This is a genomic window from Streptomyces colonosanans, assembly GCF_001866645.1.
Classification (GTDB): Bacteria; Actinomycetota; Actinomycetes; order Streptomycetales; family Streptomycetaceae; genus Streptomyces; species Streptomyces colonosanans.
This window is the reverse complement of record NZ_MLYP01000024.1, coordinates 1-57671: the sequence shown is the minus strand read 5'-3', so window position 1 is coordinate 57671 and position 57671 is coordinate 1. Positions and strand designations below refer to the sequence as shown.

Below are 57671 nucleotides of genomic sequence, written 5' to 3'. Positions count from 1 at the left end.
CCGGTCTCCAGCTCGGCCAGCAGCGCCTTGGTGTCCACGACGCCGCCGCGGGCCACGTTGACCAGCAGCGCACCGTCCTTCATCCGGGCCAGGAAGTCCGCGTTGACCAGGCCCTTCGTCTCATCCGTGAGGGGTGTGGCGAGCACCACGACATCGGCGTCGGGAAGAAGTTCCGACAATCGGGAGATGGGATGCACAAGACCGCGCGCTGTCTCGCGCTCGCGGCGCGCGACGCGCGCCACCCGCGCGAGCTCGAACGGCGCGAGCCGGTCCTCTATGGCGGCGCCCACGGACCCGTATCCCACGATGAGGACGGACTTGTCGGCGAGCGCCGGACGGAACCCGGCGCGCCACTCCCCCCGGTCCTGGCCCCGGACGAAGTCGGGTATGCCGCGCAGCGAGGCGAGGATCAGGGTCAGCGCGAGTTCGGCGGTGCTGGCGTCGTGCACCCCGCGTGCGTTGCACAACTGCACGCCCCTGGGCAGCAGATGGAGGCCCGGCTGCACATGGTCGACGCCGGCGGAGAGGGTCTGCACGACGCGGACGGACGTCATCGCGGCCATGGGGCGCACCGCTGTCTCACTGCCCTTCATGTAGGGCACGACGTACAGCACGCAGTCGGCCGGGTCCGCTGGGAACTCCTGGGCGCCGTTCCAGAAGCGGTAAGTGGGACCCTCGGGGAGGCCCTCTACTTCGTCGGTGCGGAACGGAAGCCAAACATCGTCAGTCATGGTCAGGAGGCTATGCGAAGGGTCCGGAACCGCATTGGTTAGTTTGGGGTGCCAGGAAAGGGAGGGCACGGCCAGGTGGAGCGCAGGACGATCGGCGCGGCAACGCTCGAGGTGGGGGCCGTCGGACTCGGGTGCATGCCGATGAACTGGGCGTACTCCGGTTCGCTGCAAAGGGGCGACGAGTCGCTGCGGGCGGTGCACCGGGCGCTCGATCAGGGGGTGACGCTGCTCGACACGGCCGACATGTACGGGCCGTTCACCAACGAGCTGCTGGTGGGCCGGGTGCTGAAGGAGCGGCGCACCGAGGCGTTCGTGTCGACCAAGGTCGGCCTGCTGGTGGGCGAGCAGCACATCGTGGCCAACGGCCGCCCCGGCTATGTGAAACGGGCCTGTGACGCTTCGCTGCGACGCCTGCAGACCGACGTCATCGATCTTTACCAGCTGCACCGTGCGGACCCCGAGGTCCCCGTCGAGGAGACCTGGGGCGCCATGGCGGAGCTGGTGCGGGCGGGCAAGGTACGGGCGCTGGGACTGTGCGCGGTGGGCGTGCGCGGCAGGCGGCGGACCGGGGCCCGGCTGTACGACGGCACTCTGCGGCAGCTGGAGCGGGTGCAGCAGGTCTTCCCGGTGAGCGCGGTGGAGGCCGAGCTGTCGGTGTGGTCGACAGAGGCGCTGGACGCGCTGGTGCCGTGGTGCACGGCGCGCGGGGTCGGCTTCCTGGCGGCGATGCCGCTCGGCAACGGCTTCCTGACCGGGACGCTGACCCCGGGCAGTGGCTTCGAGCCGGACGATCTGCGCGCCCGTCATCCCCGTTTCACGGCCGAGATGATGGCGGCGAACCAGCCGATCGTGGCCGGCCTGAGGCGGGTGGCCCGCCGCCACGGCGCGGACGTCACACCCGCCCAGGTGGCGCTGGCCTGGGTGCTGGCGCAGGGGCGGCACGTGGTCCCGGTACCGGGCGCCAAGCGGGAGCGCTGGGTCACGGAGAACGCGCGCGCGGCCACGCTGCGGCTGACGCCTGAGGACCTGACGGAACTGGCAGAGCTGCCGGCGGCGCAGGGCTCCTGGGACTGAGCGGGGACACGCCTTCCCGAGGGCCCTGGGGCGCCCGCCCCGGACGGTACCGGGCCCGGAAGCCGCTTCGACTCCGATCGACCGGGAACCATGGAGCAACGGGCGGTGTAGGGAAAGAGAAGAAGCCCCCTGGCGAAGGGAATCGGATCGTGCAACGTCGAGCTGTGTCGGCCGTGTTGGCCGCTACCGCGCTCCTGCTGGCGGCCGGCTGCTCCTCGGGCGGCAAAGACGGCCCGGGCGGCGGCAAGAGCGTGACGTCGGGTGGTACGACACCGGGGTCGCCCTCCGCTCCGGCGGGCGAAGGGACCCGGCCGGCGAAGGGATCGGTCCGCGTGGTGCGGACGGTCGCCGAAAACCTCAACACGCCCTGGGGCCTCGCCCCGCTGCCCGACGGCGGACTGCTGGTCTCCTCCCGGAACGACGGGACGATCGCGCGGATCGACGAGAAGTCCGGGAAGAAGACGGAGCTGGGCGCGGTGCCCGGAGTCTCGATAGCCGGCGAGGGCGGCCTGCTGGGTATCGTCCTCTCCCCCGGCTACGCCTCGGACCACCTGGTCTACGCGTACATCACGACGGACTCCGACAATCGCATCGTCAGCATGCTGTACGACGCGAAGAGACCGGCCGGTAACCAGCTGGGCGCGCCGAACACGGTCTTCAAGGGCATCCCCAAGGGTGACTTCCACAACGGCGGACGGATCGCGTTCGGACCGGACGGGATGCTGTACGCGAGTACGGGTGAGACGGGCAACCGCGGCCTGGCCCAGGACAGGAACTCGCTCGGCGGCAAGATTCTGCGCATGACCCCGGAGGGCGAGCCGGCCCCCGGCAACCCCTTCGGCGAGTCGCCCGTCCTCTCCTACGGCCACCGCAACGTCCAGGGCCTGGCCTGGGACGACAAACAACGCCTGTTCGCCTCGGAGTTCGGCCAGGACGCCTGGGACGAGCTGAACGCAATCAAGCCGGGCGACGATTACGGCTGGCCGGAGGCCGAGGGGAAGTCGTCGAACCCCAAGTACCACAACCCGATCGCCCAGTGGCACACCAGCGAGGCTTCCCCCAGCGGCATCGCCTACGCCGGGGGCTCGATCTGGATGGCGAGCCTGCGCGGTGAGCGGCTGTGGCGCATCCCGCTCAAGGGCACCGAGGCCTCCGCGCCGCCGCAGGCGTTCCTCGAGGACACATACGGCCGCCTCCGCACGGTGGTTCCGGCGGGCGGCAACAGACTGTGGCTGACGACCAGCAACACGGACGGCCGGGGCGGTCGGTCGACGGGCGACGACCGGATCCTTGAGGTGGAGGTGTCGTAGGGCGGGCGGCCGGGCTCAGTCCGGGCTCGCTGCCGGGTCGGCGTCCTCCGGTTTCGACAGACGTATGAGCACCTTGCCCGACGCCAGGTCGATCGGCCCGCGACCCCCGTCGCCGTCCGTCACGTCCACCCGGGTCAGTTCCAGGCGCTTGTTCTCGTCATGGGTGTGCTTGCGGCCCGGTGCGAAGAGTTCCTCGAACATGTTGAACACGGCGCCTCCCTCGGCCCGGATCCTGACAGCCTAAGCCTCACCCCGCTGCCGGGACAGCGGGCGCCTCGGGCGGGAACAACGCCAGCCGGTGGGCCAGCGCCGCCGCCTCCCCGCGGCCCGACACGCCCAGCTTGGCGAGGATGTTCGACACATGGACGCTGGCCGTCTTCGGGGAGATGAACAGCTCCTCGGCTATCTGGCGGTTGGTGCGGCCGGCCGCGACCAGGCGGAGCACGTCCCGTTCGCGGTGGGTGAGCCCCAGGGACTCGGCCGGGTCCAGTACGGCCGGCTCCGCGGTGCGCGACAGTGTGAGGCGGGCCCGCCCGGCGAGCTGGGCGACCGACTCGGCGAGCGGCCGGGCACCGAGATGCTCGGCCACCGCACCGGCCAGCCGCAGCAGCTCGGTGGCCCGCTCGCGCGCGTCCTCGCCGCCGCCCGGGGCCAGCAGGGACGCGGCGAGGCGATGGCGGGCGCGGGCCAGGTCGTAGGGGCGGTCGAGGACCTCGAACGCGGCCACGACCTCGGACCAGTCCTGCGGCCCGCCGCGGCCCTCGGCGCGCAGCAGTTCGGCGCGGACCCAGCGCTCGTGCGCCTGCCACACCGGCACATTGGCGGTGAGCGCCTTGGCTGCCCCGCGGATCCGCTCCAGGGCCTCGGCGCGGCCCGGCTCGGCGGCGGGCAGGCCGAAGGCGTCCGCCTCGGCGGTGGCGGCAGCGAGCAGCAGCGGCCAGCCGTAGCGCTGAGTGCCCGTCGGGAGGCCCGCGTCGAGAGCCTTGCCGAGGGTGGCGCGGGCATCGGCGAGGCGGCCCTCTCCGGCCGCGATCCCGAGGGCGAGGTGCGCCAGCGGCAGCCGGTGCTGCGGCATGGTGTCGTGCGTACCGAGGTACTCGCGTGCGGCGGTGAGTTGACGCCCGGCCTCCGCCAGGTCGCCCCCGGCGAGGGCGAGATGGGCGTGCCGCGTGGCCCCCCAGCCGAGCGGCATGGCGCTCTGAACGACGCGTTGCGAGGCGGTCGCGGCCTCGGCGGCCTCGTCCCAGCGGCCCAGTGAGTAGAGGGATTCACCGAGGTTGCCCCACATCCAGGCCTCGGTGTCCGCCAGGCCCAGTCTCCGGGTGAGGTCGAGCCCCTGGCGGAGCACCTCGACGGCCTCCCGGGAGCGGCCGATGCCCTCCAGATGGGACGGCAGGTTCACATGGAGGCGGCCCGTCACCTGCGCGTTGCCGAGGACCTCGGCCTGCTCCTTGACCTCGTACATCTGCGCGAGCCCGGTGTCGATGTCACCCGCCTCGACGAACAGACCGCCCAGGGTGAGGCGCGCGTTCAGCTCGATGTCCTGGGCGCCCACCATGCGCGCGTACTCCACGGCGCGCTCGGCGGCCGAGAACGCGTCGGGGCCGGGAACGTGCAGCATCGACCAGGTGGCGACCAGGGCAAGGACCTCGGCGTGCACTTCCGAGGGCGGCAGTCCGCGCACCAGCTGCTGGGCGGTGGTGAGTTCCTCCCAGCCGTCGCTGCGGGACGTGTGCTGCATCAGCCGCGCGCGCTGGACCCAGAACCAGGCGGCCCGGAGGGGGTCGTTCTCCTCCTCCAGGAGGTGCAGGGCGCGCTTGGTGATCTTCAGGGCGCGCTCGCGCTCCCCGCACAGGCGGCCCGCGACGGCGGCCTCCGCCATCAGGTCGAGGTAGTGCAGGCACCCGGTCGCCGGGTCGCAGGCGGAGGGCGGATACGCCTCGGCGTAGTCCAGTGGGCGCAGAGCGGCGCGTACGGGCTCGGGGGTGATGTCCCACAGCTCCATCGCGCGCTCCAGCAGCCGCAGTCGCTCGGAGTGGGCGTGCCGGCAGCGGGCTTCCACGGCGGCGTCGAGGACGGCGGGCAAGGCCTTGGCGGCATCGTGCGCGTGGTACCAGTAGCTGGCCAGGCGTGGGGCGCGTTGGTCGGCCGGTACGAGCGTGGGGTCGGCCTCCAAAGCCTCGGCGTACCGCCGGTTGAGGCGGGAGCGTTCGCCGGGGAGCAGGTCGTCGCTGACTGCCTCGCGGACGAGGGAGTGACGGAAGCGGTAGCCGTCGCCGTCGGGCGCGGCGAGCAGGATGTTGGCGCCGACCGCGGCGCGCAGGGCCTCGATGAGGTCGTCTTCGGCGAGCCGGGCGGCGGCCGCGAGGAGGCGGTGCTCGACGGTGGAACCGCCCTCGGCGACGATCCGGGCGACGCGCTGCGCCGTTTCCGGCAGTTTCTCGATGCGGACGAGGAGGAGGTCGCGCAGGGAGTCGGTCAGGCCCGCGTGACCGTCCTCGCAGGAGGCGACCGCCAGTTCCTCCACGAAGAAGGCGTTGCCGTCGGAGCGTTCGAAGATCTCGTCGACCTGAGCGGGGTCGGGCTCGGCGGCGAGGATACCGGCGATCTGGCGTTCGACCTCGGTGCGGTTGAACCGGCCGAGTTCGATGCGGCGGACCGTGCGGAGCCGGTCGAGTTCGGCCAGGAGGGGACGCAGAGGGTGGCGGCGGTGGATGTCGTCGGAGCGGTAGGAGGCGATGACGACAAGGCGGCCGCTGCGCAGCGTGCGGACGAGGTAGGCGAGCAGGTGGCGGGTGGAGGCGTCGGCCCAGTGAAGGTCCTCCAGGGCGAGGACGACGGTGCGGCGGGCGGCGACGCGCTCCAGCAGGCGGGCGGTGAGCTCGAAGAGACGGGCCGTGCCGTCCTCGTCGTCCCAGGGTCCGTGGCGCGACACGCCCATCTCGGGCAGCAGCCGGGCCAGTTCCTCCTCCTGGCCGGCGGCCGCCTCGGCCAGTTCCTCGGGAAGCTGGCGGCGCAGGGCGCGCAGGGCGGTGGAGAACGGGGCGAAGGGCAATCCGTCGGCGCCGATCTCGACGCAGCCGCCCAACGCGACGACCGCGTCCTCGCGGGCGGCCGCGGCGGCGAACTCCTCGATCAGCCGGGTCTTGCCGACGCCGGCCTCACCGCCGACGAGCAGCGCCTGCGGCTCTCCCCCCGTGCTGAACGCCTCGGAAGTACCCCCACCGGCAGCGCGGGCGAGCGCGTCGTGCAACACCCCCAACTCATCGGCTCTACCGACGAACACAGGGCTGACGGACCTGGTCTCCACACCCCCGAGGATCGCACGAGGCCCTGCCGACGCGGCACCGAATATCGCCTTCCGGGCACCGGGGCCGTCGGCCCGCATCATCGGCGCCGCCCTCTCTTCCGGCACAGACGTCATGCGGCCCCCGCAAGCCACCCTCTTCGCGGACGCCACAGCGGCCGTCCCGGACGGTGCCGGGACGGCCGCTGTGGCTGGTCGGCCGGATCTGGCCCGCGTCGTTGCGGCGGCCGTCGCGCGATCGGTGGCGGGGAGCGCGGCACCCGCGGCGTCGTACTCCCCCGCCTGCCCGCTCATGCGGCGCGGGCGACGCGGAGTCGGCGCCGTCGGCCACTATGGGATCGGTCCTCCGCTTCGATTTCACCGTCGGTCTCGCGGGCGGCGCGGCGCTGCCGCAGGGACTCGCGCGCCAGCCGGTAGTCGTCCGCCTCACGGATCAGCTCGGCGGAGTGGATCCGTTGCAGCTCGTACTCGATCATGATGTCTCCTCTGGAAAGACCGGATGGGGGCATCGCCTTTGCGATGCCCCCACCTTCGTCCCCCAGAGGGATCCGCCGCATCGGGAGAGTTCCGCATCTTCCGTGGCGCGCGGGGGCCTTAGACACGCGTGAGGGGCCTTGGTGCTTCCCTAAGGTCTCACGGAAGTCCTAAGGCCCCTCAGGACCTGCGCAGGGTCAGCCGACGGACGGCAGTCCGAGCAGGATGTCGGTGTACTTCAGGACGGCCAGCAGCAGCCCGATGACACCCAGGGCGATACCGCCCCAGGCGACCGACTTGATCCAGGCGGCCTGCGGTTTGCCGGGCGCCCCGAAGGCCGGGCGGGCCAGCACCACGACGCCCACGATCAGCGCGGCCAGCGCGAACAGGCCGCCCCACAGGGCGGTCGCTTGCCAGGCGTCGCCGTACACCGCCTTGATCTGACTGCCGATGCCCGCCGTGGTCTGGGTCCTGAGCTGGCCCAGCAGGGTCGCGCGCGCGGAGGCCACGGTGGATACCCAGCTGCCGGAGAGGGAGATCACCCCGAGCCCGGCGGAGACGACCGCCCCGGCTCCCTGGCCCACACCGGAGGGCCCCTCCTGGGCCTTCTCCTGGGCCGCCTCCGTGGCGGTCTCCTCGGCCTGGACCGCCTCCGTTGCGGTCTCCTCGGCCTGGGTCACCTCCGTGGCGGTCTCCTCGGCCTGGACCGCCTCCGTTGCGGTCTCCTCGGCCTGGGCCGCCTCCGTGGCGGTCTCCTCGGCCTGGGTCACCTCCGCCTTCGTCTCGTCGTTCGTCACCTCGGCGCCGGTCTCGGCCCCTGCCTCGTCAACTGTCTTGGTTCCCATGCCTCGCACCGTATGGACGCTGTCTGAGAGGTCTCTTAATGATCGCTTTTCAGTGATCGTTGTGAGCGGCACGCGCGCGTGCGTCGCGCCACTCGGGGGCGAGCGCCGACCAGACCTCCATGTCCTGGCGTACACCCCGGTACAGGAAGCTTTCGCGGAGCACGCCCTCACGGGTCATGCCCAGCCGTCGCGCCACCTTGATGCTCGGCTCGTTCGCGGACGACGCCTGCCACTCCACACGGTGCAGGCCGCGCTCGTCAAACGCCCAGTCGATGAGCACCCGGGCCCCCCGCGTGACCAGTCCTCGCCCGGAGGCGGCGGGCTCCAGCCAGCAGCCGATCTCGCAGTTGCCGCCCTCGGCGTCGAAGATGCGGAACAGCACTCCGCCGACCAGCTTCGCGTCCAGCCACAGCCCGTGCAGGAAGCCACTGTCCGCGGCTCGCTTGTCGGCGTACGACTGCAGCATGGCGCGCGCGCTGTCCACGTCCGTGACGTTCACCCCGAACGGGATGTGCTGGGTGATGAACTCGCGCCCGCGGTCGAGGTGGGCGAGGAACTCCTCGGCGTGCCAGGGCTCCAGAGGTCGCAGCTCGGCTCCGTCGTCACCCAGGGATATCGCGTACATCCTGCTGCTGCTCCTTCACCAGTACATCCATCAGTGCGTCGTCGTGCGCGTTCTTCCCCGGAACTGTCGCACGGCCCTCCGGCGGCTCGATGCTGATGTGCGGCAGCCGGCGCTCCAGCCAGGACGGCAGCCACCAGTTGGCGCCGCCGAGCAGGTGCATCAGGGCGGGGACGAGAAGCGTGCGCAGGACGAAGGCGTCCAGGGCGACGGCCGAGGCGAGCGCGATACCGAACATGGCGATCACACGGTCGCCGCTGAGCACGAAGGCGAGGAAGACGGAGATCATGATGACCGCCGCCGAGTTGATGACCCGGCCGGTCTCGGCCAGGCCGACGCGCACGGCGCGCCGGTTGTCGCCGGTCGCCAGCCACTCCTCGTACATGCGGCTGACCAGGAACACCTGGTAGTCCATGGAGAGCCCGAAGAGCACCGAAACCATGATCACGGGGAGGAAGGGCTCGATCGGTCCGCCCCGGCCGAGGCCCAGCAGTTCGCTTCCCCAGCCCCACTGGAAGATCGCGACGACCACGCCGAACGCGGAGGCGACGGCGGCGACGTTCATCACGGCGGCCTTCAGCGGGATGGCCAGGGACCGGAAGGCGAGCAGGAGCAGCACACAGCCCAGGCTGATCACCACCCCCACGAACAGCGGCAGCTGGCCGACGATCACGCCCGCGAAGTCGTCGTAGGCCGCCGTCGTCCCGCCCACGGCCAGGTCGAGCGTGGTGCCCTTCTCGGCGCGCGGCAGCACCTCGGAGCGCAGCCGGTCCACGAGGTCGCTGGTGTGCTGGGACTGCGGGGCGAAGTCCGGGACGACGGTGAGGTACGCCATGTCGCCGCTGCTGTTGTACGTCGCCGGGGTCACGGAGGCGACCCCCTGAGTGGCCGCGAGCGTGCTGTCGAGGTGGTCGAGCGCGAGCTTGTCCTCGGCGCTGCCGACCCGGGTGACGAGGGTGAGCGGGCCGTTGGCGCCGGGCCCGAATCCGTCGGCTATGAGGTCGTACGCCTGCCGGGTGGTCGACGACTTCGGGCCGTTGCCCTGGTCGGCGGTGCCCAGGTGGAGGGAGAGCGTGGGGAGGGCAAGGAGGGCCATGACGGACACGGCCACGACGCCCAGCTTCTTGGGGTGGCGTTCGACGAACGCGGACCAGCGGGCGGCGAACCCTCCCGGCACCTCCGGTTCGGGCCCGTTCTCGTCCAGCCTGCGCCGCTCGCGCCTGCTGAGGGCACGGGGACCGATGAAGGACAGGAGGGCGGGCAGCAGGGTCACGGAGGCCGCGACGGTGAGGAGGACGGTGAGACAGGCCGCGACCGCGACGCCGTTGAGGAAGCCGAGCCGCAGGATCAGCATGCCGAGGAGCGCGATGCACACCGTGGCGCCCGCGAAAACAACGGCCCGGCCGGTGGTGGCGACGGCGCCCACGGCGGACTCCGTCACCGGCATGCCCCGCTTCAGGTTCCGGCGGTGCCGGGTCACGATGAACAGGGCGTAGTCGATGCCGACGCCGAGCCCGATCAGCATGCCGAGCATGGGCGCGAAGTCGGCGACGGTCATGGCGTGCCCGAGCAGCGCGGTGCCGGCGTACGCGGTGCCGACGCTGATCAGCGCGGTCGCGATGGGCAGCATGGAGGCGGCGAGCGAGCCGAAGGCGAGGAAGAGGACCAGGGCGGCGACGGCCACGCCGACGGCCTCGGCGAGGTGCCCGCTCGGCGCGTTGGTGAGGCCGATCGCGCTGCCGCCCAGTTCGACCCGCAGCCCGTCGGTCTCCGCGGCCTTGGCGGTGGCGACGACGGCCTGGGCCTCGCCCTTGCCGATGTTCTCGGTCTGCTCGTCGAAGGTGATCGTGGCGTACGCGGTGCGGCCGTCGCGGCTGATCTGGCCGCTGTGGCTGCCTTCGTACGGGCTGGTGACGGACGCGATGCCGGGCAGTTCCGCGATCTTGTCCAGGGTGCGGGTCATCGTCTGCTCGACGGCGGGGGCGCGCACGCTGCCCGGGCTGGTGCGCCATACGACGGTGTCGGTGTCGCCGTCGTGGCCGGGGAAGCCCTCCTGGAACAGCTCGGCGGCGCGGCCCGCCTCGGTGCCGGGGGCGTCGTAGTGGTTCGAGTACGCGGAACCCGTGACCGCGGCGGCGGCGCTGACTCCACCGAAGGCCAACAGCCAGAGCAGCACCGCGGCGAGGCGGTGGCGGACACACCAGCGTGCGAGGGCTGCCACGGACGCGCTCCCTGGGAATGGTTTGTGGATCTTTGCCCGGGAGCAGACGCTAATGGAACTGAACAGCCAGCAAAGAACGAATGAGCAATCCCTGCCACTCTTGCAGCCAGAAGAGATCGTTTGTCGCTTTCGTGGGGTTCTTCACAGGAGTGGGACTCAATTCACACGGCGATCGCGGCAACTCCGTCGCCACATAAGGCTTTTGTAAATGCACCGGGGGCGGTACATCGGATTCGATGTACCGCCCCCGGCGGCCGTTCCGCGGCTTTTCTCAGCCCTCGGCGACGCCCAGCTTCTCCAGGATCAGCTCCTTGACGCGGGCGGCGTCCGCCTGGCCTCGGGTGGCCTTCATGACCGCGCCGACCAGGGCGCCGGCCGCGGCCACCTTGCCGCCACGGATCTTGTCCGCGATGGCCGGGTTCCCGGCGATGGCCTCGTCGACGGCGGTGGTCAGGGCGCCTTCGTCGGAGACGACCTTCAGACCGCGCTTCTCGACGACCTCGTCCGGGGTGCCCTCGCCCGCGAGGACGCCCTCGATGACCTGGCGGGCCAGCTTGTCGTTGAGGTCGCCGTCAGCCACGAGCCGGGTGACGCGGGCGACTTGCTGCGCATTGATGGGCAGCTCGTCCAGGGCCTTGCCCGACTCGTTGGCGTGACGGGCCAGTTCACCCATCCACCACTTGCGCGCGGACGCCGCGTCGGCGCCTTCCTCGATCGTCGCGACGATCAGGTCGAGTGCGCCGGCGTTGAGGATCGCCTGCATGTCGGTCGCGGAGATCCCCCACTCCTCGAGCAGCCGGTTGCGGCGCACGAGGGGCAGCTCCGGCAGCGAGCCACGCAGTTCCTCGACCCACGCGCGCGCGGGCGCGACCGGGACCAGGTCCGGCTCGGGGAAGTACCGGTAGTCCTCGGCCTCTTCCTTCACACGGCCCGAGGTCGTCGAGCCCGTGTCCTCGTGGAAGTGGCGGGTCTCCTGGATCACCGTGCCGCCGCCCCCGAGGACCGCGGCGTGGCGCTGGATCTCGAAGCGGCAGGCACGCTCGACGGAGCGCAGCGAGTTGACGTTCTTGGTCTCGCTCCGCGTGCCGAACTTCTCGGCGCCCTTGGGCATCAGCGACAGGTTCACGTCGCAGCGCATCTGGCCCATCTCCATACGGGCCTCGGAGACGCCGAGCGCACGGATCAGCTCGCGCAGCTCGCGGACGTACGCCTTCGCCACCTCGGGCGCGCGCTCGCCGGCGCCGACGATCGGCTTGGTGACGATCTCGATGAGCGGAATGCCGGCGCGGTTGTAGTCCAGCAGGGAGTGGGACGCGCCGTGGATACGGCCGGTGGCGCCGCCGACGTGGGTCGACTTGCCGGTGTCCTCCTCCATGTGGGCGCGCTCGATCTCCACGCGGAAGGTCTCGCCGTCCTCCAGCTGCACGTCGAGGTAGCCGTTGAAGGCGATCGGCTCGTCGTACTGGGAGGTCTGGAAGTTCTTCGGCATGTCCGGATAGAAGTAGTTCTTCCGGGCAAAGCGGCACCACTCGGCGATCTCGCAGTTCAGCGCGAGACCGATCCTGACGGCGGACTCCACGCCGGTCGCGTTGACGACCGGGAGCGAGCCGGGCAGGCCGAGGCAGGTGGGGCAGGTCTGCGAGTTCGGCTCGGCGCCGAGCGCCGTCGAACAGCCGCAGAACATCTTGGTCTTGGTGCCGAGTTCGACATGGACCTCAAGGCCCATGACGGGGTCGTACGACGCCAGCGCGTCCTCGTACGACACCAAGTCGGTCAGGGTGGTCACGGTGAAACTTCCCTCTCAGCCCAGCAGGACGTCGTCGTCGCCCAGCCGCTTCAACTCGCGGACGAGAAGGGCGAGACCGGTGACGATGGCGGCGGCGGACACGGCGGCGTCGAGTAGCCGCAGCGTGTCGTGCTCGCGGCGGGCCTTCTTGACCTGCTTCGCGACGCCGAACACGCCATAGGCGGTGGTGGCCATGGACAGGTACGTACCGGACTTGGACTGCTTGAAGCCCTTGGCCTTGGACAGTGCCTTACTCACAGCGACGGAGCCTCCTCGAGAAGCGGGTGCCCCCACTGTTCCACGAAGGCCGCTTCGACGGCGGCGCCGACCTTGTACAGCCGGTCGTCCTTCATCGCCGGGGCGATGATCTGCAGACCGACCGGGAGGTTGTCCTCCGGCGCGAGGCCGCAGGGCAGCGACATGGCGGCGTTGCCGGCCATGTTGACCGGGATGGTGCACAGGTCCGCCAGGTACATGGCCATCGGGTCGTCGGCGCGCTCGCCGATCGGGAAGGCGGTGGTGGGGGTCGTGGGCGACACGATCACATCCACCTGCTCGAACGACTTCTCGAAGTCGCGGGTGATGAGCGTGCGGACCTTCTGGGCGGAGCCGTAGTACGCGTCGTAGTAGCCGGAGCTGAGGGCGTACGTGCCGAGCATGATGCGGCGCTTGACCTCGGGACCGAAGCCCGCCTCACGGGTGAGGGAGGTGACCTCCTCGGCGGAGTGCGAGCCGTCGTCGGCGACGCGCAGGCCGTAGCGCAGACCGTCGAAGCGGGCGAGGTTGCTGGAGCACTCGCTCGGGGCGATCAGGTAGTACGCGGCCAGCGCCAGGTCGAAGGACGGGCAGTCCAGCTCGACGATCTCGGCGCCCAGCTCCTTGAGGAGCGCGACGGCCTCGTCGAAGCGCTGCACGACGCCGGCCTGGTAGCCCTCGCCGCGGAACTGCTTGACCACACCGATGCGCATGCCCTGCACGGAGCCGTTGCGCGCGGCCTCGACGACCGGCGGCACCGGGGCGTCGACGGAGGTGGAGTCGAGCGGGTCGTGTCCGGCGATGGCCTCGTGCAGGAGGGCGGCGTCCAGGACCGTACGGGCGCAGGGACCGCCCTGGTCGAGGCTGCTGCTGAAGGCGACCATGCCGAAGCGGGAGACGGCGCCGTACGTCGGCTTGACGCCGACCGTACCGGTGACGGACGCGGGCTGACGGATGGAGCCGCCGGTGTCGGTGCCGATGGCGAGCGGGGCCTGGAAGGAGGCGAGCGCGGCGCTCGACCCGCCGCCGGAGCCACCGGGGATGCGGGTGAGGTCCCAGGGGTTGCCCGTGGGCCCGTAGGCACTGTTCTCGGTGGAGGACCCCATGGCGAACTCGTCCATGTTGGTCTTGCCGAGGATGACGATGTCGGCGGCCTTCAGCCGCTTGGTGAGGGTGGCGTCGTACGGCGGGATCCAGCCCTCGAGGATCTTCGAGCCGACGGTCGTCGGAACGCCCTCGGTGGTGAAGATGTCCTTGAGCGCCAGCGGCACGCCGGCCAGCGGGCCGAGCTTCTCGCCGCGCTCACGCTTCGCGTCGACGGCGCGGGACTGCGCCAGGGCGCCCTCACGGTCGACGTGCAGGAAGGCGTGCACCTTCTCGTCGACGGCCTCGATACGGGCCAGATGGGCCTCGGTGACCTCGACGGCGGTGAGCTCGCCGGAGGCGATCTTCTCGGCGGTCTCGGCGGCGGTGAGCCGGATGATGCTGTTCTTGTCCGTCATGACGGGCTACTCCTCCCCCAGGATCTGCGGCACCTTGAAACGCTGCTGCTCCTGGGCCGGGGCGCCGGACAGCGCCTGCGCGGGGGTGAGCGACGGACGGACCTCGTCCGCGCGCATGACGTTCGTCAGCGGCAGCGGGTGGGAGGTCGGCGGTACGTCTTGGTCGGCGACCTCGCCGACGCGGGCGACCGCGCCGATGATGTCGTCGAGCTGGCCAGCGAAGTGCTCGAGCTCTTCGGGCTTCAGCTCCAGACGCGCCAGCCGGGCGAGGTGGGAGACCTCCTCGCGCGTAATGCCAGGCATGCAGCGATCCTCTGGGGTGAGTGTGTGTGGTTTGGGCTCAATCCTATGGCGCGGGGCCCCGTGCCCGTGAAACGGATTCCCGGGGACGGCCGCACTCGCCTGACGGCCGTCCCGGGCGGCGCCCTGCGGGAAGTGGTTGTCGTACGGCTCCAGCACCTCGGGCGAAGGGGCGCGATCAGACGGCGAAGAGCAGCCCGGCACTGATCAGCACGACCATGGCCGTGGCGAAGTGGATCCCGAAGGCCACGGCCCTGGTGCCGCCATGGCGCAGCACTGTCAGCGTGTCTCCGAGCGGCATGATCGCGACGGCCGGCATGTACCAGGCCTCGGCGCGCGCACCGGCGAACGCGAGAAGAGCCGGGCCCAGGAGGCCGAAGGTGCCGTCCCTGAGGCCCTTGATCGTGAGGTAGGCGGCGTCGCTGTCCTTGGGGTTCCGGCCGGTGCGGCGAATGGGGTCCCCCTGCTCGAAGAGCTTTGGGGGAGGCGTGCCGGGCGTCGCGACGGCGCGAACGTTGCCTGTCGGGGCACTTGTGCCGTGGAGCTAGCCGACCCGCCCCGGATCGTCCGCGGCGGCCGCGGGCAGCGCGGCCCTCGGGCGCTGCCAGCCCCTCGAGCCCCGGGCCAGCAGCCACGCCGTGGTCTCCTCCGGCGGCATCGCTGCGGCGACCAGCCACCCCTGGACCGCGTCGCATCCCAGGTCCCGCAGCCGCTCCCAGGTCTCGTCGTCCTCGACCCCCTCGGCGACGACGAGCAGCCCCAGCGAATGAGCCAGGTCGACCGTGCAGCGCACGATCTCCGCATCCTCCGCGTCCACGGCCAGCCGCGCCACGAACGAACGGTCGATCTTCAGTTCGCTCACCGGCAGCCGCCGCAGGTGCACCAGCGACGAGTACCCGGTGCCGAAGTCGTCCAGCGACATCTTCACGCCGTGCCCGGCCAGCCCGGCCAGCGTGTCCGCGGCCCGCTGCGGGTCCTCCAGGAGCACATGCTCCGTGATCTCCAGTTGCAGCGCCCCCGCGGGCACCCCGTGCCGTGCCAGTCGCGCGGCCACCGCGCCCGCGAAGCCCGGCGTGTGGACGTCCCGCGGGGAGACGTTCACGGCCACCGGCACCCGGAGCCCCTGCGCACGCCACCTGGCCACCTGTCCGAGCGCCGTCTCCAGCACGTACTCCGTCAGGTGCGGCATCAGCCCGGACGACTCCGCGATCGCGATGAACTCGTCCGGCGGCACCTTCCCGCGCTCGGCGTGCACCCATCGCACGAGCGCCTCGAGACCGGCGACCTGCCCGTCGAAGCGGACCTTCGGCTGGTAGTGCAGCTCCACCTCATGCGCGTCCAGCGCACGCCGCAGGTCCCCGAGCAGCCCGAGGCGGTCCGGCGTGTTCGAGTCCCGCTTGGGCTCGTAGACCTCCACCCCCGTACGGTCCCGCTTCGCCTGGTACATGGCGACGTCGGCCCGCCTGAGCAGTCCCTCCGCGTCGAGCGCGTGGTCGGGGAAGACGGCGACGCCGACGCTCGCTTCCAGCACGAGCGTGAGCCCGTCCAGGTCGAGCGGCGAGCCGAGCGCCGCGAGCAGGTTGCGGGCCGCGCGTGACGCGGAGGTCGTGGAGCCGGCGACAGGCAGTAACACCGCGAACTCGTCGCCGCCGAGCCGCGCTGCCTCCGCCCCGCGGGGCAGCGCCAGTCGCAGCCGCTCGGCGATCTGGAGCAGCAGCCGATCACCGGCGAGATGACCGAGCGTGTCGTTCACCGACCGGAAGCGGTCGAGGTCGATCAGCATCAGGGCGGATCGCGCCCCGATCCGCTCGGCGTCATCAAGCGCCGTCCAGGTGCGCTCCAGCAGCCACTGCCGGTTGGGCAGCCCGGTCAGCGGATCGCGCAACTGCTCCTCGGCCCGGGCCCGGGCGATCCACAAGGTGGAGTCGAGGGCGATCAGCGGGACGGAGAACAGCGGCAGCAGGACGGGGAGCGCCATGGCGACGACGCAGACCAGCGGCGCTATGCCGAGCAGCGCGACGGCGACGAGTCCCTGTCTGACCAGGGCGGTGCGGGCGACGGTCGGCAGTCCGCCGACGCGGGGCGCGTTCAGGTAACACAGCAGCAGCCGGGTCACCGCGAGGTACGCGGCGGCGGCGAGGACGACCTCGGGTGCCGCGGCGAGGGTCCAGCCCTGCGGGTCCCAGGGCGTCTCGACGGTCGGGACGCGTCCGAAGACGGCCAGGACGAGCGCTGCGGCGCCGATGCCGAGGATGTCGACCGCGCCGTGCAGCATGCCCTGCCGCCAGCAGCCCAGCCGGACGATGGCGACGAGTACGACGACGGTGAGGCTGACCATTCCGGCCGGCACCCAGCCGTACAGCAGCAGGACGGCGAGGGTCAGGGCGGCGCCCGAGCCCGTGCTGCCCCACGAGCGGGCGCGGCCGAGGGCGACCAGGTGACCGACGATGATGCCGGTGAGGAGGGCCAGGGACCAGCCGACGGTGCCGGACGGGAAGAGCGCGTGGTGTCCGTCGAACGCGCGGTAGAGGCCGGCGCCGAGGATGAGTCCGGCCGCCGCGATGACCGCCCTGCGCAGCAACGGCCCGGGCAGGCGCCACCCGCCGCCGAGGCCGGGCAGCCGGGAAAGGTGCCCGACGGCGAGCCGGCCGGCCGGACCGGCTCCGCGGGCACCACCCAGCGGAGGTTCAGCGCCCACGGCGAGCCTCGACGCCCCTCCCTGTGCGGAGGTCACGCCGGGAACGGCCCCCGGCACGGCACGTCGGCCGTCCGCACCCACCCGCTCCGCGAGTCGCGCCGTCCAGTGGCTCGTCCGCCAGGCACCGGACATCCGGCGCAGGCGCAGCCGTGAGTTGGGGGCGGCGCTCTCGGTCCGTTCCATTCGCGTCCCTCTCACAGCCGGCGATGCCGACACCGCGCGGCCCGCTGCCCGACGCACCGTCAACGGCACCGCGTCTGAAAACCCACCACGCGTCCGGGCACGGTAGGCACACACCCCCAACAGTAGGCCGCGGCGGGCTTCCACGGGCAGCGGTCGCCCGTGGTTACCCAATTGCGACCCGGCCACCCGGATGCATCTGGTATGCACCGAACGGGTGACCTTCGTCCGCTACTCCCCCGCCGGAAGCGCCACTTCGGCCGCCGCTTCCGGTCCTTGCCCCAACAGGACGGCGAAACCGTCCTCGTTGAGAACGGGCACCTTCAGCTGCACTGCCTTGTCGTACTTCGATCCAGGATTCTCGCCCACGACGACAAAGGATGTCTTCTTCGAGACGGAGCCGGTCACTTTCGCGCCACGGCTCTGCAGTTCCTCCTTCGCTCCGTCGCGGGTGAACCGTTCGAGGGTGCCGGTGACCACGACCGTCAGCCCCTCCAGCGGACGCGGGCCCTCTTCCTCGCCGGAACTCTCTTCCTCCAGCCGTACTCCGGCGGCCTTCCACTTCCGGACGATCTCCCGGTGCCACTCCTCGGCGAACCACTGCTTCAGGGAGGCGGCGATGATCGGGCCGACCCCGTCGGTACCCGCCAACTCCTCCTCCGTGGCCTGCTCGATGCGGTCGATGGAGCGGAACTCACGGGCTAGGGCCTGCGCCGCCACCGGCCCGACGTGCCGGATGGAAAGGCCGTTGAGGAAGCGGGCGAGCGGACGGGTCTTGGCCTCCTCGATGTTCTTGAGCAGGGCCAGGGTGTTCTTCTTCGGTTCGCCCTTCTGGTTGGCGAAGACCGTGACGATCTTCTCCTTGCCGGTCTTGGGGTCGTGCTTGGGCAGGCCGCTGTCCTGGTCGAGGACGTACGCCCTGATGGGCAGCAGTTTCTCCACAGTGAGGTCGAAGAGGTCGCCCTCGTCCACGAGCGGCGGGTCGGCCGGCTCCAGGGGACGGGTGAGAGCGGCCGCCGCCACGCCGCCGAAGTGCTCGATGTCGAGGCACTCCCGGCCCGCGAGGTAGGAGACACGCTCCCTCAACTGCGCCGGGCAGGTACGCGCGTTGGGGCAGCGCAGGTCGATGTCCCCTTCCTTCATGGCCCGCAGGGGCGTCCCGCACTCCGGGCACTCGGCGGGCATCACGAACGCGCGCTCGCTGCCGTCCCGCAGGTCCACGACGGGTCCGAGGATCTCCGGAATCACGTCACCGGCCTTGCGGAGCACCACCGTGTCACCGATGAGAACGCCCTTGGCCTTGACCACGTCCTGGTTGTGCAGGGTGGCGAACTCGACCTCGGAACCGGCCACCGTGACCGGTTCGACCTGCGCGTAAGGGGTGACGCGGCCGGTGCGCCCGACGCCCACCTTGATGTCGATCAGCTTGGTGTTGACCTCTTCGGGCGCGTACTTGTAGGCGATGGCCCAGCGGGGCGCGCGCGCCGTGGAACCGAGGCGGCCCTGAAGCCGGATCTCGTCGAGCTTGACCACGACTCCGTCGATCTCGTGCTCCACGGAGTGGCGGTTCTCGCCGAAGTACGCGATGAACTCCCGTACGCCGTCGAGGTCGTCGACGACCTTGTTGTGCCGGGCGGTGGGCAGGCCCCAGGAGTGCAGCAGTTCGTAGGCCTCGGAGAGACGGGTGAGACCGTCCTCGAAGCCCTCCAGGGCGCCGATGCCGTGCACCACCATGTACAGCGGGCGGGTGGCCGTGATGCGCGGGTCCTTCTGGCGCAGGGAACCCGCGGCCGCGTTCCGCGGGTTGGCGAACGGCTTGTCACCGGCTTCCACCAGACGGGCGTTGAGCGCCTCGAACTTCTCCATCGGGAAGTAGACCTCGCCGCGGATCTCCACGAGGTCGGGGACGTGGTCGCCCTTGAGGCGATCCGGAATGCCCGCGATCGTACGGACATTGGGGGTGATGTCCTCTCCGGTGCGGCCGTCGCCGCGGGTCGCCGCGCGCGTGAGGCGGCCGTGCTCGTACGTCAGGTTGACCGCGAGGCCGTCGACCTTCAGCTCGCACAGGAAGTGGTACGTGGAGGTGCCGACCTCCTTGGCGACGCGCTCGGCCCAGGCGGCGAGTTCCGCGTCGTCGAACGCGTTGTCCAGGGAGAGCATGCGCGCGCGGTGCTCGACGGCCGTGAACTCCGTCTCGTAGGCCCCTGCGACCTTCTGGGTCGGCGAGTCCGGGGTGCGCAGCTCGGTATACCGCTCCTCCAGCGCCTCCAGGGAGCGCAGGAGCCGGTCGAACTCCGCGTCGCTGACGACCGGAGCGTCCTTCACGTAGTACCGGAAGCGGTGCTCCTCGATCTGCTCAGCGAGCTGCGCGTGCTGCTCCCGTGCCTCGGCGGGCACCGTCGTCTCCGCTTGCTTGTCGCCGGCCACCGTGTTCTCCTCCCGTTACTCAGGGTTGTCCGCAAGGGATCTCGCCGCCCGGACGCAGTGGGCGAGCGCCTTGCGCGCGTAGTCCGGGGAAGCGCCCGCGAGCCCGCACGTCGGCGTGAGGGTGACCGCGTCCGCGAGAAGCCCCGGGTGCAGCCCCAGCCTGCGCCACAGCGTCCTGACCCCCATGACGCTACCGGCAGGGTCTGACAAAGGGCCGTCCGTGCCCGGGACGATGCCGGCGAAGAGCCGGGTGCCCCCTTCCACCGCCTCACCGATCACGTCGTCGTCACGTTCGGTGAGGAGTGAGAAGTCGAAGGAGACCGCGGCGGCCCCCGCCCTGCGCAGGAGGGCGAACGGCACGTCGGGGGCACACGAGTGGACCACGACCGGACCGTCGGCATGCACCCCGACGACATCCCTGAGCGTGGCCTCGACGATCTGCCGGTCGACGGCCCGGTGGGTCCGGTAGCCGCTCGCGGTCCTCACCGTCCCGCGCAGTACGGAGGTGAGCGTCGGCTCGTCGATCTGCAGGACGAGCCGGGCGCCGGGCACGCGCCGCCGCACCTCGTCGAGGTGGAGGCGCAGCCCCTCGGCGAGCGATCCGGCGAGGTCGCGGCAGGCGCCGGGGTCGGAGAGGACGGCCTCGCCGTTCTTCAGCTCGAGCGCCGCGGCCAGCGTCCAGGGCCCTACGGCCTGGACCTTCAGCGGGCCTTCGTAGCCCTGCGTGAACTCCTCCAGCGCGTCGAGGTCCTCGCCGAGCCAGGAGCGGGCCCGCTTGGTGTCCCGCCCCGGCCTGTCCCCGAACCGCCAGCCGCTGGGCTCCACGCGCGCGTACAGGTCGACGAGCATCCCGGCGGTCCGCCCGATCATGTCCGCGCCGGGCCCGCGGGCCGGCAGTTCGGCAAGAAACGGAAAGTCCTCGAAGCTTCCGGTGACGGTCTTGGCCGCCTCCCGCGCATCCCCGCCGGGCATGGACCCGACCCCGGTGGCGGCACCGAACCTGAACTGGCTGTTTTCACTCACCCCGGCAGCCTACGGAATCCGTTGGGGGCGGGGCCGTTCCAGGGTGCCGCCCCCAGCGGTCTTCGGGCCTGTCAGCTGCCCGGCCGTACCGTCAGATCGTTGACCTCCGCGTCCCTCGGCAGGTCCAGGCACATCAGGATCGCTGTCGCCACCGACTCGGGGTCGATCCACTGGGACGGGTCGTACTGCTTGCCCTCCTGCTGGTGGACCTTGGCCTGCATCGGGCTCGCGGTGCGGCCGGGGTAGACCGAGGTGACCCGTACTCCGTTCGCGTGCTCCTCGATGCGCAGGGAGTCCGCGAGGGCCTTCAGGCCGTGCTTGGAGGCCGCGTACGCCGACCAGGACGCGTGGGCGTTCAGACCGGCGCCCGAGTTCACGAACACCACATGGCCGCGTGCGGTACGTAGCTGCGGCAGGAAGTGGCGGGTCAGCTCGGCGGGGGCGACCAGGTTGACGTTGAGTTGGTGGTGCCAGGACTTCGGGGTCAGCTCGCCGACCTGGCCCAGGTCGACCACGCCCGCGATGTGCAGGAGCGAGTCCACCCGGTCCGGCAGGCTCTGGTGCGAGAACGCCCAGGACAGCCTGTCCGGGTCCCCGAGATCGCCGACCAGGGTCTTCGCCCCGGGGAACTCGGCGGCCAGCTCCTTCGCCCTCCCCGCATCGCGCGCGTGCAGGACGAGAACGTCCCCGCGCGCGTGCAGTCGGCGGGCCACGGCCGCGCCGATACCGGAGCCGGCTCCGGTGATCACATGTGTAGCCATACCCGCCATGCTCGCACCACGGGGCTAACGCATTCCGAGCGACTCCTCCAGATACGCCAGCGCCACCGTCGGCTCCTCGGCGAAGAACACCAGGTCCGAGAGCGGCCGCGGCAGGAAGCCCTCGTCCTCCATACGCCGGAACTGCTCCTTCAGGCCGTCGTAGAAGCCCACCGTGTTCAGGAGGACCACCGGCTTGTCCGTGTGACCGTGCTTCTTCAGCTCCAGGATCTCGGTCGCCTCGTCGAGCGTCCCGGTCCCGCCGACCATGATCACGATCGCGTCGGCCTTCTCCAGGAGCAGCCTCTTGCGCTCGGCGAGGTCCTTCGTGATCACCATCTCGTCGGCGCCCTCCCGGGCCTTGGCCGCCAGGAACTCGACGGACACGCCCAGCAGCCTGCCTCCCGCCTCCTGCACCCCGTCGGCGACCACCTTCATCAGACCGACGTCGGAACCGCCCCACACCAGCGTGTGCCCGCCCTTGCCCAGCAGTTCGGCGAAATCGCGCGCGGGGCGCGTGTAGCGGTCGTCGAGGTCGGCGGCGGAGAGGAAGACGCAGATATTCATGGAGACACCGTACGCGGGAAGAACCAGCGGCCCGCGAGCGCTTCACCGGTATGACCGAAGGACACACCATCACCATCGAGCAGGGCGACCAGCACGTGCGCGTGGTGCACGGCGGACAGATCCTGGCGGAAACCGACCGACCCCTCGTGCTGCGCGAGACCGGCTGTCCCGACCGGTACTACATTCCGGCCGAGGATGTACGCGCCGACCTGCTGACCCCTTCCGGTACCCACACGGTCTGCCCCTTCAAGGGCACCGCGTCCTACTGGTCCCTGCCGGACGCGGCCGACCTCGTCTGGGCGTATCCCTCCCCGAAGCCGGACATCGCCCGGATCAAGGACCACTTCTGCTTCTACGAAGCGGAAGTGTCGTAACCGGTGAACGCCCTGGTCTGCGGCAGTCTTCACTGACATGGACAAGCAGACCATCTCTCGCGACGGCACCCCTCTCGCGTACCGACGCACCGGACAGGGCCCGACGGTCGTCCTCGTGAGCGGCGCGATGTCCACGGGCGCCACGGTGGCGCCCCTGGCCGCGCGCCTCTGCGACGACTTCGGCGTCATCGTGTACGACCGCCGGGGCCGCGGCGGGAGCGGTGACACGGCGCCCTACGCGGTGGCCCGCGAGGTCGAGGACCTCGCCGCGCTCATCGAGGCGGCGGGCGGCGAGGCGGCGCTGTACGGCGTCTCGTCGGGCGGTGCGCTGGCGCTGGAGGCGGCGGCCAGCGGGCTGCCGGTCCGCCGGGTCGCCGTCTACGAGACGCCGTTCGCCGACTACGGGGGCGGCGCGGACGAGCGCGCGGAGTACACCCGGAACCTGACCGAAGCGCTGGCCCAGGGCCGACGCGGGGACGCGGTCGCGCTGTTCCTCGCGCTCACCGGCCTGGCCCCGGAGATGATCGCGAACGCCCGCCAGTCGCCCATGTGGGCCGGCATGGAGGCGATCGCACCGACCCTCGCGTACGACAACGCCGTGATGGGCGACGGCCTGGTGCCCCGGGACCGGCTGGCCTCGGTCACCGTCCCCGTCCTGGCCGTCGCGGGCGACGCGAGCCCCACGTGGCTGCGCCGGGCGACCGAGGCGGTCGCGGACGCGGCGCCCGAGGGCCGCTACCGCGTCCTGGAGGACCAGAACCACATGGTCGACCCGCAGGCGCTCGCGCCGGTGCTGGCCGACTTCTTCGGAGCGTGATCCCTCAGGCCTGCCGCGGCGGCCCGGCGGCGCGCGTGCCGCGCCGCCCGGTCAGACCTGGACTCCTTCGGTCATGTGCCCCACCGCCTGTCCCGTCGGCCGCGGCAGATGAGCGTGGGAGGGCAGAGGGACCATGCCGGCGACCGGGTCGTGACGGATGCGGTCGGCCGGCAGCCCGAGACCGGACAGTCGCCAGACGACCGCGGTGACCATCGCGGGCGGGCCGCTGACGTAGGCGACGTGGTCGGACCAGTCCCCCTGCCGGGCCACCGCCTCGGCCACCGAGCCCTCCGCGGACGCCCGCGGGCCCTCGTCGATCACCGGGACCACCCGCAGCCAGGGGCAACGGTTCTCCAGCCGGGCCAGGACCGATGCGTCGTACAGGTCCTCGGCGGTGCGGACACCGAGGAAGAGGTGGGCCCTGCGACCCGGCGCGCGCCGCTGGGCCAGCTCCTCCAGCAGCGCCCGGCCGGTGGCCCATCCGGTGCCGCCGGCCACGATGAGCACGTCCCGCCCCAGGTCGTCGTCCAGGGTCGCGGTGCCCTGCGCGGGGCCGAGGCGCAGCCTGTCGCCGACACGGGTCCCCAGGGTCAGGGCGTCGCTCACCCCGTTCGGGCCGGTCCGGCGGATGTGGAACTCCAGTTCGCCGTCCGGTGTGGGGGCGCCGGCGAACGTGTAGGGGCGCCAGGTGTGCGGCAGCAGCGGGGACTCCAGGGTCGCGTACTGGCCGGCCTGGTACGGGTAAGGCTCCGCGGTGCGCACACGGAGTACCGCGAGGTCCGGGCGCCGCAGCTGGTGGGACGTCACCGTGCCGTGCCACGCGGGCGGTTCGGCGAGCGCGCTGTTCGAGCCCGCCACCATGCCCGCGGCGGCGAAGCGCACCATGCGCAGCCACGCCCGCTCCGCCTCCTCGTCGATCCGGCCTCCAGAGCACCGGTACAGCGCCTCGGCGAGCGCGGACTCGAACACCCGGAAGTGCACGGGCCGCACGCCGAGCTTGCGGTGGTCGCGGCCCAGCTGAGTGCAGAACGCGGTCACCTCATCGGGCTGGTGCAGGTGCTCGATCAGGTACCAGAACGCCCGTTCCAGGTGGGCCTTCTGGAATTCCATCGAGTCGGGGAACAGCTGCCGCAGATACGGGTGCCGCTCGAACATGGCGTCGTAGAGGTGGGCGATGAGTTCACCGAACGGGGTGACCGCCGCCAGGTTCTCGACGATGATCTGCTGGTCGGCGGCTCCGTCGTAGGCGTACGCGGGGGAACTCGTCCTCTGCGTACCGCGGGCCGGGGCGAGCAGTTGGTCACGCAGGCGCATCGCGTCCCGTCGCGCGAGCAGCGCGTGGTACTCGTCGCTGTTCCTGCCGTCCCTCGTCCTGGTGTTGCCGTTGCCTATGATCGTGCTCTCCTCACGGCCGCGCCGCCCCGGGATCCCGTCCGCGGCGGTCATCAGCGGTTCTTCCTCGCGCACACGCCGCACGGGGCGCCGTCCCGGCAGGCCGTGGCCGTGGCGTGGACGGCGAGGGCGGGAGAGGCGTGGCGGGGCATGGCGCGGCTTCCTATCTGCGGGTATAGGCACCGCCCGCGCCCACGCCGAAACGCCGCTTGTGGCGGCGGCGACGGTGAGTGGTGGGCAGGACGGCGGCATCCTCCGGCGGGCAGCCGGGGGGCGCCTTGCCATTACATCGCCGCGACAGGCCGTGAGGACCCGGCCGAAGAGCCCTTTCACCAGGCAAAAGGTCCCGATGATCAAGGACTTTCGGCCCTGGACGTCAGATGATCACCTGACCGCGCCCCGCCACAGTCGCGGCTCCTCCGCCGCGAAACGGCGCTCGCGCTCGTCAGCGTCCGGGAGCACCCGCCGGAGGATTCCGCGAAACTCGGGCCCGTGCCCAGGTGCCCGAAGATGGCACAGTTCACGAACAAGGACAAGGTCCAGCAGGGACTGGCAGGTTGCCGGATCGTGACGCCTTGGTAGCAGGCTCAGGCGGCGAGCACGGGCAAGGCGGGGGGCGGCCCGACGTCTTTGGCACTGCCACCACCTGGTGGGTCATCGCCTCCTCCGAGCACCGGCTCGAACCAGATGCTCTTGCCGCCGACCCCGAACACCGATTCCCCAAGGCCGCATCCACCCCAGATGCCGGCCGGAAGATCGAGGACCAGCAGCCCCGCCCCCGCTCCGCGTCCGGCCCACCGGGCCGCAGAGGTACGGAAGTCATGGTTCGGATCGCTGAAGTGGGTGGGGGGCAGAGCGGTTCGGCCTGCCCCACGTCGGTCGCGTCCATGGACGTGCTGTACGGCGGGTGTTCGCCGGCAGGGGAGATCTGCGGGTGTGACAGTTCTTCCGGATGTGTCACACCCCCAGCCGGTACACCACCCCGGGTCCCCCTGCCGTGACAGAGGCCGATCGGGAGCACGCGGCTCCACAGGCGGCCCGCGGCCACGCGTCACACCGCCGAGGCTGTGTCCTTCGCGCGGACCGTGGACGCGATGGTGGCGGAGCCGACCACGCGTGTGCCGTCGTACAGGACGATCGCCTGGCCGGGGGCCACGCCGCGGACCGGCTCGGTGAAACGCACCCGGAGTCCGCCGTCGACCGGCTCCGCTGTCACCTCCGTCTCGCCGCCGTGGGCGCGGAGCTGGGCCGTGTAGGTGCCAGGGCCGGTCGGGGCCGTGCCGCACCAACGGGGCTTGATCGCGGTCAGGGCGCTGACGTCCAGGGAGGACGCCGGGCCGACCGTCACCGTGTTGTCGACCGGCGAGATGTCGAGGACGTAGCGCGGCTTGCCGTCGGGCGCGGGGGTGCCGATCCTGAGGCCCTTGCGCTGGCCGATCGTGAAGCCGTACGCGCCCTCGTGCGTGCCCAGCCGGGTGCCGGACTCGTCGACGATGTCGCCCTCCGCCGTGCCGAGCCGCCGGGCGAGGAAGCCCTGGGTGTCGCCGTCGGCGATGAAGCAGATGTCGTGCGAGTCGGGCTTCTTGGCGACCGCGAGGCCCCGGCGCTCGGCCTCCGCGCGGATCTCGTCCTTCGTGGTGACCGTGTCACCCAGCGGGAACAACGCGTGCGCGAGCTGCTTCTCGTCGAGCACGCCGAGGACGTACGACTGGTCCTTCGCCATGTCGGACGCGCGGTGCAGCTCGCGCGTGCCGTCGACGGCCGTGACGATCTTGGCGTAGTGGCCGGTGCAGACCGCGTCGAAGCCGAGGGCGAGGGCCTTGTCGAGCAGCGCCGCGAACTTGATCTTCTCGTTGCAGCGCAGGCAGGGGTTCGGGGTGCGCCCGGCCTCGTACTCGGCGACGAAGTCCTCCACCACGTCCTCGCGGAACCGCTCGGCCAGGTCCCACACGTAGAAGGGGATGCCGATGACGTCCGCGGCGCGGCGGGCGTCGCGCGAGTCCTCGATGGTGCAACAGCCGCGCGCGCCCGTGCGGAACGACTGCGGGTTCGCGGAGAGCGCGAGGTGGACGCCGGTGACGTCGTGGCCCGCTTCGGCGGCGCGGGCAGCGGCGACGGCGGAGTCGACCCCGCCGGACATGGCGGCGAGGACGCGGAGGGGGCGCTGCGGGGTGGTGTCAGTCATAACCCTTCCAGAGTACGGGGCCGGGGGAACCGGGGCGCGAGAGTATCCGTTGACGACCACATGGGGGATCGGAAAGTGATGAAGGACGGCGACCGGCGGCTTGGCCGGCGGGCGCTGATCGTCGGCGGCACAGCCGCCGCGGTGGGCACGGCCGCTCTGGCCCGGGAGGAGCTGGCGCATCTGTGGTGGCGGCTGCCCGGCGTCGAGAAGCCCCGGGTCGAGGGCGCGGTCGACTTCCGGGGGGCGCACTGGACGGCGGCGTCGCCGGCGAATCTTCGACGCGCGAACCGGCCTGACGACTACCGCATAGACCGTGTGGTCGTCCATGTCACCCAGGGCGGTTACCGCAGCGCTGTGAAGGTGTTCCAGGACCCGGCGCACGGCGCGGCGGCGCACTACATCGTGCGGGCGAACGGCCAGGTCACCCAGATGATCCGCGAGCTGGACGTGGCGTTCCACGCGGGCAACCGGCGGTTCAACGAACGCAGCGTCGGCATCGAGCACGAGGGGTATGTGGAGCGCGCTACCTCCTTCACGGACGCGATGTATGCGGCGTCGGCGCGGCTCACGGCCGGGATATGCGGGAGGTACGGCATACCGGTGGACCGCGAACACATCATCGGGCACAACAAGGTGCCGGGCACAGACCACACGGATCCGGGGCCGCACTGGGACTGGGACCGGTACCTACGGCTCGTCCGGCGGGAGAGGACCGCGACGGCGGCGTAGCGCCCGTGCCGTCAGGTCAGCCCCGCGCTCCGGGCCCGTTCCACGGCGGGACCGATCGCCTTGGCGACCGCCTCGACGTCGGCCTGCGTGGACGTGTGGCCGAGGGAGAAGCGGAGGGTGCCGCGGGCGAGGTCCGGGGCGGCGCCGGTGGCGAGGAGGACATGGCTGGGCTGGGCCACACCGGCGGTGCAGGCGGAGCCGGTGGAGCACTCGATGCCCTGCGCGTCCAGCAGCAGGAGCAGGGAGTCGCCCTCGCAGCCCGGGAACGTGAAGTGGGCGTTGGCCGGGAGCCGGTCCACCGGGTCCCCGCCCAGGATCGCGTCCGGTACGGCGGTACGGACCGCGTCGATCAGATCGTCGCGCAGGGCGCCGATCTCACGGGCGAACCGCTCGTGCTGCGCGGCGGCGAGCCGTCCGGCGACCGCGAAGGAGGCGATGGCCGGAACATCGAGGGTGCCGGAGCGCACATGGCGCTCCTGACCGCCGCCGTGCAGCACCGGGACGGGGCTGTACTCGCGGCCGAGCAGCAGTGCGCCGATGCCGTACGGGCCGCCGATCTTGTGGCCGGAGACCGTCATCGCGGCGAGTCCCGAGGCCTCGAAGCCGACCGGGACCTGGCCGAAGGCCTGGACCGCGTCGGCGTGCAGCGGGACGCCGAACTCCGCTGCCACATCGGCGAGTTCACGGACCGGCATGATCGTGCCGATCTCGTTGTTGGCCCACATCACGGTGGCGAGGGCGACATCGTCGGGGTTGCGGGCGATGGCCTCGCGCAGGGCATCCGGGTGGACGCGGCCGTAGGCGTCGACGGGCAGGTACTCGACCGTGGCCCCCTCGTGTTCGCCGAGCCAGTCGACGGCGTCGAGGACCGCGTGGTGTTCGACGGGGCTGGCGAGGACGCGGGTGCGGGCGGGGTCGGCGCCGCGGCGGGACCAGTACAGGCCCTTCACGGCGAGGTTGTCGGCCTCGGTGCCGCCGGAGGTGAAGACGACCTCGCTGGGCCGGGCTCCCAGCGCTTCGGCGAGGGTCTCGCGGGCCTCTTCGACGGTGCGCCGCGCTCGGCGGCCCGACGCGTGCAGCGAAGAGGCGTTGCCGGTGATGCCGAGCTGCGCGGTCAGCGCCTCTGCCGCCTCGGGAAGCATCGGGGTGGTCGCTGCGTGGTCGAGGTATGCCATGGTGAGGCCGATTCTACGGGCCTGCCCTTCGCGGCCTCAGCCCCGGAGGGGCCCGGGGCCGTGCGCACCCGGCACCGGGCCGGCCGCGCACGGCGCTTCCGGGGCCGCGGGCTGCCGGGAGGCGCTCCTGTCCCTGCTGATCGACATCGGCCGCAACCACTGGATGGACTGACCGAACCGGCGCCGCCCCCACAACGACCGTGGGCGGCGCGCCCGTTCACCGAGCACGCCGCCCACATACCACCCGTACACCTTGTGCGGGTCAGCCCACCCTGACCCTCGCCAACTGGCGGGACTGGGCGACCAGGCGGTCCGCGCTGTCCCACACCTCGGCGTCCTCCTCCAGGAAGCCGCCGGCGAGGTTGCGCGTGGTGATCGACACCCGCAGCGGGCCGGGCGCCGGGCGGGAGCGCACATGCACGGTCAGCTCGACGGTCGGCACCCAGCCGGAGAGCCCGATTTCGAAGGCGGTGGGCGGCAGCGCGTCCACTGCGAGAAGCAGCGAGAGCGGGTCCGCGTCACGGCCGTCGGCGAGCCCGAACCAGGCCCTCATCTCGCCCTTCCCGGACGGCGACCCGAGCGCCCAGCCCAGCGTGGCGGGGTCGAGCTTGAGCATCAGCCGTTCGGCGATGGCCGAGCTGCCGGAGACCGGCGCCGGTCCGTCTTCGGGTCCGAAGCACTGCTCCATGGGCGGGAAGGAGGGCGGCTTCACGCTCGTACGGACGTCGTCGGGCAGGGAGTCCAGGTCGCCATAGGAGGCGAGGACGCGGATCCTCTCGACCTCGCGGCCCTCGTCGTCGTACTGGAAGAGGGACGCCTGGCCGGTGGAGAGGGTGCGGCCGGTGCGCACGACGTCCGTACGGACCACCGCGGGGCCCGGCTGGGACGCGGTGAGATAGTGCGCGGAGATCGTGAACGGGTCGGAGTGCGGCAGGGCGTCCGCGAGGGCACGACCCAGGACGGACAGCAGATAGCCGCCGTTCACCGCGTTGATGATCGTCCAGCCGGCCGAGAGGTCGATGCCGTAGACGCCGGGTTCACGGAGGGTGACCGCGGTGTCGCGGTCGAACTCACTGTCGCCGATCACGGCGCGCGCAGCCTGTGCGGTATCTGACATAGCCGAACAGTACAACACGAAATTACCGAGCAGTAGCTTTTGTTGTTTCGCCTGCGTGACGCTCCGTCGAACCACCGCACCGCGGCTTCCGGCCAGCTATGAGTGTGGTTTTGGCAATTTCTCGGTAAGTGTCCGCGCTCGTCCGTAACCTACGGCCCGCGGATTCCTTCTGAGAAGGCGTAAAGCCCGATCCGTCCGTTCACAGGAAGAGCCTCATAGCCGATGAGCCTCACCGGAACGCCGTTCCTCTTCACGTCGATCATCCTCGCGGCGGTCGCCCTCCTCCTGCCACTGTTCCTGTGGTCCCGGATCCGCGGCCCGGTTGTCGTGCGCCACGCCGTCCGGGTGCTGATGTTGCTGTTCGCACAGGTCACCGCGATCACTTTGGTGTTCGTCCTGGTGAACAACGCCAACAGCCTGTACGACAACTGGGCCGACCTGCTGGGCACGGGCAACCATGTGCAGCAGGCCGCCGACCTGGGCAAGGACGGCACCGGCGGGATCCAGATAAAGGCCCTGCCGAAGGTCCACCAGACCTTCACCCAGGCCGACGGGCCGAACATGCACGCGGCCGGCGGGGTGCGCGTCACCCAGCTGAAGGGCCGGGTGTCGGGCGTCGACGCCGAGGTCTACGTCTGGCTGCCGCCGCAGTACGACGACCCCGCCTACAAGAACAAGAAGTTCCCGGTCGTGGAGCTGCTGTCGGGCTACCCGGGTTCGGCGAAGGCATGGTTCGGATCGATGAAGGTGCACAAGCAGCTGCTGCCGCTGATGCAAAGCGGACAGGTGACACCGTTCATCCTGGTGGCGCCGCGCACCAATCTCATCGCCAAGGTCGACACGGGCTGCGCGAACATCCCGGGCACCGTGAACGCCGACAGCTGGCTCAGCATCGACGTACCCAAGATGGTGACGGACAACTTCCGCGCCCAGTCGGCGCCGGGCGGCTGGGCCGCCGCCGGCTACTCCGCGGGGGCGCACTGCGCGGCGAAACTCGCGGTCGCCCACCCCGACCGGTACCGGGCCGCGATCAGCCTGTCCGGCTACAACGACCCGATCGGCGAACGCAACTCGCTCGCCGCGCAGAGCATCCAGCTGCGGCGGCAGAACAACCCCTACTACCTGCTGAAGCACTACCGCACCCCGCCCCGGATCTCGCTCTATCTCTCCGGCGAGTCCGGTGACGGCTACCAGGCGGCCGCGGCGCTGGCGGAGATCGCCAGGCCGCCGACGGCGGTGCGCGCGGTGCTGATCCCGCGCAGCGCCGGCGGCCACAGCATGGCCGTGTGGCGGCCGCAGATCCCTACGGCGTTCACCTGGCTCAGCCGGCAGATGACAGGTCAGGCGACAGGAGCTCTTCCTCAGCCACATTGGAGCGCCGGTTCCAGGCGCGCGGCGCTCGCCAGTGGAAGCGCATCGCGAGCAGGCGCAACACGAAAGCGGTGACGGCCGCGAGTCCGGAGGTGAGTGGGGTCAGCATCTCGTAGCGGATGCAGAGCGCGACCATCGTGGCGCCGACGATCGCGGGCACCGCGTACAGGTCGCGGTCCCAGCGCAGCAGCGAGGGCACCTCGTTGGCGAGTATGTCGCGCAGCACACCGCCGCCCACGGCCGTGGCCAGGCCGAGGACGGCGGACGAGGTGAGTCCGAGGCCGTGGTCGTACGCCTTCGTCGTGCCGGTGACGCAGAACAGGCCGAGACCGGCCGCGTCGAAGATGTTGACGGCCACCTGGATGCGCTCCACCTGCGGGTGGAGGAAGAAGACCAGGACGGTGGCGAGCAGCGGGGCCAGGAAGTAGCCCAGGTCCGCGAAGGCGGACGGCGGGGCGCCGATGACCAGGTCCCGGAACAGCCCGCCGCCCAGCGCGGTGACCTCGGCGAGCACGGCCATGCCGAAGACGTCGAAGTTCTTGCGCACGGCCAGCAGCGCACCGGAGATCGCGAAGACGAAGATTCCGATGATGTCGAGCGTGTGCTGGACGGATGGGCTGAACAATTGCTGGAGCACCTTTACATTCTCACCTACCACAGGGTGTGCACCTTACAAAGCAAGGCGAAGGCATCGAATGACCGGGATTGCGCAGTAGACAGCAAAAAGAAGGAGGCCGTCGCGGTGGCGACGGCCTCCTTCCCTGTCGAACGGTGACTCCTGACGGTCAGGACTCGGAGGAACCGGAGGACTCGGGCTCCTCGGAGGATCCGGATGCCTCGGCCGTCTCCTCGGAAGCGGCACCCTTGCCCTCGGACGCGGCACCCTTGCCCTCGGACGCGGCGGGCTTCCCGGCCGCAGCCGCGCCCTTGCCCTCGGACGCGGCGGGCTTCCCGGCCGCAGCCGCGCCCTTGCCCTCAGAAGCGGCGGGCTTCCCGGCCGCAGCCGCGCCCTTGCCCTCAGAAGCGGCGGGCTTCCCGGCCGCAGCCGCGCCCTTGCCCTCAGAAGCGGCGGGCTTCTCCTCGGAAGCGGCGGCTTCCGCCTCCGCCTCCACCTCGGCCGCGACCGCCGCCGACGTCTCCGCCGACTGCGCCAGAACCTCGTCCGCCACCAACTCGGCCGCCTTCTTCGCGGCCGACAGCAGAACCGTGTCCTGCGGTGCCTGGTCCTCGAAGTTCTCCGGGTGGTGGCAGGCGACCCGCTGACCGGGCCTGAGCTCCTTGAGCTGCGGCTCGGTCGTCTTGCAGATCTCCGTCGCCTTCCAGCACCGGGTGTGGAAGCGGCAGCCGCTCGGCGGGGCGATCGGCGAGGGGACGTCGCCCCTGAGCAGGATGCGGTCGCTCTTGGCGTTCTTCCGCCTCGGGTCCGGGATCGGCACCGCCGACATCAGCGCCTTGGTGTACGGGTGCATCGGCGCCTTGTAGAGCGACTCGCGGTCGGCCAGCTCCATGATCTTGCCGAGGTACATCACCGCGATCCGGTCCGAGACGTGCCGGACGACCGAGAGGTCGTGCGCGATGATCACGTACGTCAGGCCCAGTTCCTCCTGGAGGTCGTCCATGAGGTTGACGACCTGCGCCTGGATCGACACGTCCAGCGCGGAGACCGGCTCGTCGGCCACGACCAGCTTCGGCTTGAGCGCGAGCGCGCGGGCGATGCCGATGCGCTGGCGCTGGCCGCCGGAGAACTCGTGCGGGTAGCGGTTGTAGTGCTCGGGGTTGAGACCCACGACCGACAGCAGCCGCTGCACTTCCTTCTTGATCCCGCCCTCGGGCGTGACGCCCTGGAGCCGGAAGGGAGCGCCGACGATGGTGCCGATGGTGTGGCGCGGGTTCAGCGACGAGTACGGGTCCTGGAAGATCATCTGCACATCGCGGCGCAGCGGACGCATGCCGCCGACGCCGAGGTGCGTGATGTCCTTGCCCTGGAACTCCACCGTGCCACCGGTCGGTTCGAGCAGCCGGGTGATCAGCCGGCCCATGGTCGACTTGCCGCAGCCGGACTCGCCGACGACTCCGAGGGTCTCACCGGCCCTGACCTCGAAGTCGAGACCGTCGACCGCACGCACCGAACCGACCTGCCGCTGCAGCAGGCCCTTCTTGATCGGGAAGTGCTTCTGCAGGCCGGTCACCTTCAGCAGGACCTCGCCCGGAGCGGCGTCCTTGGTGGCGGCACCATCGCTCTGCGCGGGAATGGTCACAGCTTTGTCCTCGCTCACAGCTTGGGCGCAATCTCTTCGGTCCAGATCCGCTCCCGCTCCTCCTGCGACATGTGGCAGGCGGCCCAGTGCCGGCCACCGACCTCGGTCAGCTCGGGGCGGACCGTGCGGGTGACGTTGTCCTTGGGGACGTCGGCGTACGGGCAGCGCGGGTTGAAGGCGCAGCCGGACGGGATGTTGATCAGCGAGGGCGGGGAGCCCTTGACCGGGATCAGGCGTTCCTGCTGCTCGCGGTCCAGGCGCGGCATCGAACCGAGCAGGCCCCAGGTGTAGGGATGCCGGGGCTCGTAGAACACCTTCTCGGCCGGGCCCCGCTCCACACAGCGCCCGCCGTACATCACCAGGATGTCGTCGGCCAGTTCGGCGACGACGCCCAGGTCGTGGGTGATGACGATGACCGCTGAGCCGAACTCCTTCTGCAGATCCCGGATGAGGTCGAGGATCTGCGCCTGGACGGTCACGTCGAGGGCGGTGGTCGGCTCGTCCGCGATCAGCAGTTCGGGGTTGTTCACCAGCGACATCGCGATCATCGCGCGCTGGCGCATACCGCCCGAGAACTCGTGCGGGTAGCTGTCCACGCGCTTGTCCGGCTGCGGGATGCCCACCCGTTCGAGCATCTCGATCGCCCGCTTGCGGGCGGTCTTCTTGTCGACGTTGTGGTGGATGCGGTACGCCTCCACGATCTGCGCGCCGATCGTGTAGTACGGGTGAAGCGCGGACAGCGGATCCTGGAAGATCATCGCCATCTCACGGCCGCGCATCTTGCGCACGTGGTCGGGGTCGGCGGACAGCAGCTCGGTGCCGTTCAGCCAGATCTCGCCGGAGATCTGCGCCTTGCGCTTGCCGTACTGGCCGGCGGTGTGCAGACCCATGATGCCGAGCGAGGTGACGGACTTACCGGAGCCCGACTCGCCCACGATGCCGAGGGTCTTGCCCTTCTCCAGCTGGAAGCTGAGCCCGTCGACCGACTTGACCAGGCCGTCGTCGGTCGGGAAGTGCACCTTGAGGTCGCGCACTTCGAGGAAGGAGGAGGGAGCGGGCGAGGCAACGGAAGGCTCGTTGATCGCGGCCTCGCTCTTGCTGAGTTCGGTCATGAGAGCCTCACTCGGGGGTCGATCACGGCGTACAGGATGTCCACCACGAGGTTGGCGATGAGCACGGCGAGGGACGTGATCAGGACGACGCCCAGAATGAAGGGCAGGTCCTGGTTCTTGATCGCGTCGAGGACCTTCTGGCCCAGGCCGGGCAGGCTGAAGGTGGTCTCGGTCAGCACCGCACCACCGATCAGCGCGCCGAGGTCCATGCCGAGCATCGTGAGGATGGGCGTCATCGTCGAGCGCATGGCGTGCTTGCCGATGACGACCTGCTCGCGCAGGCCCTTGGCGCGGGCGGTACGGATGTAGTCCTCGCCGAGGATCTCCAGCATGGTGGCGCGGGTGATCCGGGCGTACATCGCCGCGTAGAGGAAGGCCAGGGTGATCCAGGGGAGGATCATGCCGCCGAGCCAGCCGGTGAAGCTGTGGCCGATGGGCACGTACTCAGCCTTGATCCATTTCAGACCGAAGCTGAAGATCGCCAGCGAGAGCAGACCGGTGAAGTAGATGGGCAGCGAGACACCGCTGAGGGCGACGACCATCGCACCGCGGTCCCACAGGCTGCCCCGCTTGAGGGCGGAGAGCACGCCTGCCGCGACGCCGAAGACCAGCCACAGGACGGCCGCACCGAGCGCGAGACCCAGGGTCACCGGGAAGCGGTCGGTCAGCACCGGCCAGACAGCCTGCTCGCTCTTGAACGAGTAGCCGAAGCACGGCGCGGAGCAGTGGACGACGTCGCCGCCGGACGAGTAGGTGCGGCCGGCGAAGATGCCCTTGAAGAACATCCAGACCTGGGTGTAGATCGGTTCGCTCAGGCCCAGCTTCTCCCGCACCCCCTCGACGGAGGCAGGGTCGGCCTGCTTGCCCACAAAGCTCAGGGCGATGTCGACGCCCGCCCACTTGGGGATGAGGAAGAAGATGCTGAAGATCACCAGGATGACGACCACAAGCATCACTGCGGCGGCGAACAGCCGCCTGATGAGGTAAGCGAGCACAGCTTACGGCCCGCCGCGGACCGCGGACCGCCGGAGATCTTCCGGCGGTCCGCAGTCACGCTGCGCCGGCCTTCACCTGCCTTTCGTGCCGTTCGGCGGGTGTGCCGGGGTTACTTCGTTGACTTCAGGCCGAGGTTGACGAAGTCGTACTGACCGCTGTACGCGTTGGTCGTGTAGACGTTCGCCAGACGGTCACCGCGCCAGTTGACGAACCGCTCGTAGACGAAGGGCAGGTAGTAGCCGCCCTCCATGACCTTGTGGTCGATCTGCGTGGCGATCTCGGTCTGCTTCGACTCTTCCGTCGCCTTGGTGTAGTCGCTGAACAGCTTGTCGATCGACTTGTCCTTGATCATGGCGAAGTTGTTGTTGCCGCTGTCAAGGATGTACTTGCTGTTCCAGATCGGCAGACCGTAGCCCTGGACGGACGGGAAGTCCGGGCCCCAGCCCATGATGATGATGCCGTAGTTCTTCTTGTGCACGTTCGAGGGGCTACCGATGACACCGGCAGTCTGCGAACCGTCGAACTGGTCGATCTGGGCGTCGATGCCGACCTTCTTCAGCGACGCCTGCAGCGACTGGGCGGTGGCCACCTCGACCGGCTTGTTGTTACGGACGGCGATGGTGGTGCTGAAGCCGTCCGGCTTGCCGCAGGCCTTCAGTTCTTCCTTGGCCTTGTCGACGTTGCCGTTCTTGTTCGCGCCGGCGCTCTCGTACGGGTCGTACTTCTGGCCCTCGGAGCCCGGCACGGACGGCGGCAGCATGTTGGTGGCGATGTCGCCACCGGCGACCGGGCCACCGCGCGCGGTCTGCAGGGACACGTGGTCCGCGCCGTAGATCGCGGCGTTGCGGCAGTGGATGTTGTCGAACGGCTTGACGTTCTGCGGGAACACCGCGTAGCGGATGAAGCCGGAGACCGGGTTGTCCAGGTTGGCCTTGTGCTGCTTCAGGGCCACGGTGCGGCCCTGGGGCGACATGCCGGTCTGGTTGAGGTCCAGGTCGTACTCGCCGGCGATCAGGCGCTGGTCCATGACGTTGGCGTTGGTGAAGAACTTGATGCTGACCGTGTCCGGGTACGCCTTGCGGAACGGGTCCGAGGACTGCTTCCAGGCGTCGTTGCGGACCAGCTTCAGGTCCTTGCCCGGGCTGTACGAGTCGAACTTGTACGGACCGGAGGAGAACGGGTGCAGCATGTACTTGGACTTGGTGTCCTTGTCCTGGCGGACCGGGGACGCCGAGGGCAGCGCGATCATCTGCAGGAAGTCCGAGTTGGCCTCGGGCAGGTGGAAGACGACCGTCTTCTCGTCGGGCGTGTCGATCGCGCTCAGGCCCAGGTGCTCCTTGTCGGAGTCCTTGTACGGGCCCTTGTACTTGCCCTTGGGGTCGAGCACGTCCCTGAGGTAGACCGGGCCGCCGGAGAGGACGTCCTGGGCCCACATGCGCTCGATGCCGTACTTGACGTCCTTGGAGGTGATCGGCTTGCCGTCCTCCCAGGTGATGCCGTCACGCAGGGTGAAGGTGTACGTCTTCTTGTCGGCCGAGAGCTTGCCCATGTCGGTGGCGAGGTCGGGCTGCAGCTCGGCGCCCTCCTTGCCCGGCACGTTCTTGTAGGTGACCAGCTGACGGCTGTAGTAGCGCATGAAGTTCCACGCCATGCCGTAGTAACCGCGCGTGGTGTCCCACGAGTCGGCGTCCTGCGCGCTCGCGAACTTCAGCTCGCCGCCCTTCTTGGCCAGCGAGGCCTGGGCGACCTTGTTGTTGGCGGCGTCGAAGCCGGCCGCGCCGGTCTTCGAACCGCCGTCGCTCTTGTTGTCGTCGCCTCCGCCGCACGCCGCGGTGGTCAGCAGCGCAGCGACCACGGCGGCAGCGGCCATGGCCTGCTTACGCCGCCCTGAGGTGCGTTGGGTAGTCACGATCTCGGATCCTCCGGATAGATGAGAGACCCCGTGCGTATGCCACGGGTCGCTGGGGGTACGGCAGTTCAGCGGGAGCCCTTGGGGTCCAGCGCGTCGCGCACGCCGTCACCGAAGAGGTTGAAGGCAAGCACGGTGATGAAGATCGCCACGCCCGGGATCACCATGTACATGGGGTCCGAGTCGTAGTAGTCGATCGCGTTCGAGAGCATCTGGCCCCAAGAGGCCGTGGGCGGCTTGACGCCCACACCCAGGAAGCTGAGCGCAGCCTCGGTGAGGATGTTGGTGGGGATCATCATCGTCGTGTACACGATGATGGGTGCCACGAGGTTCGGCAGCAGTTCCTTGAAGAGGATGTACAAGCGCCCGGCGCCCAGCGAACGGGACGCCTCGACATACTCGCGCTCGCGCATCGAGAGCGTCTGACTGCGCACCACGCGTCCGATGTAGGGCCAGCCGAAGAAGCCGATGACCAGGATCATCACGAACACGCGCACGCCCGTGCCCGTCAGGCCCAGCAGCTCGTTCGGCATGACGGTGACCAGCGCGATGATGAAGAGCAGCTGCGGGAAGGCCAGCAGACCGTCCATCACCCGGCTGATGACGGAGTCCACCCAGCCGCCGAAGAAGCCGGCGAGGATACCCAGCACGGTGCCGAGGACCACCGCGACCAGCGCGGAGAGGAAACCCACGAGCAGCGAGATCTGCGAACCGTAGACGATGCGGGCGAAGATGTCGCGGCCGTTGACCGGCTCGACACCGAGGAGGTGGTCTCCGCTGATGCCGCCGAGGGATCCCTTGGGCGTTCCGAAGAGCGCGTCGATCATGTCCTCGTGGTACGCGTCGGGGTCCTGGCCGACCAGGTTGGTGATCACCGGGGCGAGGACCGCGACCAGAACCAGCACGAGAACGACGATGCCGCCCGTCAGGGCGAGCTTGTCCCGCTTGAGCCGCTCCCAGGCGATCCGTCCCAGGGAACGTCCCTGTACGGCCTTCGCGTCGGCGCTGACTTCGGCCGCTTCCTCGGCAGCACTCGGGGCCGCGTCCGCGGCCGGCTCGCGCAATGGTGCCGTCATCTGGCAGGGCCCCTCTCAACCGGCGGTGACCGGCACGCACTTGCCGCTTGTAGCGGCATGAATCGATCCGTCGTACAAAGGGGCGAACCCCTTGAAGGGGGAGTCTTCAACGCCTTGACGATCCACTGCCAGGCTTGACCGTGAATGGATGCCTAACCGTGATGCAGGCTGGTGGGATCCGTTATCCGAACAGTGGGTAACGGGGGGCGGACATACGCCAATTGGGACACATCAGATGAGGCAGGGACCTTCCCCATCATCTATGCGCGAAGACGGCTCCGTGTGCTCTGCCTGGTCGGCAAGAGGAGTTGACGGTATGTCAGTGGGCGCCGTGCAGCGGCGGATAGCCGTAGCCGCCCGCGGCCGGGGCCTGGGCCTGGGCCACGTGGGCGTCTCGGTCGTAGAAGGGACGGGCATTGGCGCGCAGCCACATCGCGACCGGGTCGTACGCGTCGGACATCGCGACCGTCGACACGGGCAGCCCCTCGGGAACGGCGACGACGGACTGCTGCATCATCGCGCGCACCGAGTCGACGGCGGGCGGCGAAGTGTCGTACACGTCCAGGCCGATCGCCAGGTATGGCGCGCCCAGTGCGGGCTGCACCCAGGCACGGCGCAGGGAGCGCACGGCGGGCGTACGGTGTGCGTTCTGTGCGAGGAGGGCGTAGAACTGCGGGATATCGATGGCCGGTTCGGTGAGCCGCAGCGGTCCGGCGGGCTGGCGCTCCAGGCCCGTGGCGATGCGGCGCAGATCGAGCCAGGGGATGCCGACGCCGCCGCCCGGCGCATGCGGGTTCAGCCACAGGCCGTAGTGGTCCGAGTAGAGGGTGCGGGCCACGTCGAGGCCGTCGACCACCTCGTAGGAGCGGTTCCAGCCGCTGGCGGAGAGTTCCTGGGCGGAGGTGACGCAGGGCGCGTAGGCGTGGCCGTCCACCTCCATGTTCCCGTACTGGGCGTCGGGTGAGCCGGCCTGGCCGTGCCACAGCAGCATCCAGACCTGGCCGGACGTCGGGGTCGCGAGCGCGCGAAGCAGCGCCTCGTAGGCGTCGTAACGCCCGGGCGTCACCTGGCGCAGCATGTGCTCGACCTGCCCGGCCGCGGCCGTGCCCGACGCACTCACCCTCTACCGCTCCTTCACGACACATCTGACAACCCGACGGAGGTCTCCGGTGCGTTGCGCACGGACTCCAGCCGCGCCGCCCCGATCGGGTCATTCTCCCTCGTCCGGGAGGCATTGCGCCCCATCGCCGCGTCGCCGCGACCCGGATCCCGACCGGATCCCGGCCAAAGGGGAGCGTCTCCCGTCCGGCCCATGTAACCAGGTTAGGGCGCCATCCTGACAGCGACTTGACACGTGCCGCCCCTCGTCACTCCGCGCGCCGCGACGGCGGACGGTTCAGTAACCGTGCTGGTAGAACGGCCGCACGCGCTCGCGCAGCCACTCCCCCACCGGGTCCTGGGCCACGTCGAGGAACACCATGTTCACGGGCGTCTCCACCGGCACCTTGCCCAGCGCCCGGCCGAGCGCTTCCAGGGCGAGGGAGTGCATGTCGGCCTCCTGGGAGGAGAGTTCGACGCCGACGAACATCACGGGGTCGGCGGTCTCGACCGCCGCCAGGCAGCGGCGCGCGGTGAGCACCACGCCGATCTCCGCGAACTCGGCCGACGCGGCGGCGAGGAAGTCCACCGGATCGTCCTTCCAGTCGGGCTCGAAGAGGCGGACACGGCCGCCGCTCACGGGTCCGTCCAGCTCGGAGCGCCCGGCCCGGCACAGCTCGGCCACCGCGTCGGGCGGCAGCGGCACACCGACCACACCGTCCGGGTTGAGAGCGATGCCGGCCTGCGGGGGCAGCCCGCGGGCGAACTCGGCGGCGGGCGCGATCGCGTACGACATATGACTGCCGACGACCTGGCGGAACTGCTCCTCCGAGCTGAAGACGGGAACGTACACCTGCCCCTCGATCTCCAGCGTGGGCAGGTCGAGGGGGCCGCTGTCGGGTCCGCCGCCGTTCGGCAGCGGCACCCAGACGAAGCTGCGGCCGAGGACCTCCACGATCCGGGCCGCGGCCGAAGGGACGCCGAGCGAGGCGGAGAGCACCTCCTCCAGCTCGTTGCCCGGCCATCCGCCGTGCGGATGGGGGTGCGTCTGCGCCGGGAAGTCCGCGGGAAGGTCCGCCGGGAAGTCCATCTGCCTACCGCCTGCCGTAAACCACTGTTCCGGTTGAAGAGGCTAACCGCTGTGCGCGTGCACCCTGCCGCCGGTGGACGGCGCTGCTGCGGGCCGACCACCCGGCGCTCAGGGCGCCGGGTTCTCCTCGGGCGCGAAGTCGATCCGGCGCAGCACGTCCGCCGCGTCCCGGTCGAGCAGAATCGCCGAGCCGCAACCGCCCGGCAGGTCGCCTCGCTCGATGGCGTGCAGCAGGCGGTGGTTGGCCCTGCGGTGCCGCCGGAACGCGTACCGCGAGACGCCGCGGCCGCGCTCGTGCTGCCCTGCCAGGGCGGTGTCCGGGGTGACGTCGAGCAAGAGCAGATGGAGCGTGCCGCCGCGGCGGCGGGCCTCGCGGGCCAGCCAGGTGCGCACCCAGGCCTGCGTACCGCAGTCGTGCACGACGACTCCGGTGCCGGCGCGCAGGGCCCGGCGCAGCCCGGCGTAGTGGGCGAGGCGGACCAGCGGGCGGTAGAACGCGTGGGGGAGGAAGCGGGCCAGGCGCGCGTCCCAGCGGTCGCGGGTGTCCTGGGAGTCGACGCGGGCGCCCGGTACGGCGCGCCGCATGAGCGTGGACTTGCCGCTGCCGGGCAGACCCGTGACCACGACGAGGTCGCGGGCGGCGAAGGTCAGCCCGCGTGGGCTGCGGCCCGCACGGTCGCGCAGGTCGCGGACCACGGCCGCCCGCAGCGGCCCGCAGGCGTCGCACGTCGGGGCTCCGGGCTGCTCGGGCACCGCGACGCCCGTGGTCGTCGCGTACACCGTGGTGGTCTTCACCGTGATCGCCCTCCCTTGGTCAGGAAGTCCTGTCCCCGTCGAATGTAAAGAGAAGGTAATGTCGATGTCTCGCATTTCTGTGCGCGTAGCGCTACGGACCGGTTACAGATGCGGCCTGCCGTGATCGCGCGGCGCATGCGATGATGTGCGCGCCAACTGCATACCGGCCGCTTGAATCCGCGCGGGAGAGTTCCGGGTACGCACATGCGTCCGGGCGCCGAAGGAGCAAGTCCCTCCCTTGAATCTCTCAGGCCCCGATACCGCGCGGGCGAGGCACATCTGAAAAGCGAGCCGCCGGCCAGCGGCTCCACCCAAGGTGCAAGCCGTGACCCCGCTCGCGACGTCATGGCGAACCTCTCAGGTCCCGATGACAGATGGGGAGGAACGACCTCGTCCTCCCCTACGCTCGGCTTCGCTCGCGCGGGGGACCCCACAGCCTTGGGAGCAGCACCGATGAGCAGTAGCCCCCTGCGCCGCACGGCGCTCGACGCCCTGCACCGTTCACTCGGCGCGACGATGACCGACTTCGCCGGCTGGGACATGCCGCTGCGGTACGGCTCCGAGCGTGACGAGCACGTCGCCGTCCGTACGAAGGTGGGCCTCTTCGACCTCTCCCACATGGGGGAGATCGCCGTGACCGGCCCCCAGGCGGACCGCCTCCTCAACTACGCGCTCGTCGGCGACCTCGCCTCCGTGGGCGTCGGCCGGGCCCGCTACACGATGATCTGCCAGGAGGACGGCGGCATCCTCGACGACCTGATCGTGTACCGGCTGCGGGAGCAGGAGTACATGGTCGTGGCCAACGCCTCCAACGCCCAGGTGGTGCTCGACGCGCTCGTGGAGCGTTCCGCCGGCTTCGACGCCGAGGTGCGCGACGACCGGGACGCCTACGCGCTGATCGCCGTCCAGGGCCCCGAGTCCTCCGGCATCCTCAAGTCCCTGACCGACGCCGACCTGGACGGCCTGAAGTACTACGCGGGTCTGCCCGGCACGGTCGCCGGCGTCCCCGCGCTCATCGCGCGCACCGGGTACACCGGCGAGGACGGCTTCGAGCTGTTCGTGGCCCCCTCCGACGCCGAGAAGCTGTGGCAGGCGCTGACCGAGGCGGGCGCGCCCGCGGGCCTCATCCCCTGCGGGCTGTCCTGCCGGGACACGCTGCGCCTGGAGGCGGGCATGCCGCTGTACGGGCACGAGCTGGGCACGTCGCTGACGCCGTTCGACGCCGGGCTCGGCCGGGTCGTGAAGTTCGCCAAGGAGGGCGACTTCGTGGGGCGGGAGGCGCTGCAGGAGGCCGCCGCCCGGGCCGAGGAGAACCCGCCGCGCGTCCTGGTCGGCCTGGTCGCCGAGGGCCGGCGCGTGCCGCGGGCCGGGTACGCGGTCGTCGTCGGCGGCGAACCGGTCGGCGAGGTCACCTCCGGCGCCCCCTCCCCCACGCTGGGCAAGCCGATCGCGATGGCGTACGTCGACGCCGCGCATGCGGCGCCGGGCACGACCGGGGTCGGCGTGGACATCCGGGGCAACCACGAGCCGTACGAGGTCGTGGCGCTGCCGTTCTACCGGCGCCAGAAGTAGACACTGCGCGGACCGGACGTGACACCGCACGCGTCCGGCCGCTCACGCAGCGTCTCCAGCAGTCCCCATTCACCAGCACTTCCCCGCGTACAGGAGAATTCAGGCCATGAGCAACCCCCAGCAGCTGCGCTACAGCAAGGAGCACGAGTGGCTGTCGGCCGCCGAGGACGGCGTCTCGACGGTCGGCATCACGGAGCACGCGGCCAACGCGCTCGGCGATGTCGTGTTCGTCCAGCTCCCGGAGGTCGGTGACACGGTGACCGCGGGCGAGACCTGCGGCGAACTGGAGTCGACCAAGTCGGTCAGCGACCTCTACTGCCCGGTCACCGGCGAGGTCACCGAGATCAACCAGGACGTGGTGGACGACCCGTCGCTGGTGAACTCCGCCCCGTTCGAGGGCGGCTGGCTGTTCAAGGTACGTGTCGCCGAGGAGCCGGCCGACCTTCTCTCCGCCGACGAGTACGACGCGCACATCGCCGGCTGAGGAGTCGTAGGAAACATGTCGTCTCTGAACACACCCCTGCACGAGCTCGACCCGGACATCGCCGCCGCCGTCGACGCCGAACTGCACCGTCAGCAGTCCACCCTCGAGATGATCGCCTCGGAGAACTTCGCCCCGGTCGCGGTCATGGAGGCCCAGGGCTCGGTCCTCACCAACAAGTACGCCGAGGGCTACCCGGGCCGCCGCTACTACGGCGGCTGTGAGCACGTCGACGTCGCCGAGCAGATCGCGATCGACCGGGTCAAGGAGCTGTTCGGCGCCGAGTACGCCAATGTGCAGCCGCACTCGGGCGCCTCCGCCAACCAGGCCGCGCTGTTCGCCCTGGCCCAGCCCGGCGACACCATCCTCGGACTGGACCTGGCGCACGGCGGCCACCTGACGCACGGAATGCGGCTGAACTTCTCCGGCAAGCAGTTCGACGTGGTCGCCTACCACGTGGACGACGCCGGTCTGGTCGACATGGCCGAGGTCGAGCGGCTGGCCAAGGAGCACCGGCCGAAGGTGATCATCGCGGGCTGGTCGGCATACCCGCGGCAGCTGGACTTCGCCGAGTTCCGCCGGATCGCGGACGAGGTCGAGGCGTACCTGTGGGTCGACATGGCCCACTTCGCGGGTCTCGTCGCGGCCGGTCTCCACCCGAACCCGGTCCCGCACGCGGACGTGGTCACCTCCACCACCCACAAGACGCTGGGCGGCCCGCGCGGCGGCATCATCCTGGCGAGGAAGGACTTCGCCAAGAAGCTGAACTCGTCCGTCTTCCCGGGCTTCCAGGGCGGTCCCCTGGAGCACGTGATCGCGGCCAAGGCGGTCTCCTTCAAGGTCGCCGCCTCGGACGAGTTCAAGGAGCGCCAGCGCCGTACCCTCGAAGGTGCGACGATCCTCGCCGAGCGGCTGACGGCGCCGGACGCCCGCGAGGCCGGCGTGAACGTGCTGTCCGGCGGCACGGACGTGCACCTCGTCCTGGTCGACCTGCGCGACTCCGAGCTGGACGGCCAGCAGGCCGAGGACCGCCTGCACGAGGTCGGCATCACGGTCAACCGCAATGCGGTCCCGAACGACCCGCGCCCCCCGATGGTCACGTCGGGTCTCAGGATCGGCACGCCGGCCCTGGCGACCCGCGGCTTCACGGCCGAGGACTTCGCCGAGGTCGCGGACGTCATCGCCGAGGCGCTGAAGCCGTCCTACGACGCGGAGGCCCTGAAGGCCCGGGTGAAGGCCCTGGCCGACAAGCACCCGCTGTACCCCGGCCTGAAGAAGTAGTTCAACCCTTCGGGGCACCGCGCACACCCCGCGTGCACGCATCGTGAGCGCGGTGCCCCTCCCGGCACCACCCCGTATTGAGGAGTCTTTGTGGCCGTCTCGGTCTTCGACCTGTTCTCGATCGGCATCGGCCCGTCAAGCTCTCACACGGTCGGCCCGATGCGCGCGGCGCGCATGTTCGCCCGCCGGTTGCGTAATGAGGAGCTGATGGGGTCCGTGGCCTCGGTGCGCGCCGAGCTGTACGGCTCGCTGGGCGCGACCGGGCACGGCCACGGCACGCCGAAGGCCGTGCTGCTCGGCCTGGAGGGCGCCTCGCCGCGAACGGTGAACGTGGAGACGGCGGACAGCCGGGTGGAGGCGATCAAGGAGTCGGGCCGGATCCGCCTCTTCGATGAGCACGAGATCGCGTTCGACTTCGACGCGGACATGATCCTGCACCGCCGTAAGGCGCTCCCGTACCACGCGAACGGCATGACGCTGTGGGCGTACGGCGCCGACCGGGCCGAGCTGCTGTCGAAGACGTACTACTCGGTGGGCGGCGGCTTCGTCGTCGACGAGGAGGCGGTGGGCGAGGACCGCATCAAGCTGGACGACACGATCCTGAAGTACCCCTTCCGCACGGGCGACGAACTGCTGCGCCTGACGAAGGAGACGGGTCTGTCGATCTCCTCGCTGATGCTGGAGAACGAGCTGGCCTGGCGCACGGAGGACGAGATCCGCGAGGGCCTGCTGGAGATCTGGCAGGTCATGCGGGCGTGTGTGGCGCGGGGCATGTCCCGGGAGGGCATCCTGCCCGGCGGCCTGAAGGTGCGCCGCCGCGCGGCCGTCACCGCGCGCCAGCTGCGCGCCGAGGGCGACCCGGCGGCCCGCGCCATGGAATGGATCACGCTCTACGCGATGGCCGTGAACGAGGAGAACGCGGCCGGCGGCCGCGTGGTCACGGCCCCGACCAACGGCGCCGCGGGCATCATCCCGGCGGTTCTGCACTACTACATCAACTTCGTGCCCGGCGCGGACGAGGACGGGGTGGTCCGCTTCCTGCTCGCCGCGGGCGCGATCGGCATGCTCTTCAAGGAGAACGCGTCGATCTCCGGCGCGGAGGTCGGCTGCCAGGGCGAGGTCGGCTCGGCCTGCTCGATGGCAGCGGGCGCGCTCGCGGAGGTGCTGGGTGGCACCCCCGAGCAGGTGGAGAACGCGGCCGAGATCGGCATGGAGCACAACCTCGGCCTGACCTGCGACCCGGTCGGCGGTCTGGTCCAGATCCCGTGCATCGAGCGCAACGGCATGGCGGCGGTGAAGGCGGTCACGGCGGCACGGATGGCGATGCGCGGCGACGGTTCGCACATGGTCTCGCTGGACAAGGTCATCAAGACGATGAAGGAGACCGGCGCGGACATGTCCGTGAAGTACAAGGAGACGGCTCGGGGCGGGCTGGCGGTCAACATCATCGAGTGCTGAGGGGCGGGCCCTGACCTGCGCTTCATGTCCTTCAGCGCTGTCAGGGCCTTCCCTTCCTACGCGGCAAGAAGTCCCCGAAAGGTCCCTGGGACAGACTTGAAGTCCCCGGGATGTCCCCGTCGAAAGCCGTCATCAGGGTGGGCCCCGGCGGCCTCAGGGCCGCCCCTGCGGGTTGGAACCTCACGTCCCGGTTTCCAGGTGTCCTGGATCAGGGGGAAGCTGCATCGACCGGACACGCCCCGAACCGGAACACCCCCCAAGGACTCACTCCACCTGACAACGCCCGGCGGCCGCCTGACCCTCAGCGCCCCCGCGCGACGAGGCGCACGGTGGCGTACGCCGGTCCGTTCACCGTGATCGAGCGCAGCGGCTCCATGTCTCCGGCAGGTTCGATGACGGCGACCAGGTCCACGAGTGTCTCCAGGAGCATCCGCATCTGGTGGCGGGCCATGGTGCTCCCGATGCAGACGTGCTCGCCCGTGCCCAGGGCCAGATGGCGATTGGGCTGTCGGCCGAGGTCGAACCGGTCGGGTTCCGTGAACACCGACTCGTCACGGTTGGCCGAGGGGATCCACAGCACGACGCGGTCCCCGGCCGCGATGCGCCGGCCTTGGACGACCGTGTCCACGGTGGCTGTCCGCATGCTGTGCGTGGCGCTGCTCGTCCACCGAAGCACCTCCTCCACTGCGGTCCTGACGAGCCCGCCGTCACGCTCCCGTACCAGCCGCTGCCACTGCTGCGGATGCGAGCCGAGGGCGAGAACTCCCGCGGCGATCGACAGACCGGCGTTCTCCGACGCTCCGACGAGGTTCTCGACGCCCAGCAGGATCTCGGTCTCGGTCAGCAGATCGCCCTGCACCTCGTTGTTGACGAACATGCCCATCGCGTCGTCCGCGGGGATCTCCATCCGCGCGTACATCATGTCGATGAAATAGCGCATCAGCGGAACGTGGCTGGTGAGGGGTTTGCCGGACTCGAACGCCTCCGTGCTCCACCGCAGCAGCTGCTCGCGGTCGTCCGGCTCCACGCCGAGCAGCCTGGCGATGTTGTGGCTGGAGAGCCGGGCCCCGATGTCGTGGACCACGTCGCAGGTGCCCTTCTCGACGGCGCGGGTCACCACCGAGCGGATCTCGGCGCGCATCTCGGCCGCCAGGGAACGGGCGCACCGTTCGCTGAACCGGTCGGCCACCTGCCCGCGCAGGGCACGGTGCCTGGGCGCATCGGTCAGGGCCATGGTCAGACCGCTGCCGGGATCCTCCCCTAGAGCGGTCGGGCGCAGCAGAACGCCCTGCCCCGAGCTGAAGACGGCCGGATTCTGGTACGCGTGCCGGATGTCGTCGTACCGGGTGAGGGACCAGAAGCCCGGTAGGTCGCCAGGCTCGTGCCAGTGCACGGGGGCGTGCTGTCGCATCCAGCGCCACAGCTGGTGCACCTCCCCGGAGGCGTGCCGTTCCGGGTCGTCGAGGTCGGCAGGGGTGCACGCGGATACAGTCACGACGCAGCTCCCGCGGCGATCAGGGCAAGACGGTCATGGAAACCCTTGAGCAGCGTCAGTGCGGTGGCCTCGACGACGGCCTCGCGCCGGAACGAGAGCACCGCGTCGAGCGCGCCGTCCTCGTCCGGCCACACCTCGAGGTGCAGCTCCAGGGGGAGGGCGGCGTACGGCTGGCGCAGATGCGTGGCGGCGACGCCAGGCAGGTCGAGCCGGGGTGGAGTGTTGTCCTGCAGGGCGAAGAGGGACTGAAACACCGGCGGCCGCCCGGGCGTTGCCGGCCCGAGGCCCTGTGTGAGGTCGGCGAAGGGGACTTCGCCGCGGCCGAAGGCCTGGTGGACCAGTCGGCCGACCTCCCGGATGCCGTCCCTGCCGCCGCCCACCGCATCGCCGCGCAGTCGCACCGGCACCATATTGATGAGGCAGCCGATGGCCTGCTCCAGCTCCGGGACGGTGCGCTCGGCGACGGGCACGCCCACCGCGAAGTCCCGCTGCCCGCAGACCTCGGCCATGGTGTCCGCCCAGGCCGACAGGAGCACCACGAAAAGGCTTCCGCCGAGCGAGGCGCCCTGCGCGTCGAGACGGGCCGTCAGCGCCGCGGGAACCGTCACGGAGAGATGTCCGGTTCCGGTCTCTCCCGGGTCGGGCCGTTCCGGCCAGCGGATCGAGGGGACGTCCTGGAACTCCGCCAGTATCCGCTCCAACCGCGCCGCCGAGTCCGTCACGGTCGTGGCCGCCGTCATCAGCCGGGCCCGCTCGGCCAAGGTGGGCGGGGCGGGGTGTGGCGCACGTCCGGCATAGGCATCGGAGAGGGCACGGGCAAGGACTGATTCCGACCGGCCGTCGAAGGCGATGTGGTGGACCAGCAGCCCGAACAGCCAGCCCCCCGTCTCGGTCACCGGCACCAGCGCAGTGCGCCACAGATCGGCGTCCTGAGGTTCGAGGGGCTCGTCGAAGAGCTGCCGCAGCGCGCCGACCGCATCGTCCATGGTCGGCTGGGCGACCAGGAGCTCCAGGGGCGGGGCGGGGATGTCGGTGACCTCGGCGTGGGGAGTGGGATCCACGCGGAAAGCCGTACGCAGCACGTCGTGCCGCTCGTGGACGGCGGCGATGGCTGCCTCCAGGGCGCCCTGGTCCAGTCGGCCGTCCAGGTGCCACGTCATCAGGCAGTATCCGGAGCGGTCCTGCGGCGCCGTCAGGTGGCGGGTGAGGAAGACCAACTCCATGGCGGTCAGCGGGATGTCGCCGGTAAACGCCGGCACGGCATCCGTGCTCGGCGCCGACCGGAGCCAGGATCCCAGTTCTTCGGCCGACGACTGCTCGTACAGGACCGACAGGGGTACAGGCCGCCCCACCCGCTTGACGATGCGTGTACAGGCACGGGCGGCTTGCAGTGAGGACCCTCCCAACTCGAAGAACGGCGTGTGCGGTGGGACGGTTTGGCTGCCCAGTACGACGGCGAACTCCTCGGCGACCAGACGGACCAACGGGTCGTCGACGGGGCCGTGGCCGTTCTCGTCGGACGCCTCGGGCACGTACGCCAGCAGGGCACGGTCGTCCAGCTTGCCGGTGCCGGTCAGCGGGAAGGAGTCGACAAAGACCACGGCGACGGGGCGTTGGTACGCGGGCAGGTGCTCGGCGAGGACCGCCGGCACGTCCGGCGGTGCACCGCCGGACCGGCTCGGCACGCAGAAGGCCACCAGTTCGAGGACGCCGTCGAGTTCCGTGCGGCGTGGGACCACGCGGCAGGCGGCCACGTACGGGACCAGGCGCTCGATCTGCCGCTCCACCTCGGCCGGTTCGACGCGGTGGCCCCGGATCTTCACCTGCCGGTCGATCCGCCCGCGGTACTCGAGGATCCCGTCCTCGTCCCGGATGCCCAGGTCCCCGGTGCGGTACAGCCGGACCTGCTTGCCGTCGATGTCGATGTGCGTGAACTTCTCGGCGGTGAGGGCCGGTTCACCGAGGTAGCCGAGGGCCAGGCCGTCGCCCGCGATGCAGATCTCCCCCGGCTCGCCGGTCGCGCAGTGGCGGTTGCCGTGAAGGACGAAGACGGAGGTGCCGGGTACCGGCCGGCCCAACGGGATGCCGCCGTCCCGGGTGCAGTCCGCGGGGGTGATGCGGTGCGTGGTGGCGAACACCGTGCTCTCGGTCGGACCGTAGCCATTGATCAGGGCAGTATCGGGGAACCGGTCGAGGAAGCGGCTCACGTGCCGCTCGGACAGGCGTTCACCGCCGATCATGACTTGGTACAGGCCGCTCAGCGCCGTCAGGTCCTCATCGACGATCAGGTTGAACAAGCTGCTGGTCAGCCACGCAGTGTTCACTCCGTGGCCCGCTGTCACCCCGCGCAGGGCCTCGGCCGTCAGGAACGGCTCATCGATCAGGACGCAGGTGCCGCCGTTGTACAGGGCGGACCAGAGTTCGAGGGAGAACGCGTCCCAAGGCAGCGCCACCGCAAGGGGGATGACCGTATCCCGGTCGAATCGCGCGAAGGTGCCCTCCCGGAACAGCCGTGCCGTCGCCCGATGCGGAGTGACAACCCCTTTTGGCTGTCCGGTGGTGCCCGAAGTGAAGAACACAGAGCATGCGTCGGAGCCCCGTACCGTCACCGCGGGGCGGGCCGGGCTTTCCCCCGTACCACCCTCGTCCGGTGTCCACAGCGGCGCGGACAGGTTGGCGACCAGGCCTGGCCGGGTGACGACGAGAGGCGGCCGGAGCTGGTCGATCACCGCCTCGAGCCGGGTGGGCGGCCAGTCCGCATCGAGCAACGCGTAGGCGGCGCCGAGCTTGAGAACGGCCAGCAGTGTGACGATCAGGTCGACGGAGCGCGGCAGCAGAATCGGGACAAGATGCCCCTGCTGGATACCGGCGGCGGCAAGTTGTCGGGCAAATTGCTCGGCGAGGGCGTCCAATTCGCCGTACGAAACCCGTGCGTCCGGGGCCAGGAGGGCTGTGTGCCGCGGCCGAGCGTGGGCTTGCGCGGCGAAGACGTCGTGCAGTCCTTCTCCCGGTGCGCCCTCAGTAACTTCTGTGGCCCACAAGGTACTCGACTGCAGCACGTCGACTCCCTTCGGATTCCGAGAAAATAAGGAAGGATGGAGTGCAACATCAAGAGCTTGTGATGCTGCCACACATAACCGCATCGTGCCAGCCTCCTATTTCACAAAAGGGGTTTGGAGCCAATATCAGTGATTTTGGCTGTTTTCCGGCTGGTGGAGCTGGTTCTGGTTGGTCCGACCAGCTGAATCGTTGGGGTGTCCGGTCGTGGTGGGCTGTGGTGCTCGGCTCGATTGAGGGCCCAGGTGGACATCTTGTGTTTGATCACGCGGGGGCCGGGAGCGCAGTCGCCGCGGAGGCAACGGTCGTTCGGGGATCTCACGCAGCCTCTGGGTGAGCGCCCGGGCGAGTCGGGAGGGGGAACGCAAAGCGCCGCCTGCCCGGTGACGTGGCGGCAGACGATGATCAGGATGGGGGTGAAGGAGATCCGGTCCGGGTCGTGTCTGCCTTTCAGGACGGCTTGGTGTATCAGGTCCCGCAGCGCGTGGTGGACTAGCAGAAACACAAAGATCTCCTGCTCTGCAGTGAACTGTGCCATTATCACAGGGCGCTCCGAGGAAACACCTATGGCCGCTCACATGCCACCAGCGCGGCATCGGATGACATATCCATTTCCAACGGAATGACGGGAGACGTTGTGACGAGTCGGGATCGCTCCTTGGACATCGCAGTCACTGGCATGGCAGCGCGATTCCCCGGCCCCCGTGATCTCGACTCCTGGTGGGATTCCCAGCTCCACGGGAACGTGCACAGCAAGCGGTACACGCAGGAGGAACTACTTGCTGCTGGAGTTCCCGCCACGTTGGCCGCCGACCCGGACTACGTACCCGTACGCTGCTGTCTCGACGACTGGGACCGCTTCGACCACGACTTCTTCCAGATCCGCAAGCGCGAGGCCGAGCTGATGGACCCGCAGCACCGCTGGATGCTGGAGGTGGCCTGGAACGCGCTTGCGGACGCGGGGGTCGCGCCCCACGACGACACGGCGGTGACCAGTGTCTACGCGTCCATGACGGGCAGCGGCTACATGCGCGCGATGGTCCGCGGCACAAACTCCGATCCGGGCCTGCTGGACGATCTGATCCACGGCAGCGAGCCGGACTTCATGGCGAGCCGTATCGCGTACAAACTCGGGTTGAAGGGGCCTGCCTTCGCAGTCCAGACGGCGTGCTCCTCCTCGCTGGTGGCCGTCCATCTGGCAGTGCAGTCCCTGCTCAGCGGCGACTGCGACCAGGCCCTGGTGGTGGGAGCCGGGTTCGACTACCCCCAGGCGGGTTATCTGCACACGCCGGGCGGAGTGCTGTCCGCCGCGGGTGTGTGCCGGACGTTCGACCGGGAGGCGGACGGGGTGATCCCCGGGTCCGGTGCGGGTGCCGTAGTGCTGCGCCGGCTGTCGGACATCACCGAGGACGACCCCGAGCCGTACGGTGTCATCCTGGGCTCCGCGATCAACAACGACGGGAATGCGAAAGCCGGTTACTACGCGCCTTCCGCCGCAGGGCAGGAACGCGTCATCGGCGCTGCCCTGAACGCGGCCGAGGCCGACGGCGGGTCCATCGGTTATCTGGAGGCCCACGGCACCGGCACCCGCATCGGCGATCCGATCGAGTGGGCCGCGGCCGCCACCGCGCTGCGCAGGGCCGGAGCCCGGCCGGGCAGCGTGGCCGTGGGTGCCCTGAAGGCCAGCGTCGGCCATCTCGACGCCGCCGCGGGGGTCGCCGCACTGATCAGGGCACTGCTCGTGGTGCGCAACGGCATGATCCCGCCCGTCGCGGGATTCACCGAGCGCAATCCGCTGCTCGAGACCGAGAACTGCCCGCTGTACATACCTACCGAGGTCGTCCCGTGGACCGGTGAGCTTCCGCGGCGCGCCGGCGTGAGCGCCTTCGGCATCGGCGGCACCAACGCGCACGTCCTGATCGAGCAGGCGCCGCCGCGGGAACGGGCCGCTTTGGAGGCACAGGCTTCGCGCGAGCGCCTGGTCCTGCTGTCCGCGGCGGATCCCGAGGCGCTCGACCGCATGGCCGACGATCTGGCGGCCCATCTCCAGTCGCACGACCCGGATCTCGGCGAGGTCTGCGCCACCCTGGCCAACGGCCGCCTGGCCCTGAGCGAACGCCTCGCGATCACCGGCCGGACGAGTGCCGAGGTCGCCGAGGGTCTCGCCGCCCGGTCCTGGGTGTCCCGGGGCACCACGCCCGGGACGGGCCCCGCCCCGGTGGTCTTCCTCTTCCCGGGCGGGGGTGCCCAGCGCCCCGGCATGGCCGAGCCGTTCACCGCTCTTCCCGGGTTCCGCCGGGCGCTCGACCGGTGCCTCGCGGCCTTCGCCGCCCTGCAGGCGGAGCGGCTGCGGCAGGCGCTGTACGACCCGCACTTCCCTGCCGCCGAGCTGAACCGGCCCGCGCTGGCCCAGCCGGCCCTCTTCGCAGTCGGCTACGCGGCGGCAACAGCCCTCCAGGACCTGGGGGTCCAGCCGGCCGCAGTCTGCGGGCACAGCTCCGGCGAGATCACCGCGGCCACTGTCGCCGGAGTCTTCGGCCTGGAGGACGCAGCCATGTTCATCACGGCGCGCGGCCGGTCCATGCAGGACTGCCCGGAGGGCGCGATGCTGGCCATCGGCACGGACGTGAAGTCGGCTGTGGCACTCGCCGAGGAGTGGGGTCTCAAGCTCGACGTGGCCGCGATCAACGGCCCGGACTCCTGCGTGCTGGGCGGGCCGGCCGACGAGGTCGACGAGTATCAAAGGCGCCTCGGCAACACGTTCTTCGTACGACGCCTGCGCTACAGCCACGCGGGCCACTCCCGACTGATCGAGCCCGCGCTGCCCGCGCTCGCCGAGGCGATGGCCCGGATCGAACTCCGGCCAGCGACCCTGCCGATCGCGCTCAACGTCTCCGGCCGGGTCGTCACAGCCGGCACCGAACTCCCCCGCCACATGTTTGTGACGCAGGTCCGGCAGTCCGTGCTGTTCGGCGCCGCGCTCGACGCGCTGGCCTCGCACCTGCCGGGCGCCTCGGCCGTGGAGATCGGTCCTGGGCGTCCCCTCTCACCGATGGCGGAGGCGGCCGGAATCCCCACGGTCGCCTTGGACCAGATCAAGGACGCGTCGCAGTCCACAGCGCTCAGTGGCGTCGGCGCCCTGTGGACCCTGGGTCAGCCGGTCACACCGGCCGACCTTACCGGCGACGACCGCAGGACCAGGCTGCCCGGCTACCCCTTCGCGGGACCTTCCTCAGTGGCCCCGGAGGCACTGACGGCCCCTGAGGCGCTCGCCCGGCCCGCGCCGGGCCCGAAGCGCCCCCCGGCTCCCACGCCGCTGCCCGAGCAGCCGGAACCCAGGGACCCGGCCCCGGTCGACCCGGCGGAGGGAGTGATCCGGATCTGGGCGGAACTGCTCGGCCGTGACGACATCCCGGCGGACGCCGACTTCTTCGCCCAGGGCGGCGACTCCCTGCTGATCACCCGGCTCATCCGCAGAGTGAACAGCGAGTTCGGGATCCGCGTCCCGGTACGCGAGATGCTGGCCCAGCGAACGCTGAGTGGGCATGTCGCAGTGGTCCGCCGGATCCGTGGCGAAGCGGATGCGGCACCCGCCGACACCTCATGAGGTCCCCCACTCCACATTCCCTTCTCACGCCGGTCCGGGATCCCACTGAACAACTTTGAGGAGTTTCTCTTCATGTCGGCCTCACAACGCGTGAATTCCACTCTGTCCAGACCGAAGGACAGCGCCGGAGCAACACCGGAGGCGACCGCCTCGATCATCGGCGAAGCGTTACCGGAAGCCCCCTTCGTTCCCGTTCACGAAGCGGTGGCCCAGCTGGCCACCGACCGCCCCACGGCGATCGCCGTGCGATGCGGCAACGTCGCCGTCACCTACGGCGAGTTGGTCTCCTGGGCCAGGCAGTTGTCCCACCGCCTCGCCGCAGCCGGGGTCGGTGCCGGAGACCGGGTCGCCCTCCTGGCCGAGCCCTCCGCCGCAATGATCGCGTCCGTGCTCGGCATCCTCGGCGCGGGCGCCGCCTATGTGCCCATCGATCTCACCCAGCCGACTGCCCGGTTCGCGACGATCCTCCAGGACGCGCAGGTGAAGACCGTTGTGGCAACGGCGCACACCCAGCCTCGAGCGGCCGAATCCCCGATACCCGTCGTAACGGTCGCGAACGCCCCGGACGCCGCATCCTCCGACTCCTTCGCCGCCGCGGCCGGCCCGGAAGATCCGACGTACTTCATCTACACCTCGGGCAGTACGGGCGAGCCCAAGGGCGTCATCGTCGGGCACCGCAATCTCGCCGCGTCGACGCAGGCCCGCCTCATGGTCTACCCGGGCACCCCGACGTTCCTGCTGCTGTCCCCGCTGGCCTTCGACTCATCGGTCGCCGGTATATGGGGGACGCTCCTCGCGGGCGGCTGCCTGGTCGTGGCGTCCGCGGACGAACTGCGCGACGCCGAACAGCTGGTCTCCCTCGTCAGCCGCCATCGCGTGGACCGCATCCTGTGCGTGCCCACGCTGTACGGGCTGCTGCTCGATGCCGCCGAACGCGCCGGGACGGCGCCACTGGCCTCGCTGCGGCAGGTGATCGTGGCGGGCGAAGCCCTGCCGCAGCCCCTGGCCGACCGGCACTTCGCGGTGCACTCTCCCGGGGTGGATCTGGTCAACGAGTACGGCCCGACCGAGGCGACCGTGTGGGCCAGTTTCCACCGCCTCACCGAGATCGGACCGGTCAGCATCGGCGGCCCGGTCCCAGGTGCCCGGCTCTACGTACTCGACGGCGACCTCAAGGCCGCACCACTGGGTGTGGAAGGCGAGTTGTTCATCGGCGGGGCCGGGGTGACACACGGCTACTTCGGCCGCCCCGAGGCCACGGCGGCGGCCTTCCTCGACGACCCCTTCGCCCCCGAACCCGGCGCACGCATGTACCGGACCGGTGACATCGTGCGCTGGAACGCCGAGCACCGGCTGGACTTCATCGGCCGGAAGGACGACCAGATCAAGGTCCGCGGCCACCGCGTCGAGCCCGGTGCGGTCGAGGAGACGCTGCGCCTGCTGGCCGGCGTCCAGGAAGCGGTCGTTCTGCCCGACGCACAGGGAACCGGCCTGATCGGCTTCGTCGCCTCGGCGAAGGATGCGGACCCGGTCTCACTGCGCCGCGCCCTCGCGGAGAAGCTGCCCCCGGTGATGGTGCCGGGCGAACTGCGGGTGCTACCGGAGCTGCCGCGCAACCTCAACGGAAAACTCGACCGCGCGCTGCTGCGGACGCTCGCCGCGGAGCCGCCCGCCTCCCGGCCCGCGGTCGCGGCCCCGTCCGTCACCGGCGACGCGCTCACCGCCCAGGTGGCGGCCGCCTGGTCGGAGGTCCTTGGTGTGACCAAGGTGCCATTGGACGTCAACTTCTTCGATCTCGGGGGCCATTCGCTGGCCGTGTTCAAGTTGCAGGATGCGCTGGAGCGGCACTGCGGGCTGCGGCCGACGATCGTCTCCCTGTTCCAGGAATCCACCGTGTCGGCACAGGCCACGTTCATCCGCACCAGTCGTGAGCAGGGGGAGAACACGGGAGCGGCCGGCTCCGCCGAAGCCGGCCGCAGGGCCCGTACGGCCAGACTTCGCCAGCAGCGCGCACGCAGGGGAGCCGGACAGTGACCACGTACACCTCGCGCTGGCTCGTGTGCGACACCGCCCGGCCCGACGCGCGTATCCGTCTGGTGTGCTTCCCGCACGCCGGCGGGTCGGCTTCGTTCTACCGCGCCTGGGGCCAGTCGCTGACCACGCTGGAGGTGCACGCCGTCCAGTACCCGGGGCGCGCCGACCGCTTGGACGAGGAACCCCCGACCGACCTCGTCCGGCTCGCCACCGATATCGCCGACGCGCTGGAACCGCTGGCGGATCTCCCGCTGGCCTTCTTCGGGCACAGCTTGGGCGCTCCCGTGGCCCTGGAGACGGCGCGGGCTCTGCAGCACCGAGGCATCCGCATCGAGCACCTCTTCGCCTCCGGCTCCCGTGACGCCCCGCTGCCCGCCCTCACCGGACCCGAGGAAGACCCCGACCAACTGCTCGCGGACTTGGTCAAGATGGGCGGCACCGACGCGGAGATGGCGGCCGACCCGATCTTCCAGGAGGTGGTCATGCCGTATCTGATCGCCGACGGCCGAATGTTCCACAGCTACACCATGGCGCCCGAGCCGCTGCTCAGCTGTCCGGTCACCACCATTGTCGGCGACCAGGACGACGACACGGACCTCCGCCCCTGGAGCGCGCTGAGCACGACCCCCGTCCAGGAGGCCGGCTTCTCCGGGAACCACTTCTACCTCATCGACAACCCTCCGTACGCCCTGCTGGAGAAGACCCTCTCCGCCCCGCGAACCGACTCCTGTTGAACTCCACGGCCCCGGTGGTGCAACCGGCACAACACTCGTAACCGACCTCCTCTGCAGGCCGGCTGACACCCCCTATACGACGTGCACACCTCAACGACCATCTCCCCGCACACGGTCCGTGCATGGTGAGTGGCCCGCGCGCTGCGCACCAGCACACCGCCTAGACCTGCAATACGTCTTGACGCACGCGTACGGATCGAAATCCGGTCCGATCTCCGCCGCCTCGCTCGATGCGGGGCGGCGAGTTCGCGGCAGTCGAAGGGCTCCTGCACCGAGCAACGGCAGCAGCTCTGAGAGGAACATCAGGCTGAAGCGGCCCTGGCGGGGCGCGGGTCGCAACCGCGTGATCTAGTGCTGCTCCGCGTTAGTTCGTGGAGG

General features: G+C 70.4%; 44 protein-coding genes, 2 pseudogenes and 2 riboswitches (1 of these 48 running past the window's edge). Of the genes and pseudogenes, 13 read left to right on the top strand and 33 right to left on the bottom strand.

What is annotated here, in order from left to right; translation table 11 throughout:
* Window positions 1–731, bottom strand: the 5' portion of a protein-coding gene (locus tag BIV24_RS09515) for a 2-hydroxyacid dehydrogenase (RefSeq protein WP_071365774.1). The gene continues 211 nt to the left of window position 1, outside the view; the window shows 731 of its 942 coding nt (coding positions 1–731); the start codon lies at window positions 729–731; its stop codon lies beyond the left edge, outside the window.
* A gap of 75 nt (window positions 732–806) precedes the next feature.
* On the opposite strand from BIV24_RS09515, the gene BIV24_RS09510 reads away from it, so the two are divergent.
* Window positions 807–1805: an aldo/keto reductase gene (locus BIV24_RS09510; protein ID WP_071365773.1), complete on the top strand. Its 999-nt coding sequence runs from the start codon at window positions 807–809 to the stop codon at window positions 1803–1805.
* A 164-nt stretch (window positions 1806–1969) separates the two neighbouring features.
* A complete protein-coding gene (locus BIV24_RS09505; RefSeq protein WP_071365772.1) occupies window positions 1970–3115 on the top strand; it encodes a PQQ-dependent sugar dehydrogenase in 1146 nt (381 codons plus the stop codon).
* Between the two features lie 15 nt (window positions 3116–3130).
* On the opposite strand, the gene BIV24_RS09500 is transcribed toward BIV24_RS09505, so the two are convergent.
* From BIV24_RS09500 to BIV24_RS09425, 16 genes and pseudogenes are all read right to left on the bottom strand, one after another.
* Window positions 3131–3316 (bottom strand): DUF6191 domain-containing protein, encoded by a 186-nt coding sequence (locus BIV24_RS09500; protein WP_245766725.1) that lies wholly within the window; start codon window positions 3314–3316, stop codon window positions 3131–3133.
* A 46-nt stretch (window positions 3317–3362) separates the two neighbouring features.
* Entirely contained in the window at window positions 3363–6503 is a 3141-nt protein-coding gene (locus BIV24_RS09495) for a helix-turn-helix transcriptional regulator (RefSeq protein WP_245766724.1), read from the bottom strand.
* Between the two features lie 209 nt (window positions 6504–6712).
* On the bottom strand, window positions 6713–6898 hold the full coding sequence (locus tag BIV24_RS09490; RefSeq protein WP_071365770.1) for a hypothetical protein: 186 nt from the start codon (window positions 6896–6898) through the stop codon (window positions 6713–6715).
* A 195-nt stretch (window positions 6899–7093) separates the two neighbouring features.
* On the bottom strand, window positions 7094–7741 hold the full coding sequence (locus BIV24_RS34270) for a hypothetical protein (protein ID WP_071365769.1): 648 nt from the start codon (window positions 7739–7741) through the stop codon (window positions 7094–7096).
* A gap of 49 nt (window positions 7742–7790) precedes the next feature.
* A complete protein-coding gene (locus BIV24_RS09480) occupies window positions 7791–8366 on the bottom strand; it encodes a GNAT family N-acetyltransferase (RefSeq protein ID WP_071365768.1) in 576 nt (191 codons plus the stop codon).
* Window positions 8344–10584, bottom strand: a complete 2241-nt coding sequence (locus BIV24_RS09475) for an MMPL family transporter (RefSeq protein ID WP_071365767.1) — start codon at window positions 10582–10584, stop codon at window positions 8344–8346. Before BIV24_RS09475 ends, BIV24_RS09480 begins: the two co-directional genes overlap by 23 nt.
* A gap of 271 nt (window positions 10585–10855) precedes the next feature.
* A complete protein-coding gene (gatB, locus tag BIV24_RS09470) occupies window positions 10856–12370 on the bottom strand; it encodes an Asp-tRNA(Asn)/Glu-tRNA(Gln) amidotransferase subunit GatB (RefSeq protein WP_071365766.1) in 1515 nt (504 codons plus the stop codon).
* A 15-nt stretch (window positions 12371–12385) separates the two neighbouring features.
* Window positions 12386–12628, bottom strand: coding sequence for a hypothetical protein (locus BIV24_RS09465; RefSeq protein ID WP_071365765.1), 243 nt, complete (start codon window positions 12626–12628; stop codon window positions 12386–12388).
* A complete protein-coding gene (gatA, locus tag BIV24_RS09460) occupies window positions 12625–14127 on the bottom strand; it encodes an Asp-tRNA(Asn)/Glu-tRNA(Gln) amidotransferase subunit GatA (protein ID WP_071365764.1) in 1503 nt (500 codons plus the stop codon). The genes BIV24_RS09465 and gatA overlap by 4 nt, the downstream gene beginning before the upstream one ends.
* A gap of 6 nt (window positions 14128–14133) precedes the next feature.
* Complete coding sequence (gene gatC, locus BIV24_RS09455) at window positions 14134–14430, bottom strand: Asp-tRNA(Asn)/Glu-tRNA(Gln) amidotransferase subunit GatC (protein WP_071365763.1); 297 nt, start codon at window positions 14428–14430, stop codon at window positions 14134–14136.
* Window positions 14431–14605: 175 nt separating this feature from the next.
* Window positions 14606–14914: pseudogene (locus BIV24_RS09450) on the bottom strand (DUF4267 domain-containing protein); the annotation flags it as partial.
* A gap of 57 nt (window positions 14915–14971) precedes the next feature.
* On the bottom strand, window positions 14972–17308 hold the full coding sequence (locus BIV24_RS09445; RefSeq protein WP_071365762.1) for a putative bifunctional diguanylate cyclase/phosphodiesterase: 2337 nt from the start codon (window positions 17306–17308) through the stop codon (window positions 14972–14974).
* A 228-nt stretch (window positions 17309–17536) separates the two neighbouring features.
* Window positions 17537–19732, bottom strand: a complete 2196-nt coding sequence (gene ligA, locus BIV24_RS09440; protein WP_071365761.1) for an NAD-dependent DNA ligase LigA — start codon at window positions 19730–19732, stop codon at window positions 17537–17539.
* Window positions 19733–19747: 15 nt separating this feature from the next.
* Window positions 19748–20755: a methionine synthase gene (locus tag BIV24_RS09435; protein ID WP_071365760.1), complete on the bottom strand. Its 1008-nt coding sequence runs from the start codon at window positions 20753–20755 to the stop codon at window positions 19748–19750.
* Between the two features lie 71 nt (window positions 20756–20826).
* Complete coding sequence (locus BIV24_RS09430) at window positions 20827–21525, bottom strand: SDR family oxidoreductase (protein ID WP_071365759.1); 699 nt, start codon at window positions 21523–21525, stop codon at window positions 20827–20829.
* 15 nt (window positions 21526–21540) lie between these two features.
* Window positions 21541–22080: an LOG family protein gene (locus BIV24_RS09425; protein ID WP_071365758.1), complete on the bottom strand. Its 540-nt coding sequence runs from the start codon at window positions 22078–22080 to the stop codon at window positions 21541–21543.
* A gap of 50 nt (window positions 22081–22130) precedes the next feature.
* Between BIV24_RS09425 and BIV24_RS09420 the strand changes: the two genes are divergently transcribed.
* Entirely contained in the window at window positions 22131–22454 is a 324-nt protein-coding gene (locus BIV24_RS09420; RefSeq protein WP_071365757.1) for a DUF427 domain-containing protein, read from the top strand.
* Between the two features lie 37 nt (window positions 22455–22491).
* Window positions 22492–23271, top strand: a complete 780-nt coding sequence (locus tag BIV24_RS09415) for an alpha/beta fold hydrolase (protein ID WP_071365756.1) — start codon at window positions 22492–22494, stop codon at window positions 23269–23271.
* 51 nt (window positions 23272–23322) lie between these two features.
* Here the strand turns inward: BIV24_RS09415 and BIV24_RS09410 are convergent, their stop codons facing one another.
* From BIV24_RS09410 to mnmA, 3 genes are all read right to left on the bottom strand, one after another.
* Window positions 23323–24717 carry a globin domain-containing protein gene (locus BIV24_RS09410; protein WP_079168115.1) on the bottom strand — a complete coding sequence of 465 codons (1395 nt, stop codon included), beginning with the start codon at window positions 24715–24717 and terminating at the stop codon, window positions 23323–23325.
* A 330-nt stretch (window positions 24718–25047) separates the two neighbouring features.
* Window positions 25048–25206 carry a YgjP-like metallopeptidase domain-containing protein gene (locus tag BIV24_RS31520; RefSeq protein WP_281247717.1) on the bottom strand — a complete coding sequence of 53 codons (159 nt, stop codon included), beginning with the start codon at window positions 25204–25206 and terminating at the stop codon, window positions 25048–25050.
* Window positions 25207–25714: 508 nt separating this feature from the next.
* Window positions 25715–26848, bottom strand: coding sequence for a tRNA 2-thiouridine(34) synthase MnmA (gene mnmA, locus BIV24_RS09405; protein ID WP_071365755.1), 1134 nt, complete (start codon window positions 26846–26848; stop codon window positions 25715–25717).
* A 60-nt stretch (window positions 26849–26908) separates the two neighbouring features.
* On the opposite strand from mnmA, the gene BIV24_RS09400 reads away from it, so the two are divergent.
* Window positions 26909–27577 carry an N-acetylmuramoyl-L-alanine amidase gene (locus BIV24_RS09400; protein WP_071365754.1) on the top strand — a complete coding sequence of 223 codons (669 nt, stop codon included), beginning with the start codon at window positions 26909–26911 and terminating at the stop codon, window positions 27575–27577.
* Between the two features lie 11 nt (window positions 27578–27588).
* On the opposite strand, the gene BIV24_RS09395 is transcribed toward BIV24_RS09400, so the two are convergent.
* Together BIV24_RS09395 and BIV24_RS09390 are read right to left on the bottom strand one after the other, a co-directional pair.
* Window positions 27589–28752 (bottom strand): cysteine desulfurase family protein, encoded by a 1164-nt coding sequence (locus BIV24_RS09395; protein ID WP_071365753.1) that lies wholly within the window; start codon window positions 28750–28752, stop codon window positions 27589–27591.
* Between the two features lie 262 nt (window positions 28753–29014).
* Window positions 29015–29869 (bottom strand): thioesterase family protein, encoded by an 855-nt coding sequence (locus BIV24_RS09390; protein WP_071365752.1) that lies wholly within the window; start codon window positions 29867–29869, stop codon window positions 29015–29017.
* Between the two features lie 222 nt (window positions 29870–30091).
* Here BIV24_RS09390 and BIV24_RS35160 point away from each other — a divergent pair.
* Window positions 30092–31123, top strand: a pseudogene (locus BIV24_RS35160) (alpha/beta hydrolase); the annotation flags it as partial.
* 67 nt (window positions 31124–31190) lie between these two features.
* On the opposite strand, the gene BIV24_RS31515 reads toward BIV24_RS35160, so the two are convergent.
* From BIV24_RS31515 to BIV24_RS09345, 9 genes are all read right to left on the bottom strand, one after another.
* The gene (locus BIV24_RS31515; RefSeq protein WP_079168114.1) at window positions 31191–31877 is read right to left on the bottom strand and encodes a trimeric intracellular cation channel family protein; all 687 of its coding nucleotides are present in this window, start codon (window positions 31875–31877) and stop codon (window positions 31191–31193) included.
* A 148-nt stretch (window positions 31878–32025) separates the two neighbouring features.
* Complete coding sequence (locus BIV24_RS09380) at window positions 32026–33498, bottom strand: ABC transporter ATP-binding protein (protein ID WP_071365750.1); 1473 nt, start codon at window positions 33496–33498, stop codon at window positions 32026–32028.
* A gap of 14 nt (window positions 33499–33512) precedes the next feature.
* Complete coding sequence (locus tag BIV24_RS09375; RefSeq protein ID WP_071365749.1) at window positions 33513–34610, bottom strand: ABC transporter ATP-binding protein; 1098 nt, start codon at window positions 34608–34610, stop codon at window positions 33513–33515.
* Window positions 34607–35605, bottom strand: coding sequence for an ABC transporter permease (locus tag BIV24_RS09370; RefSeq protein ID WP_071365748.1), 999 nt, complete (start codon window positions 35603–35605; stop codon window positions 34607–34609). The genes BIV24_RS09375 and BIV24_RS09370 overlap by 4 nt, the downstream gene beginning before the upstream one ends.
* 110 nt (window positions 35606–35715) lie before the next feature.
* Complete coding sequence (locus BIV24_RS09365; protein ID WP_071365747.1) at window positions 35716–37515, bottom strand: ABC transporter substrate-binding protein; 1800 nt, start codon at window positions 37513–37515, stop codon at window positions 35716–35718.
* 68 nt (window positions 37516–37583) lie between these two features.
* On the bottom strand, window positions 37584–38591 hold the full coding sequence (locus BIV24_RS09360; protein WP_071365746.1) for an ABC transporter permease: 1008 nt from the start codon (window positions 38589–38591) through the stop codon (window positions 37584–37586).
* Between the two features lie 319 nt (window positions 38592–38910).
* The gene (locus tag BIV24_RS09355; protein ID WP_071365745.1) at window positions 38911–39711 is read right to left on the bottom strand and encodes an enhanced serine sensitivity protein SseB C-terminal domain-containing protein; all 801 of its coding nucleotides are present in this window, start codon (window positions 39709–39711) and stop codon (window positions 38911–38913) included.
* Between the two features lie 276 nt (window positions 39712–39987).
* Entirely contained in the window at window positions 39988–40779 is a 792-nt protein-coding gene (locus BIV24_RS09350) for an enhanced serine sensitivity protein SseB (protein ID WP_071365744.1), read from the bottom strand.
* 108 nt (window positions 40780–40887) lie between these two features.
* Window positions 40888–41580: an AAA family ATPase gene (locus BIV24_RS09345; RefSeq protein ID WP_071365809.1), complete on the bottom strand. Its 693-nt coding sequence runs from the start codon at window positions 41578–41580 to the stop codon at window positions 40888–40890.
* A 166-nt stretch (window positions 41581–41746) separates the two neighbouring features.
* A riboswitch (glycine riboswitch) is annotated at window positions 41747–41847 on the top strand.
* A riboswitch (glycine riboswitch) is annotated at window positions 41848–41958 on the top strand.
* Between the two features lie 69 nt (window positions 41959–42027).
* Between BIV24_RS09345 and gcvT the strand changes: the two genes are divergently transcribed.
* The 4 genes from gcvT (at window position 42028) to BIV24_RS09325 (ending at window position 46366) form a co-directional block, all read left to right on the top strand.
* Window positions 42028–43146 carry a glycine cleavage system aminomethyltransferase GcvT gene (gene gcvT / locus BIV24_RS09340; RefSeq protein ID WP_071365743.1) on the top strand — a complete coding sequence of 373 codons (1119 nt, stop codon included), beginning with the start codon at window positions 42028–42030 and terminating at the stop codon, window positions 43144–43146.
* A 106-nt stretch (window positions 43147–43252) separates the two neighbouring features.
* On the top strand, window positions 43253–43630 hold the full coding sequence (gene gcvH / locus BIV24_RS09335; protein ID WP_071365742.1) for a glycine cleavage system protein GcvH: 378 nt from the start codon (window positions 43253–43255) through the stop codon (window positions 43628–43630).
* Between the two features lie 15 nt (window positions 43631–43645).
* Window positions 43646–44908 carry a serine hydroxymethyltransferase gene (glyA, locus tag BIV24_RS09330; RefSeq protein ID WP_071365741.1) on the top strand — a complete coding sequence of 421 codons (1263 nt, stop codon included), beginning with the start codon at window positions 43646–43648 and terminating at the stop codon, window positions 44906–44908.
* Window positions 44909–44998: 90 nt separating this feature from the next.
* Window positions 44999–46366 carry an L-serine ammonia-lyase gene (locus BIV24_RS09325; RefSeq protein WP_071365740.1) on the top strand — a complete coding sequence of 456 codons (1368 nt, stop codon included), beginning with the start codon at window positions 44999–45001 and terminating at the stop codon, window positions 46364–46366.
* Window positions 46367–46667: 301 nt separating this feature from the next.
* Here BIV24_RS09325 and BIV24_RS09320 read toward each other — a convergent pair whose 3' ends face one another.
* Entirely contained in the window at window positions 46668–47861 is a 1194-nt protein-coding gene (locus tag BIV24_RS09320; RefSeq protein ID WP_071365739.1) for a cytochrome P450, read from the bottom strand.
* On the bottom strand, window positions 47858–50920 hold the full coding sequence (locus BIV24_RS09315) for an amino acid adenylation domain-containing protein (protein WP_245766721.1): 3063 nt from the start codon (window positions 50918–50920) through the stop codon (window positions 47858–47860). The genes BIV24_RS09320 and BIV24_RS09315 overlap by 4 nt, the downstream gene beginning before the upstream one ends.
* Before the next feature lie 620 nt (window positions 50921–51540).
* Here BIV24_RS09315 and BIV24_RS09310 point away from each other — a divergent pair.
* The 3 genes from BIV24_RS09310 to BIV24_RS09300 all read left to right on the top strand — a co-directional run bounded on the left by BIV24_RS09310 (window position 51541) and on the right by BIV24_RS09300 (window position 57293).
* On the top strand, window positions 51541–54525 hold the full coding sequence (locus BIV24_RS09310) for a type I polyketide synthase (RefSeq protein ID WP_071365738.1): 2985 nt from the start codon (window positions 51541–51543) through the stop codon (window positions 54523–54525).
* A 90-nt stretch (window positions 54526–54615) separates the two neighbouring features.
* A complete protein-coding gene (locus BIV24_RS09305; RefSeq protein WP_245766719.1) occupies window positions 54616–56559 on the top strand; it encodes a non-ribosomal peptide synthetase in 1944 nt (647 codons plus the stop codon).
* Window positions 56556–57293: a thioesterase II family protein gene (locus BIV24_RS09300; protein ID WP_071365737.1), complete on the top strand. Its 738-nt coding sequence runs from the start codon at window positions 56556–56558 to the stop codon at window positions 57291–57293. The genes BIV24_RS09305 and BIV24_RS09300 overlap by 4 nt, the downstream gene beginning before the upstream one ends.
* Window positions 57294–57671 lie beyond the last annotated feature (378 nt).

Excerpts from the sequence above, each read along its gene's own strand:
- gatA (WP_071365764.1), bottom strand. The coding sequence starts at position 14,127 with ATGACGGACAAGAACAGCATCATCCGGCTCACCGCCGCCGAGACCGCC.
- mnmA (WP_071365755.1), bottom strand. The coding sequence starts at position 26,848 with ATGACTGACACCACCCCGCAGCGCCCCCTCCGCGTCCTCGCCGCCATG.
- BIV24_RS09500 (WP_245766725.1), bottom strand. The coding sequence starts at position 3,316 with ATGTTCGAGGAACTCTTCGCACCGGGCCGCAAGCACACCCATGACGAG.
- BIV24_RS09445 (WP_071365762.1), bottom strand. The coding sequence starts at position 17,308 with ATGGAACGGACCGAGAGCGCCGCCCCCAACTCACGGCTGCGCCTGCGC.
- gatC (WP_071365763.1), bottom strand. The coding sequence starts at position 14,430 with ATGCCTGGCATTACGCGCGAGGAGGTCTCCCACCTCGCCCGGCTGGCG.
- BIV24_RS09425 (WP_071365758.1), bottom strand. The coding sequence starts at position 22,080 with ATGAATATCTGCGTCTTCCTCTCCGCCGCCGACCTCGACGACCGCTAC.
- gcvT (WP_071365743.1), top strand. The coding sequence starts at position 42,028 with ATGAGCAGTAGCCCCCTGCGCCGCACGGCGCTCGACGCCCTGCACCGT.
- BIV24_RS09390 (WP_071365752.1), bottom strand. The coding sequence starts at position 29,869 with ATGTCAGATACCGCACAGGCTGCGCGCGCCGTGATCGGCGACAGTGAG.
- BIV24_RS09480 (WP_071365768.1), bottom strand. The coding sequence starts at position 8,366 with ATGTACGCGATATCCCTGGGTGACGACGGAGCCGAGCTGCGACCTCTG.
- BIV24_RS09490 (WP_071365770.1), bottom strand. The coding sequence starts at position 6,898 with ATGATCGAGTACGAGCTGCAACGGATCCACTCCGCCGAGCTGATCCGT.
- BIV24_RS09400 (WP_071365754.1), top strand. The coding sequence starts at position 26,909 with ATGGGGGATCGGAAAGTGATGAAGGACGGCGACCGGCGGCTTGGCCGG.
- BIV24_RS09360 (WP_071365746.1), bottom strand. The coding sequence starts at position 38,591 with ATGACGGCACCATTGCGCGAGCCGGCCGCGGACGCGGCCCCGAGTGCT.
- BIV24_RS09430 (WP_071365759.1), bottom strand. The coding sequence starts at position 21,525 with ATGGCGGGTATGGCTACACATGTGATCACCGGAGCCGGCTCCGGTATC.
- BIV24_RS09495 (WP_245766724.1), bottom strand. The coding sequence starts at position 6,503 with ATGCGGGCCGACGGCCCCGGTGCCCGGAAGGCGATATTCGGTGCCGCG.
- BIV24_RS09375 (WP_071365749.1), bottom strand. The coding sequence starts at position 34,610 with ATGACCGAACTCAGCAAGAGCGAGGCCGCGATCAACGAGCCTTCCGTT.
- BIV24_RS09395 (WP_071365753.1), bottom strand. The coding sequence starts at position 28,752 with ATGGCATACCTCGACCACGCAGCGACCACCCCGATGCTTCCCGAGGCG.
- glyA (WP_071365741.1), top strand. The coding sequence starts at position 43,646 with ATGTCGTCTCTGAACACACCCCTGCACGAGCTCGACCCGGACATCGCC.
- BIV24_RS34270 (WP_071365769.1), bottom strand. The coding sequence starts at position 7,741 with ATGGGAACCAAGACAGTTGACGAGGCAGGGGCCGAGACCGGCGCCGAG.
- BIV24_RS09350 (WP_071365744.1), bottom strand. The coding sequence starts at position 40,779 with ATGGACTTCCCGGCGGACCTTCCCGCGGACTTCCCGGCGCAGACGCAC.
- BIV24_RS09410 (WP_079168115.1), bottom strand. The coding sequence starts at position 24,717 with ATGACCGCCGCGGACGGGATCCCGGGGCGGCGCGGCCGTGAGGAGAGC.
- BIV24_RS09310 (WP_071365738.1), top strand. The coding sequence starts at position 51,541 with ATGACGGGAGACGTTGTGACGAGTCGGGATCGCTCCTTGGACATCGCA.
- BIV24_RS09415 (WP_071365756.1), top strand. The coding sequence starts at position 22,492 with ATGGACAAGCAGACCATCTCTCGCGACGGCACCCCTCTCGCGTACCGA.
- BIV24_RS09420 (WP_071365757.1), top strand. The coding sequence starts at position 22,131 with ATGACCGAAGGACACACCATCACCATCGAGCAGGGCGACCAGCACGTG.
- gcvH (WP_071365742.1), top strand. The coding sequence starts at position 43,253 with ATGAGCAACCCCCAGCAGCTGCGCTACAGCAAGGAGCACGAGTGGCTG.